The following is a 43,745-nucleotide window of genomic DNA, read 5'->3' as shown; positions in this document are numbered from 1 at the left end:
ACCCGCCCCCGGCATCCGATACGTCGGCAACGGCCGACGCCCAGGCACCCGCCCGAAGAAACAACAACCGTCACCGAAGTCCTGACACACCAACCGTCACCCAAGTCCTGATGCGGAACTGTCACCCATGTCCTGAGACATCACACCGACCGCTCGGCGCACGGATGGGTTGACTCGAACAAAAGTTCGAGAAATTGTCGGTACCAGGGTGTTCAATGACGGGGTGAGCAGTTCAGCACCCGTCGTCTTCGACGTCATCGACGAGGTCATCGGACCGCTGCGGGCCGAGATGCCGCAGCGGCCTTCGGTGATGGAGTTCTACGACCCGCATTTCGAGGTGCCGCCCGTGCTGGCCGAGGAGGAGCCCGCCGGAGCGGCTTCGGGACTGAGCCTCGCCGAGGAGGTCCGGCAGTCGTTCGGGCCGATGCTCGGCGCCGGCTTGGCCGAGGAGGTGGAGCAGTACACGCGCTTCGTCGCCGGGATGGCCGCGCTCGGCCTCGCCGCGGACGGGGAGGTGACCGCCGAGGCGGTCGAGCTGTACCGAGTGCTGCGCGGCGGGTTCATCCGGGGAGTGGTCACCGGGGTGTTCCCGGCGAGCGAGGAGCCGTGGGAGGTGCGGTTCTTCGGAGACGAGGACTTCACCACGGTGATGAGCAAACTGGGCCGCCGGGCGCGGCTGCGGTCCGGAATGCTCAGCGCACTGCCCGGATGGGTGTTCGACGGCCTGCCCGATCGCCCGCCCGGCCCCGGCCCCGCCGTGCGCATCGAAACGGACGACAGCGGCCTGATCCCACGGGAGGCGTGGGGAGACCTGGACGTCATCCGGCAAGCCGTGGCCCGGCCCCGGCAGGGAACGGTGCTGGTGGACCTGGCCGTCCGGGACGCGGTGCTGGCGGAGTATCCGCACGGCGCGTTCGGATTGGTGGACAACGATCAAGGGAGGTACCAGTTCCGAGCCGCCCCGCGAGGCGGCGGCAGGGGCGGATGGGTAGTGACGTGGTCTCCGGCTACCCGGGGGACTGCCGAGGCATGGATCGTGGAGGCGGTGCGCAGCCATGCTTGACCGGGGGTGAGGGGGGCTGGGCTGGTCTTGGGCGGCCGAGCCCGGGGAGAGCCCGGCTGAGCGACGGGCTGCCTGGCTGGGTTCGGCGTGGTCCGGTTGGGCGTGGGTGGTCCGGTCGTGTTCGGGAGGGCCTGGCTGGGCGCGGGCCAGCTCGGCTGGGTTCGGCGTGGTCTGGTTGGGCGTGGGCGGTCTGGTCGTGCTCGGGAGAGCCTGGCTGAGCGCGGGGGCGGTTCGCCTGAGTTCGGCCCAGCTCGGCTCGCCCCGGCTGGGCTCGGCTCGGCCCGGCTGGGCTCGGCTCGGCCCGGCTGGGCTCGGCTCGGCCCGGCTGGGCTCGGCTCGGCCCGGCTGGGGTCGTGCTCGGGAGAACCTGGCTGAGCGCGGGGCGGTCCGCCCGGGTTCGGGTCAGCCCGGCTGGATCTGGGGCGGCTGAGCGTGCGACGGGTCCTGCCGAGCGGTGCTGATCCAGGCTGGGCTCCGGCCGCGGTTGGCTGGGGCGAGCGTGGCTCAATCGCGCTCAGCGCCTTCCCGAGGCGGACGTTGTCGGTTCATTGGTCCCGACTGAGGCGTCCAACCCGGCCGCCTGCCAGCTCGGTCGAATCGCCAGCCCGGGCTGCCTGCGAGCCGTGCCGTTCTGACGGCTTGGCTACCAGGTCGGCCAGTCCAACCGGTTCGGCCGCGGACCGCACGCCCCTGCCTGCCCACCGGCCATTCAGCCCCTACAAACCAGCCATCCACGCCCCCTAAATCAACCCCGCTCCACCACCACCGGAGGCCCCAGTTCCGCCGCCAAAACCCCTCCCCAAGCCCGTCCGTAGGTGGTCACTGGTCCGGGTGGCGCGCCTTCCCCCGGGCGCGGGCAGTAGTGGTTCTGCGGCCATTGGGTGGATGCGGGGACCGGTACTCTCGCCGACACTGGACTCGGCGGACATTCCGTAGTGAGGTGGTCACCATGAGCACGAGCGACGGGACTCCGTTTTTTCCCGCCTCCGGGCCTGACCGGGACGGGACGTTGGCCGGTGACGTCGGCGAGGTCGGGGGCGAGCGGTTCTCCGATCCGTTGTCCGGGTTCGAGATGGCGTCCAACCGCGCGCCCCGGCCGCTGCCGACTGCCAAGCCGGTTCAGCATGACCCCGAAGAGGTCAAGCGGATGGTCGAGGCCGCGCTCAAAGAGGAAGCCAAGAAAAAAGAAGTCGTCAAGACGCCGAATCCGATTCCGCCTTCCGACCGGCCGGATCTGGTTCCGCTCGGGTTGCTGCCGCGGCAGCGGACCTGGCCGACCAAGGCTCCTCAGCTGCTCAAGAAGGTGCCCCGGCCGCGGCCGAAGCGGGTTACCGAGATCGCTGACGACGACATCGAGGAAGAGCTCGCCGAGCGGCAGAGCCGGCGTGGGATGCCCTCGATCAGCATGCCCAGCTTCGGGCGTCCGTCCAGCAGCACGGCGGGCGTGGTGCTCGCTGTGGTGTTGCTCATCGTGTTCGGAATCGTGGCGATCGAGCTCATCGCTAGCCTGGTGAGCAGTGTGAAGGGGCTGTTCGGCTGACACCCGCTGACCTCGGATATCACGGGGCGTGCCCTCCTCCCGTGTGCGGCGGGACTACCCTGGCTGCTACACGGTCGGGGGATCCGCCGGGGTCGCCTGACTCCGCCGTGACAAGTGGGGTGGGCGTATCAGCGAGGGCGTACGGTCGGTGCCTGGCACCGGCCCGGGCGGATCGGGCGGGACGTCCACGATCCATCGGGCCCGCCGGGTGCTGGCGATCAAACCGTTCCGTCGGCTGTGGGGCGTCACGTATCTGTGCAGTGTCGCCGACTGGCTGAACCTGCTGAACCTCACCAGCCTGAGCACCAAACTCCTCGACAACTACTCCGCGCAGAACTACGCGTTCGTCGGCGTCATCGTCACCGCGCTGCTGCCCGGACTGCTCTTCGCACCGGTCGGCGGACTGCTCGCGGACCGGTTCGACCGGCGCAAGATCATGGTCGTCTGCGACCTGTTGCGCTGCGGGTTCCTGCTCTCGATCGCCGTCGTCGGGGCGCCGTGGTGGCTGTTCGTGGCGAACTTCCTGGTCGGCTGCTGTTCGATCATGTGGATCCCGTCCAAGGACGCGGCGGTGCCCAACCTGCTGCGCCGCCCCGAGCAGGTCGAGACCGCCAACCAGCTCGGCATGGTGATGACCTACGGCCTCGCCGTCATCACCGCCGCCGGGGCGAACGCGCTGATCCAGGGCGCGAACTCCACGTTCCACCTGTTCCAGGGCCCCGGCGTCGACCTGTACATCGCCAAGGTCGTCGTCGTCATCACCGGCCTGCTGTACCTGATCAGCGGCATCCTCGTCGCCACCCGCATCCCCGAGCTGTCCCTGCGCGACGTCCACTCGCTGCCGCAGCAGAAGGTCAAGCGGGCCGACGAGGAGAAGTTCGGCTTCGGCGCGATGATGCGCGACGGGCTGAAGTTCGTCCGCAGCACGCCGATCGTCCGCGGCCTGCTGATCGGTGCCTTCGGCGCGTTCGCGGCCGGTGGCGCGGTCATCGGCGCGGCCAAGCCGTACTCGTCGTCGCTGCTCGGCGGCGACGCGGCGTTCAACCTGCTGATGCTGGCCGTCTTCATCGGCCTCGCGCTCGGCATGGCGCTGGCCCCGAAGCTCGCGCACCGGCTCCCGCACGACCGGCTGTTCGGCATCTCGATCGTCCTCGCCGGGCTCGCGCTCGGCGTCGTCGCGTTGTCGCCGCACCTGGCGATCTCGGTCGGCGCCGTCGCCTTCGTCGGCATCTGCGCCGGCACCGCCTTCCTCACCGGCGTCACGATCATCGGCTCCCGCGTCGAGGACGCGATCCGCGGCCGGATCAACGCGATCTACCAGGCGATGCTCAAGATCGTGCTGTTCGGCGCGACGGTGGTCACGCCGGTGCTGATCGGCCTGGTCCGGCAGCGCAACGTCAACCTGTTCGGCACGCCGATCATCGTCGACGGCACCCGTCCGGTCATCCTCGGCGGCGGCCTGCTCGCGGTGCTGCTCGGGATCATCGCCTACCGGCAGATGGACGAGCGGCGCACCGAGAAGATCTTCAGCGACCTGCGCAACGCGCTGCGTCGCAACCCGCGCCGCGTCAACGGCTTCCTGATCGCCATCGAGGGCACCACCGCGGTCAACACCGCTGAGCAGGCCGCTCGCCTCGCGCGGTGGCTCGGCACCGGCACCCGCCCGGTCGTCCTCACCGCCGACCCGGCGCTTGGCGAACAGCGCTTCCGCACCCTCGTCTCGGACGCTGCCCTCACCGGGGTGCGGGCGCAGGCGCTCGTCGCCGCGGCCGTGCGCGCCGAACTGGTGGAACGCCAGATCCAGCCCGCGCTCGACGCCGGGTCCGTCGTCGTCATGGAACGCTTCGTCGACTCCCCGCTCGCCTCGCTGTCCGCTGCGGGCGAGCTGGACCGCGACGAGCTGGAAGGCCTGGTCGACTGGGCCACCGGACGGCTCCGCCCCGATCTCACCGTGCTTCTCGACTCCGAGCATGCCGATGCTCCGCAGCCGCCGCTGAAGGACCAGCTCTGGGTGCAGAAGCTGCTCGCCGAGATGGCTGCCGCCGACCCGGACCGGTACGTGGTGGTTGACGCCGAGGGCTCCGACGGCGACGTCGCGGGTCGCGTCCGCGGCGCCGTCCAGTCGGTCTTCGTCGGCTCGCTCGCCGGGCTCGCCCCCGCGGAACCTCCGGAGGAGGAGCCCGAGGACGCGGCTGTCGCGGACGTCGCCGAGGCGGCGGCCGCCGAAGCGGAAGCGACGCAGAACGGCGCGGACGCATTGCCTGTAGTGTCCAAAGTGGAGGATCGGTGACGACCCCGATCGGCGTCTGGACTGAGCTTGTCGGCCAGGAACCTGCCGTGGAAACACTGTCGACCGCGGCGGCCGCGGCGGCCAAGATCGTTGCCGGGGAACCCGTCGCGCCAGCGGCGATGACGCACGCCTGGCTGCTGACCGGACCGCCCGGCTCCGGCCGTTCGGTCGCCGCGCGCACGTTCGCCGCGGCCCTGCAGTGCAGCACCGGAACCGGTTGCGGCGCTTGCCCCGGCTGCCGGACGACGATGGCCGGCACCCACGCGGACGTGCGGCTCGTCGTCCCGGAAGGACTGTCCATTTCGGTCGCCGAGATGCGCGCGCTCGTGCAGGCGGCGGCGCGCCGGCCGACGACCGGCGAGTGGCAGGTCGTGATCATCGAGGACGCCGACCGGCTCACCGAGGGCGCTTCGAACGCGCTGCTCAAGGCCGTGGAAGAGCCGCCCGCCCGCACCGTTTTCCTGCTGTGCGCGCCGTCGGATCATCCGGAGGACGTCTCGGTCACCATCCGTTCGCGGTGCCGGTTGGTCCCGCTGCGCACCCCGCCCGCCGAGGCGATCGCGCAGGTGCTGATCTCCCGGGACGGCGTCGAGCACGAGCGTGCCAACTGGGCCGCGGCGGTGTGCAACGGCCACGTCGGCCGCGCGCGCCGCCTCGCCACTGATGAAGCCGCTCGCCAGCGTCGTGCCACCGTGCTGCGGATTCCGCTCGGACTGCGTCGTCCGGACGACGTTTTCACCAGCGCCGACCAGCTGATCAGCGCGGCGGAAGCGGACGCGGGCGAGGAAAGCAAGGGCCGCGACGAACAGGAACGCTCCGAACTGCGCACCGCGATGGGCGGCGACGGCACCGGCAAGGGCGTCGCCGGAGCGAAGCGTGCCGCCGAGGCCGCGGTGAAGCAACTGGAGAAGCGCCAGAAGTCCCGTGCGACGCGAACCCAGCGCGACACGCTCGACATCGCCCTGGTGGATCTGGCCGGGTTCTACCGCGACGTGCTCGTGACGGCTTCGCGTTCCGGTGCGACGCTGACGCATCCCGACCACGCCGAGCAGATCAACTCGGCCGCGGCGGCTTGGTCGCTGGAATCGACGATGCGCCGCCTGGAAGCCGTCCTGGAATGCCGTGAGGCGATCGGGCTGAACGTGAAGCCGCGGATCGCGGTCGAAGCCATGGTCACCACGCTTCGCCAAGGCTGACCCAGACCGGTTAACGAAAACGGCCCCCTCGCCAGCAGCGAGGGGGCCGTTCTCTCTTGCCTAGCGCGTCAGTCGCGCGGATGCGGCGACGGCTTGAACGGCGTGTCCGGACCGCCGGTCGGCCGCTTCAGCACCAGCGCGGGACGCCGCCGGTTCGGGAACGCCGCCACCATCACGACGCCGAGCAGCAGCATCGCCGTACCCGTCCAGAACAGCGGCACCGTGTCGTACGCGCCGTTCGTGTAGGCCAGGTGCTTCACCGGACCGGCCGGTGCGGCACCGCCCTGCGGCGGGGCGGGCGGAGTCGTCGTCGAACCGCACACGACGCCGCCGGTCGGGGCGTACGCGCGGGCGATCTGCTCGCCGAGCGACAGCTGCGCCAGCGACGACGGCAGGTTGTCGCCTGCCTGCGTCGGCAGCAGCTCCTTGAGCTTCTGCGTCGGCAGCACCTGGAGGTCGAGCAGCCGCGCGGCCGCGCCGATCTGGTAGCCCTTGAACGGCGTGGTCGCCTCGGACTGCTTCTGGTCCAGGTTCGCGATGCTCAGCCGCAGCACGCCGAGGTCGAGCACCTTCCCGGTGGTGTCGCCGAGCTGCTGCAGGCCCTTCGTCGCGGTGGCGACGAGGCCGCCGACCACCGGCACGTTGTCCAGCGCGCCGAACTGCTGGCTCAGCGGTGCGAGCGGCAGGCCGATCGGGATGTCCTTGGTCGGGTGCGCCGCGTCGAGCGTGTACAGCGTCTTGCCGCCGGCCGCGATGGTGATCACCGGAGCCTGGTAGTCGACCTTGGACGTCTTCGCGTCGCCGGTGGAGGTGACGGTGAGCGTCGGCTGGCTGGCGACCTTGAGGTTCAGCTCGAGCGGGGTGCCCTTGAGGATGTTGATGTCCGCCGCCTGCAGCGTGGACCTCGACTGCACCGCCTTGTTCTTCGAACCGGGGATGTCGACGAGCTTGACCTGCGACCGCGACGACAGCGTGTTCGGCAGGCTCAGCAGCGAACCGGTGCCCGTCGCGGGAGTCTGGCCGCTGCCGGGCAGCAGGCCGCCGAGGCTCTGCAGCCCGCTCTTCGGGTCGAAGCCCTGCGCGAGCTGGGTGCCGTCCGGCAGCTTCAGCCCGCCGCTGCCGAGCAGCGGGACCTGCGGCAGCGTCGGGATGACGTTCAGCAGCGACAGGCTCGCGACGGACGTGCTGGCGTCGGCGATCGTGTCCACGCACGGGCCGAGCGATTCGCTCCAGCGGGCGTGCGCGGTGCCGTTCAGCAGCCCGACGTTGAGCAGCGGGTTCGGCGGCGCGTTCAGGCCCCCGCTGATCTCCTTCGGGTTGTCCGGAAGCGCGGTCTGCACGAGGCTGCCCGGCGTCTGCGGAGCCTGGCCCCCGACGGCCAGCCCGAACGGAGACGACTGCGCGATCGACTTCTCGTAGGCCAGGTAGGCCTCCGAGTTCGCCGACGCGCTGGACAGGCCCATGCCGGCCTCGAGCGCGGACTGCTTCGGCAGCGTCTGGCCGAAGCCCGGAAGGATCGTGCTCGTGGTGACCGAGTTCGGCAGCAGCCGCAGGACGCCGAGCGCGGTGCCCGCGTCGCCCACCGCGTGCCCGAGCGGCTGCGGCCCGATGGGCGCGGACGCGGGCGGCTGCGAGGGGTTGTTCGGCTGCGGAATCGGCGTCGTGGGAATCTCCTGCGCACCGGCCGGCGCGGCCAGGAGCAGCAGCAACGCGGCAGTTGCGGGTACCGCCAGCGCACGGGGCAGTCTTCGCTGCATGTGCCGGGTCCTCCAGTGGATCGCCGGGTCGGGGGGTGAGACCGAAGTCATAGGAGCCTAACGACGCGGCCCCCGCAAGGTGACGCACCACGCCTCCGCTACACTGATGACCGTCGCACAGCGGCATGCCGCCTTAGCTCAGTCGGCCAGAGCGATTCACTCGTAATGAATAGGTCGGGGGTTCGATTCCCCCAGGCGGCTCCACGAATCAGGCCCCGTCCGAGACACCTCGGACGGGGCCTGATTCGTTCGATGGGCAATCCCGAGATTCACCCGTTAGGGGAGTTAGCTCCGTTCGGCGAGCAGCTCCAGCCCGCCGGATCCGAGGCGCAGGACGGACGGGACCAGTTCCGTCGTCTCGTACGGCGAAGCGAGCACCTGCTTCCGGACGGTGTCCGCCATGTCGGAACCCTCCCTGGCGACGTACATCTCGTCCGGGCAGGGCAGGCCGACGATCAGGCTTCCGGTCCCGAGGTGCGGTGCCAGCTGGGCATGCAGATCGGGCAGCGCGAGCGCGGACGCCGCCAGCTGGTTCTCCCTGGCCAGCGAGACCAGCACGTCCTCGCCCGAACTGCGGACCTCGAACTTCAGCCCGCGGACCAGGGCACCGAACCCGACGTCGAACAGTTTCTCGAGCGGCGCGCCCATCTGTTCCTGCTCGTGCCGGGTGATGTGCTGCATCCCGATCTTGCCCTCCGGGGTCCGCGACACCACCGCCAGCGCGACCGACACCTTGCCGGGCACGAGCGGGCGGTGCGGCAGTGCCTCGAGCAGTTCGGCGCGCGGCGAGGACGCGCTCCAGAGGATCGGCAGGATCTCCTCGGCGCTTTTCCGCTGCTCGGTTTCGGCCATTACGGCGCGGGCTTCGGCGAAGGCGCGGTCCCATTCACCGGGACCCGGCCGGGGGAAACTGTAGGTGCACTCGGCCTTCCGGAAATTCTTGGCCATGAATTTCTGATCGGCCGCGGAGGGCTGCCATTCGCTGTACACGGCCAAAACCGCGGACCCGCGCACCTTGTGCTGCTGCCGGATGCTCGCCCACGCCTGTTCGACCGCGTCCTCGGCCTGGGTGGGCGCGCTGGCCAGCACCGGTTCGGGGAGGCCTTTGATCCGGAAGACGACGAGGTTCTGGGAAACGTCATCGTTCATGAGATTCCCCTGAGGGAAAAAGATCTTCGCATGCGTCCTGGCTACCACAATCGGCGCGCAGTCCGGCGAGGCTGAACGAGAGCATGCGCCGCCACGCGTCCGGGGTTGCCTCAACGGTCTCGCGCACGATCAGCGCGTTCGTGAAGATCAGCAGCATCAGATCGTCGGACGTGACATCCGCGCGCAGCGTCCCGGACCGTTGCGCGCGTTCGAGCAGCCGGACCGACTTCGCGAGTTCGGCCGTGCAGCGCGCGGTCAGTTCAGGCGCGTCCTGGAGTTGCCTGCTGATCGCGTCGCGGAACGCGGGATCGTCGGCTTGCTGTTCGCACAGCACGGTCACGTAGGTGACGAACGATTCCCACGGGTCGTCGACCGCCTCCGCCCGGCGCATCGCCTCGTCCATCCGCTCGGCGGCCAGTTCCGGCATCACCGCGTCGATCAGCGCTTCCCGTCCGCCGAAGCGGTTGTAGAGAGTCCCGGCGCTGACGCCCGCCCGCTGTGCGATTTCCTCCAGCGGAACCGCCAGGCCCTTCTCCCGGAAGGCTTCCGCCGCCGCGGCGAGAAGCCGTTCCTGGTTGCGGCGGGCGTCTCGGCGCAGCGTGGGCTTCCCCTCCGTTTTCACCAGGTCATCGTAGGTTCGGACGAGAAAGTTGACAACGGTCTCAACTTGGCGCCAAAGTTGAGACCGCCATCAACTTATGGAGGTTCCGTGTCGAAAACCCTGGTTCTGCTCGGTGCTGGCACCGGCCTTGGCCCTGCGATCGCCCGGCGCTTCGGCGGCGAGGGCTTCCGGATCGCCCTCGTCGCGCGCAACCGTGGACGGCTCGCGGCCTTGGTTGATCAACTGGCCGCGGAGGGCATCGAAGCCGCGGCGTTCCCGGCGGATCTGGCGCGTCCGGCGGAGATTCCCGTGTTGGTCGACGGGATCCGCGACCGCTTCGAGCGGATCGACGTGGTGGCGTACGCGCCGTTGGACCTGAACGGTTTCACTCCCGCCGCCGACTTGACCCCGGTAGTCATGCAGCAGCTTCTCGATCTGTATTTCTTGACCCCGATCGCTCTGGTCCAGGCGGTTTTGGGGGAGCTGCGCGACCGCGGCGAAGGCAGCATCCTGATCAGCCAGAGCGTCTCGGCGACGCAGCCCGCGCCTGTCCTGAGCGGCATCGGGCCGGCGATGGCGGCGACCCGCAACTACATCCAGAGCCTGTCGGCGGAAATCTCGCCGCACGGCGTGCATGCGGCGACACTCCAGATCGGAGCCATGATCAGGGGCAGCGCCGTCCATTCCGCACTGCTGTCCGGTGCCCTCGAACCCAATACTGAGTTTCCGGAGATCGACCCGGCCGACATCGCCGAGACGCTGTGGGAGATGCACGCCAAGCGCGACGCCTCCGACCTTCAGCTTCCCTAGCTGCGTTGCGGGGCAGCGGATTCCGGGATCGGCTCGCCGACGCCAGTCGTCAGCAGCGCGTGCAGGCTCGTGTTGACGCAGCTCGTCCAGCCGCGCGAGCACTCGCGGTAGCAAGCCTGGTCCGGAGTGAGGCCGTGGTGCGTGAAGCGCAACGTGGTCCCGTTCGGGCCTGGCGAGATGTCGAAGCTCATCCGGGTGTCGGTCCATTCGTCCGGCTGATCCGTGAAGGCGACGTACGCGTCCTCGACGTGCCAAGCGACGCGGCGGCCGGGCACGAGCTCCGTGACACGGATCCGGGTCGACGGGATTCCCTTGTCCACAAAGGAAAACGCGTCGCCAACGGTGGTCGCGGTGCCGGTGATCGTTTTGCTGAACCAGGCTCGGACGTCGGTGACCGCGGCGAAGACCTCTTCGGGGGTGCGGTCGACGGTCAGCTCGGTGGTGAAGGAGTTCATCGGTCTTCCTTTCGCCAAGTAATGCAACTGAATGGTTGCAACACTATGGCAACCATTCAGTTGCGTCAATGAGGTGTGGTTGCCTAGGCTCGGTCCGGAAGGAGCACGACATGGGGTTTCCCGACCGCATCGAGCGGACGGTCGAGCTGGCGCAGCCGCCCGCGAGGGTGTGGACGGCGCTGACCACCGCGGACGGCCTGAGCGCCTGGTTCGGCGACGAGGCTGAGATCGACCTGCGTCCGGGCGGTCTCGGCCGGGTTGCGTGGATCGGCGAGCGCAGTGCCGAGATCCGGGTCGAGCGCGTCGAGGAGCCCGCGGTGTTCGGCTTCACCTGGCAGGTCGACGGGATGCCGGAGGACGACCCGCGGCGCACGTACGTCGAGTTCACGCTGCGGGCGGACGGCGGCGGGACCCGGCTCACCGTCGTCGAATCCGGGTTCGCGCAACTGCCGGACGGCCAGTACCCGGCGACCTACCGTTCGCACGTCGAAGGCTGGGCGCGCGAACTGGACGAGCTGGTGGCCAGTCTCGATGGCAGCTGACTCCGAAGCGGTCGCCGAGCAGGTATTCGCCGCGCTCGCCGATCCGACCCGGCGCGCGATCCTCGCCGAGCTGGCCGCACGCGGTCCGGCGACGGCGACGGACCTGGCGGCGCGGCTTCCGATCACGCGGCAGGCGATCGCCAAGCACCTCGGCCTGCTGTCCGACGCCGGGCTGGTCGCCGCCGAACCTGGTGAGCGCCGCCGCGTGCGGTACCGGCTCGATTCCGCGCCGATGCGGGTCGCGCAGCAGTTCCTCGCCGCGCTCGCGCGGGACTGGGACGGTCCGCTCGCCGCGCTGCGGGCTCATCTCGACGGCGAAGAATGACCCGCGATTTCACTCATGTGAGGGACGGAGTCGGCCGACTGGCCAGCGGCAAAGGGCCGGAAGAACGAGGGCGGGGCACGCCGGTCTCGGTTGACTGGAAGCCATGAACAGCGTGCGGAACAAGGCGGTACTGGCCGCGACCGGGATCGCGGCTCTGGCCACGGTCGCGTCGTGCGGGCTCGGCGCCTCGGTCGAGGAGAAGTCGAACGGCCACGTGAAGGCGGTTTCCTACGACACCGGAAAGCAGGGCAAGGCCAACGCGGACGCCCGGCTGCCGTCGTGGGTGCCCGACGACGCGAAGTCGGTCACCGAACTGATCCGCACCACCGGTTCGGAACGGATTCTGCGCTACCAACCAGGTCCCTCCGGCCTGCCCGCGCTGTGCAAGCCGGGAAAGGCCGAGGCGAAAGCGCCGACGCTCACCGCGGACTGGTGGCCGGCGGGCGAGCACAAGCGGATGGACACGGACTGCGGCGGCTGGCACGTCGCGGTCGAGACCGACGGCGTGTTCGCCTATCAGGTCGAAACGGTGGCCAACGCCGACAAATAACAGCGGCCGCCCCGGAAACCGGGGCGGCCACTGTCTGTCCTCTGTGGTCAGTTGGCGGGCGGGGTCAGCTTCAGCACCGTCGCGGTGGCTTGCCCGCGCGGGGTGCGGTAGCTGATTTCCTCGCCTGCCTTCGCGTTGGCCAGCGCGAGGCCCAGCGGGCTGTCGGAGGTGATCGCGTCCGCGTCCTCGCCGGGAAGGGTCACCACGGTGAACTCTTCCTCGTCACCGTCGGAAAAACGCAGCGAAACCCGCGTGCCGTCGGGAAGCAGCGAGCTGTCGTACGCGCCGTGCTCCAGCTTCGCGGTGACGTCGGCGATCTGCCGGTCCAGACGCGCCGCTGCCTCGGCGCGGTCGATCACGTCCGCCTGGTCGGCGGCGTCCCCCGTGCGTTCCTGCTCGCCGGGCTGCGGCGATAGCGCCTCGCGTTGCGCGCGCAGATCCGCGATTTCCTTCTCCAGCTGACGGCGCGCCGCCTCGCTGAGCCCCTTGTCCCCTGAGATCACCATGCCGGGCATTGTCCGCTGCGCGGACCGGGGTGGCCAATCCGGTTTTTCACCCGCCGGAAGACGTTGGGACGACTGGCCTAGGATTCAGGGCTGCCGTCCTGACAAACGTAACGAGGATCACCGTGAGCGCCGTACCCGGTCGCAGCACCCAGCTGTCGCCCAACCAGTTGCAGAAACAGGAACTGATCGTCGAAGCCGCTCGCAAGGTCCTCGCCCGCGAAGGGCTCGCCGGCTGCACGGTACGCGCGATCGCCGAGGCCGGGCCGCTCACCAAGAGCGCGATCCACTACTACTTCGCCGACATCGACGTGCTCATCGACCGGGCGATGGCCGCGCACATCAACACTTTCGCCGCGGGGCTGCGCAAGGTCGCGGACAAGCACTCCGACCCGCGCAAACGGCTTTTCGCGGTGACCGAGGCCTACCTCGCCGAATTCGCCGACCGTCCGCGCGGCGCGTTCCTCTGGTTCGAGTACTGGATCGCCGCGGGCCGCGCGCAGCATCCGCAGGCGATCGACGCGATGCTCACCTCGATCACCGAACTGTTCGCCGAACTCCTCGCCCCGCTCGACGTCGACGATCCGCGCGCCCGTGCCCGCGCGCTGCTGAGCTATCTGCTCGGCGCGGTGGTGCAGCAACGCGTCCGGCCGCGGTCGTCCGCGAGCCTCCGCGGCGACATCGAGGCGCTCTGCTTCGCCGGATACCGCTGACGCCGCTTAGGCTCCCGGCATGCCTTTGTTCTCCTTGGACGGCGTCAGCCCGCAGGTCCACCCGGACGCCTGGATCGCCCCCACCGCCACCCTGATCGGCAACGTGACCGTCGAGAAGGACGCTTCGGTCTGGTACGGCGCGGTGATCCGCGCGGACTTCGGCCCGATCGTCATCCGCGAGGGCGCGAACATCCAGGACAACTCGGTGATCCACTCCGGACCCGAGATGACCGAGGTCGGCCGCAACGTCACCGTCGGGCACCAGTGCCTCGTGCACGACTGCACGGTCGGCGAACAGGCGTTGATCGGCAACGGTTCCACCGTGCTCGACCGCGCGGTGATCGGGGCGCGCGCGTTCGTCGCCGCGGGGTCGACGGTCACGCCCGGCACCGAGGTCCCGGCGGAGACGATCGCGATGGGCAGCCCGGCGAAGAAGTTCGTGGAGCTCACCGATTCCGCGCGGCTGTGGGTCGACCACAACGCGGCGGTCTACCAGGAACTCGCCCGGCGTCATCGCGGCGGACTCGAGCAGGTCTGAGCCGTTTCCCGTCCGTTCCCGCGGACCGGACGGGGCTGGCGCGGTGCACTAAACTTCGTCCCGCAGCAGCGACTGGCGCCATTCAAGAGGTGGAGCACCACCGGGGAGCGACGACGAGGCCGGCACCGCGCGCCTGGGTGAGGGCCACTGCAGAGCCGGAGTACGCCATGACACACCAGCCCGCCTTGTCCGCACTGTCCTCGGCGGATCCGCAGATCGCGGGACTCGTCGAGGACGAGGCGAAACGCCAGCACGACAAGATCCGCCTGATCGCGTCCGAGAACTACGTTTCCCAGGCGGTGCTCGAAGCCACCGGAAGCGTGCTCACCAACAAGTACTCCGAGGGCTACGCGGGCAAGCGCTACTACGAGGGCCAGCAGTTCATCGACCAGGTCGAGCAGGTGGCGATCGAGCGCGCGAAGGCTGTCTTCGGCACCGACCACGCGAACGTCCAGCCGTACTCCGGCTCCCCGGCCAACCTCGCGGTGTACCTGGCGTTCGCGAAGCCGGGCGACACCGTGCTCGGCATGGCGCTGCCCGACGGCGGCCACCTCACGCACGGCTGGAGCGTGTCCGCGACCGGCAAGTGGTTCACGCCGGTCCGCTACGGCGTCCGGAAGGAAACCGGCCGCGTCGACCTCGACCAGGTCCGCGACCTCGCCCGCCAGCACCGGCCGAAGCTGATCTTCGCGGGCGGCACGGCCATTCCGCGCACCATCGACTTCCCGGCGTTCGCGGAGATCGCCCGCGAGGTCGACGCCGTGCTGGTGGCCGACATCGCGCACATCGCCGGCCTGATCGCGGGCGGCGCGCACCCGTCGCCGGTCGGCCACGCGCAGGTCATCACCACGACCACGCACAAGACGCTGCGCGGTCCGCGCGGCGCGATGATCCTCTCCGACGCCGAGCACGCCAAGGCTGTCGACAAGGCGGTGTTCCCCGGTCTGCAGGGCGGTCCGCACAACCACACGACGGCCGCCATCGCGGTCGCGCTGGGGGAGGCGCAGCAGCCGTCGTTCTCCGAGTACGCGCACACGATCGTCGCGAACGCCAAGGCGCTGGCCGAAGCGCTGGTCGAGCGCGGGTACGACCTCGTTTCCGGCGGCACGGACAGCCACCTGCTCCTGATCGACCTGACCAACAAGGCGGTGCCCGGCAAGCCCGCCGCGCAGGCGCTGGACCGCGCGGGCATCGAGCTGAACTACAACACCGTGCCGTTCGACCCGCGCAAGCCGTTCGACCCGTCCGGCATCCGGCTGGGCACCTCGGCGATCACGACGCGCGGGCTCAAGCCGGAGCACCAGGTGCAGGTCGCGGACTGGATCGACCGGACCGTGACCGCTGCGGCCGCGCAGCAGGACGGCGCGCTGGACGCGATCGCCGCCGAGATCCGCGAGTTCCTGCAGCCGTTCCCGATCCCGGGTTACGCCGAGTGACGTCGTGAGTGGCGAAGCCGGTTAGAACCGGCTTCGCCGCTCACGAGTTGTTGAGCCGCGCCGCCTGCCTGATCAAGTGAGCGCGCTCAGCCATGTTGGGTGCTTTCTCCGCCGCTTCGCTGTACAGCTGCGCGGCGGTCGCCAGGTCTCCGTCCCGTTCGTGCAGGTAAGCCGCCACCGCGCGATACCGCGGCAGCTTGTCGTCCAACTCCGCCAGCGCCTTCAACCCGGCACGCGGCCCGTCCGCCTCGCCGACCGCGACCGCCCGGTTGAGCCGGACGATCGGGCTGTCGGTCAGCGCGAGCAGCTCGTCGTACCACTCGACGATCTGCACCCAGTCCGTTTCCTCCGCGGCGAGAGCGTCGGCGTGCAGCGCGGCGATCGCGGCTTGGGCCTGGTACTCGCCGAGCTGGTCGCGGGCCAGCGCCGCCTGGAGGATGTCGACGCCCTCGGCGATCAGCCGGGTGTCCCAGACCCCGCGGTCCTGTTCGGCGAGCGGCACGAGGCTGCCGTCGGGTTTCGTCCGCGCGGCCCGGCGGGCGTGGTGCAGCAGCATCAACGCGAGCAGGCCGGCCACTTCCGGATGGTCGAATCCCGCCGCGAGCTGCCGGGTCAGCCGGATGGCTTCGGCGGCGAGGTCGAGCTCGCCGGAGTACCCCTCGTTGAAGACCAGGTACAGCACGCGCAGCACCGTCGCGACGTCGCCGGGCGCGTCGAACCGCACGCTGGACACCGTCTTCTTCGCCCGGCTGATCCGTTGCGCCATCGTCGCTTCCGGCACCAGATACGCCTGCGCGATCTGCTTCGTAGTCAACCCGCCGACCGCGCGCAGCGTGAGCGCGACGGCCGACGACGGCGTCAAAGACGGATGCGCGCACAGGAAGTAGAGCTGGAGCGAATCGTCCACCGCGGACGCCGGACCGGGCCGCGGCTCGGCGTCCATCGCCACTTCCCGGCCCCGGCGCGAGGACTCCGACCGCGTGGCGTCGAGGAACCGGCGCCACGCGGCCGAGATGAGCCACGCCTTCGGGTCGCGCGGCGGATCGTCCCGCCACGCGTCCAGCGCGCGGATCAGCGCTTCCTGCACGGCATCCTCGGCCGACGCGAAATCCGCTCCGCGCCGGACGAGGATGCCGATCACCGCGGGCACGAGTTCCCGCAGCAGCTCCTCGTTCACTCGGTCACCGAAGGCGTGACGCCGTAGAACGGACGCAGTTCGAGCCATTCGTGGATCGGCTTGCCGCCCGCTCCGGGAGCCGCGGAGAGCTCTCCGGCCAGTTCGACCGCACGGTCGTAGCTGTCGACGTCGATGATCATCCAGCCCGCGATGACGTCCTTGGTCTCGGCGAACGGGCCGTCGGTGACCGGCGGGCGGCCCTCGCCGTCGAAGCGGACCCACGTGCCTTCCGGCGACAGCGCCTGCTCGCTGACGAACTCGCCGGTCTCCACGAGCCGGTCGGCGAAGTCGCGCATGTACTGGATGTGGGCGGTGACCTCCTCGGGCGTCCACTGGTCCATCGGGACGTTGTTCACCGAAGCCGGCGCGCCGCGGTAGTGCTTGAGCAGCAGGTACTTGGCCATCGTGGTTCTCCTCCGTGCTGGTGGCGGCTCCTTGCCGGCCACGTTCGCGCCAGGGACGGAGCCGTCCGCCCGTTCTCGACATCGCCCGGCGAGAGATTAGCGTCACACGATATTTGGTTGATGAATGCAAGCTTTTCGGGAACAGTTGTGACGAGCAAGTAGTTGAGAGATACAAGCAACTAGTACGGCACTGAGGGAGACCACCATGAGCGACACCGCCACTGCGGAAGGGGGCGCCACCACGAACGGACGGCTTTCACACCGACAGATCCTCACGGTTCTGTCCGGACTGATGCTCGGCATGTTCCTGGCGGCCCTCGACCAGACCATCGTGTCCTCGGCGATGAAGACCATCGCCGACGAACTGCACGGACAGAGCCTCCAGGCCTGGGCCACCACCGCCTACCTGATCACCGCGACGCTTTCCACGCCGCTGTACGGCAAGCTGTCCGACCTCTTCGGCCGCAAGCCGATGTACCTGACCGCGATCTCGCTGTTCCTCGCCGGTTCGCTGGCGAGCGCGATGGCCGGATCGATGTACGAACTGGCCGCGTTCCGCGCGTTCCAGGGTCTCGGCGCCGGCGGCCTGATGTCGCTCGCGCTGGCGATCATCACCGACATCACCTCGCCGCGGGAACGCAGCCGCTACCAGGGCTACTTCATGGCCGTGTTCGGCGTCTCGAGCGTCGCCGGCCCGGTCGTCGGCGGGTTCTTCGCCGGGCTCGACTCGTTCGCCGGCCTCACCGGCTGGCGCTGGGTGTTCATGGTGAACGTCCCGATCGCGCTCGCCGCGCTGGTCGTGGTGACCAAGGTGCTGAACCTCCCGCACACCCGCGTTGACCAGAAGGTCGACTTCCTCGGAGCGGGCGCGCTGACGGTCGGCCTCGTGCCGCTGCTGCTCGTCGCCGAGCAGGGTCGCGAATGGGGCTGGGGTTCGCCCGCGTCGCTGGCGATGTACCTGGTCGGCGCGCTCGGCGTGGTCCTGTTCATCCTCCAGGAACGCCGGATGGGCGACGCCGCCCTGCTGCCGCTGCGGCTGTTCCGCAGCGGGGTGTTCCGGGTCTCGACGATGGTCACCGTGATCCAGGGCATCGGGATGTTCGGCGCGATGATGTCGCTGCCGCTGTACCTGCAGATCGTCAAGGGCGCGACGCCGACCCAGGCCGGGCTGCAGATGCTGCCGCTCACCCTCGGGATCATGGTCGCGAGCCTCGGCAGCGGCCGGATCATCACCCGGACCGGCCGGTACAAGGGCTTCGCGGTCGCCGGACTCGGCCTGATGGCCGCGGCGGTGTTCTCGTTCTCGACGATCGGGGTGGACACCGCGCTCGGCGTGGTCATGGCCATCGCGTTCGTGCTCGGACTCGGCCTCGGCTCGACCATGCAGACGCTGACCCTGGCCGCCACGAACGACGTCACGCCCCGCGACATCGGCGTCGCGACCTCGTCGGTGACCTTCTTCCGGCAGATCGGCGGCACGGCGGGCACCGCGGTGTTCCTGTCGATCCTGTTCAGCACGGTCGGCGACCGGATCGCGGCGGCGGTCCGCTCGGCGATGGCCTCCCCGGCCTACACCGCGGCGCTGGCGCAGCACCCGGAGTTCGCCCGGCAGCTGGCGGGCGGCGGGCTCGACGTGAACGACACCTCGTTCCTGTCGACCCTCGACCCGGTGCTCGCCCGGCCGATCCTGGAAGGGTTCTCCAGCTCGATGAGCACGGTGTTCCTGATCGGCGGCGCGGTGCTGACCGTCGGGTTCGCGCTGGTCTGGCTGCTGCGGGAGAAGCCGCTCTCGGACAAGTCGGCCATGGAGCAGCGCGCCGAGCAGGAAGCGGGCGAACTGGCCCTCGCGGGCTGAGCGAGCAGTAAAAAGGGGCCGTCCACCAGGCAGGTGGACGGCCCCTTTTCGGTTGCCTCAGTGGTGCTCTTCGCCGTTGATCTCTTCCTTGGCGAGGCGGTCCTTCTCGCGCTCGTACGAACGGGCGATCTCCGACTCGGCGTCGGCGCGGCTCACCCAGGACGAGCCCTCGACGCTCTTGCCCGGCTCGAGGTCCTTGTAGACCTCGAAGAAGTGCTGGATCTCGAGCTTGTGGAACTCGTTCAGGTGGTGGATGTCCCGCAGGTGCTCGAGACGCGGGTCGTTCGTCGGGACGGCGAGGACCTTGTCGTCCGGGCCCTTCTCGTCGGTCATCCGGAACATGCCGATCGCGCGGCAGCGGATCAGGCAGCCGGGGAACGTCGGCTCCTGGACGAGCACGAGCACGTCGAGCGGGTCGCCGTCCTGGCCGAGCGTGTCGTCGATGAACCCGTAGTCGGCCGGGTACTGGGTCGCGGTGAACAGGGTCCGGTCGAGCTTGATCCGACCGGTCTTGTGGTCGACCTCGTACTTGTTGCGCTCCCCCTTGGGGATTTCGATCGTGACGTCGAATTCCACGGCCGTCCTCGCTGCTTCTCGAATCTCGGTGTCCCACGCGCTCGTGGGCGGCAACCTAATGACCTCGTTGACGTCACTAGTGTGGACTACGCCCCGTCGGCCGGTCGCGCCGATGTAGGCCAGACGGCATGTGACCTTGGCCCCTCCGGGGGCGGGTGAGAAGGAGTGGTGGGTGCCGGAAAACGACCAGCCGAGGTGGCCCACGGGCGACGAGGACACCTCGTCCCAGGCGGACCGGGCGACCTCCCGCCTCCCCCTGCCCAAGCGCGACGCGGGAGCCACCGCGCAGCTTTCCGTGCCGAACGTCACACCGGGCGACGGGCCGGGATCGTGGTTCCGGCCCAAAGTCGAACCGGAGGAAGTCCCCGGGCTCAACGCGCCCTCGGACGCTCCCGTCACGCCGCCGGAACCGCCTCGGTCGAACCTCGCGGACCGGATGAGCGGTGCGTCGATGCCCGCCCGGCCCGAGGAGCCGAAACCGCAGGCGCCGTGGGTCCCGGTGGAGGGGCCGACCCGGTTCACGGCCGGGGTGCCGAGGCCGGGCGACAACGCTGGCCGTCCGGCCGCCGAGGGGTCCGCGGAGAAGACCGTCCAGGCATCGCAGCAGCAGCCGCGGCCGTCCGCGGAGGGGTCCGCGGAGCAGACGGTGCGCGCGCAGCCGAATGTTTCGCCTGGTCAGGGCGGGCAGCAGCAGTCGTCGCCCGCGTGGCAGGCCGCGCGGAAGCCGGGGAACTCGCTGTTCGAGCCCGCTGGGTCCGGCGCGGGGTCTTCGGACGAGGGGCAGGGGTGGAACCCGTTCCAGTCCGGTCAGCCCGCCGAGCCTGCCGAGTCCGCCGGGAAGCCCGGCCAGTTCGCCGCGTTCCGGGACGAAACGCCGGGAACGGGCGAGAACAGCCAGGGCTGGGCGGCGTTCCGGCCGGTCGTCGCGCGGGACGAGCAGGGGCAGGAGCCGCCCAAGGAGGGCTGGACCGCCTTCCGCGACGACTCCACTCCCGCCGCGGGTCAGGACCAGTCGGGCCGGGGCGGAGAAGGTGCACCTGAGTTCCGGGGCGCGCGTTCCGATGGGCAGGCTCAATCCGGCCGCGCCGGGGAGGAACCGCAGGAGAACCGGACGGGCTTCCGAGGCGAACCGGCTCCCGGCTCCGCCGCCGCGCGGCTCAACCCGGGTCAGCCTGGCCGCCAGGGGAACGATTCGCAGGAGAACCGGGGCCGTCCCGACGCGGGGCAGGGCCGTCCCGGGGACGAGTCGCGGGAGAACTGGGATCGTTCGAGCGCCGCTCAGCCCGGCCGCCCAGGAGACGAGTCGCGGGAGAACTGGGATCGTTCCAGCGCCGCTCAGTCCGGTCGTCCCGGCGATGAGTCGCAGGAGAACTGGGGCCGCGCGAGCGCCGCTCAACCCGGCCGTCCGGGAGACGAGTCGCAGGAGAACCGGGGCCGCTCCAACGCCGCTCAGTCCGGCCGTCCAGGAGACGAGTCGCAGGCGAGCCGGAACGAATCCGAAGCCGAGTCGTGGTCGCAGCAGATCGAAATCCCGGTCCGTCCTGCGCTGCCCGAACCGGCACCCGGCACCGTCCCACCGGCGGGCGGCGGTCAGGTGCGGCCGATGCGCATCGACCCGACCGGGGGCCAGTTCCCGGCGGAAGCGACCGTCGGCCTCCCGCGTCCGCCCGAAGGATTCCCCGGCGAAGCGCAGCAGGGGCCGTCCGAAGCGACCGTCGGCATTCCTCGTCCTGCGGAAGGCTTCGCCGAACGCCCAGGTCCGGAGCAGATTCCGCCGCGCGCCGCGGAGCAGCCTCCGGAACCGCCGTCCGGGGCCGGGCCGATTCCGCCGCAGGGTGACGCGCCTCGGCCGGAGGGCAAGAAGCCTCGTCGGAAGGCGCTGATCCTGGCGCTCGTCGTGCTGCTTCTGCTCGCCGCCGCGGGTGGGGCGTCGGCTGTGCCCGCCGTGTCCAACCGGCTCGGGTTGCCGTGGGCGCCGAACGCGCCGAAGGGCAGTGCGCCCGACCCCGCCGACGCCAGCCTCGCGCTGCACGGCCCGGACACGTCCGGTCAGGGACCGTCCGCGAACGGCGTTGCCGCGAAGCTTTCCGGTCCCGCTGGGGCGGCCGCGTTGTCGCAGCTCAGCGGCAGTGTGATCGACCCGGCGAACGGCACCGTGCTGTGGGATCACGCGTCGAACACCCCGCTGACCCCGGCGTCGACCACGAAGATCCTCACCGTCGCCGCGGCGCTGCTCGCGATGGAGCCGACGAAGCGGATCTCCACCAAGATCGTCCAGGGCGCGCAGCCGGGCACGGTCGTCATCGTCGGCGGCGGCGACCCGTCGCTGACCGCGCTGCCGGTCGGCACCGATTCGCCGCTCTACCCGGGCGCGGCGCACGTCGACGACCTCGTCAACCAGGTCAAGAAGGCCGGCGGCGACGTCAAGAAGGTCCAGCTCGACGCGAGTGCCTTCAGTGGCCCGAACACCGCGCCGGGCTGGGAGCCGGGCGACGCGCCGTCGCTGTACGGCGCCCCGATCGTCCCGGCCATGACCGACGGCGGCCGCGGGAACCCGAAGGTCGACGAGACGATGCGCTCGGGCAACCCGGGGACTGCGCTCACCCAGCTCGTCGCGGACAAGCTCGGCGCGAGCCCGGCCGGTCCGGCCAAGGCTCCGGAAGGGGCGAAGGTGCTCGGCGAAGTCCAGTCGGCACCGCTGCCGGACCTCGCGTACGCGCTGCTGCAGATCTCCGACAACGTGCTCGCCGACTCGCTCGGCCGCCAGGTTGCCATGGCCACCGGCGGGGAAGCGTCGTTCGCCGGCGCCTCGGCCGCGGTGAAGAAGGTGTTGGCAGACCACGGGTTCGACGTCAACGGCCTGCAGCTGTTCGACACGAGCGGACTGTCCAATCAGAACAAGGTGCCGGCCAGGCTGCTGGCACAGGTGCTCGCCGCGGCGGCCGGTCCGGACGGCAAGGACCCGAACACGCCGAAGCTGCGTCCGCTGCTGGCCGGGCTTCCGGTCGCGGGCAGTCCGGAGGGCACCCTGCACGGCCGCTACCACTCGGGCGAAACCCAAGGGGGCAAGGGCTGGGTGCGCGCCAAGACCGGCACGCTCACCGGCGTCAACACCCTCGCGGGGTATGTGCTCGACAGCGACAACCGCGTGCTCGCCTTCGCGTTCATGTCCAACGGCTCGGAGAAGAATTCCGGGCAGGCGGCGCTCGACGTGCTGGCGACGGCCTTGCGGGGCTGCGGCTGCAAGTAGCCCGCACTGAGCCGACTCGCTGAACCGGTTCGGCTGAGCTGCCCACAAACGCGTACCGGAAGGTAGCGTCGGAGGCGTGAGCCAGGAAACCGAGACCCGACGGCGGCCCATGGTCGACTGGGACCGGGCAGCCGCCACCGGCGCGCTGCTCGTGCGCGGCGGCCCGCAGGTCGCGCGCGGCGAAGCGGACCGCGCGGTGGTCGACCTGCGGGAGCTGACCGCCGAGGCGGAGGGGCACGTCCGCGAGCTGACCGGCCTCGGCCAGGACCTGCCGCTGCTGCCCGGCACCGTGGTCGACCGGCCGGGCTGGGTCCGGTCCGCGGCGTCCGGTCTCGGCGAGCTCACCGGGCGCGCGCTGCCCGCGGCACAGGGCGGTCCGCTCGGCCCGATCCTGGCGTCCGGCGCCGGCGTGCAGACCGGGCTGCTGCTCGCGTTCCTGGCGTCTCGCGTGCTGGGTCAGTACGACCCGTTCGGCGGCCCGGAGAACAAGGGCGAGCTGCTGCTCGTCGCGCCGAACGTGGTGGCCGCCGAACGCGCGCTGAAGGTTCCCGCACACGATTTCCGGCTGTGGGTCTGCCTGCACGAATGCACGCACCGCCTGCAGTTCACCGCGGTGCCGTGGCTGCGCGACTACTTCGCCGACGAGGTCGAACGGCTGGTGTCCGGGCTCGCGGAGAGCTCCACCGAGGGGCTGGCCGAACTGGTCGGCAGGCTGCCCGACGCGCTGCGCAACCGCGGCAAGGGCGGCGGCATCGCGGAACTGCTGCAGTCGCCGAAGGAGCGCTCGGTTTTCGACCGGCTGCTGGCGTTGTCGACGCTGCTGGAGGGCCACGCCGACTACGTGATGGACGCGGTCGGCCCGCAGGTCGTGCCGAGCGTCGAGCAGATCCGGGAGCGGTTCACCGCGCGGCGGCAAGGCGGCGGGCTTTTCGACCGGCTGCTGCGCGCGGTGCTCGGCCTCGACGCGAAGATCCGCCAGTACGAGGAAGGCGCGAAGTTCACGCGGCACGTGGTCGACGCGGTCGGGATGGACGGGTTCAACAAGGTTTGGCGCTCGCCGAACACGTTGCCGACCCGCGCCGAGATCGCCGACCCCGCGGCCTGGGTGCGGCGCCTGCACGGGTGAGCGCGCTCGCCGCGGTCCGGACAGCGGTCCGCGATTTCCTTGCGACAGTCGCTCTTCCCGGCGAAGTGTGCGTCGCGGTGTCGGGCGGCGCGGACTCCCTAGCGCTCGCTGAAGCGACGGCGTACGTCCTTCGGCATCGAGACGTCCGTACGCGGGCGCTCATCGTCGACCATGGCCTTCAGGCCGACTCAGCGGTTGTTGCCGCCGAAGCGGCGACGGTCGTGAAGGGCCTCGGCGTCGACGTCGTCGAAGTGCATGCCGTACACGTCGTGGGCAAAGGCGGTCCTGAAGCAGCCGCGCGCGCCGCGAGGTACCACGCGCTGCGCGAAGCGTTGCCAAACGGCGAAGGGCTCGTGCTGCTCGGCCACACCCAAGACGACCAAGCCGAAACGGTGTTGCTCGGCCTAGGCCGCGGTTCCGGGCCACGGTCATTGGCGGGCATGCGTCCGCACGATCCGCCGTGGGGCCGTCCGCTGCTCGGCATCATGCGCGCGCAAACCGTCGCGGCGTGCGCAGAACTCGGCCTAGCGCCGTGGCAAGACCCGCACAACGCCGATCCCCGCTTCACTCGCGTACGGCTCCGTACGGAAGCACTGCCGCTCCTGGAGGACGTGCTGTCGGGTGGAGTCGCTCCAGCTTTAGCCCGTACGGCCGCACAGCTGCGCGAGGACACCGAGGCGTTGGACACACTCGCCGCGCGCGTTCACGAGCGCGCGGCCCGCGAAGACGACCTCGACGTAGCCGTGCTGGCGGCCGAGCCCGCTGCGCTGCGCAGACGGGTTCTCCGCAGGTGGCTGCTGGACTCCGGGGTCCGCGAACTGACCGACGCGCACCTGCGTTCGGTCGACGCGCTCGTGGCCCGCTGGCGGGGTCAGGGCGGGGTGTGGCTGCCGGGCAACTTGGAGGCTCGACGGCGGCGTGGCAGGCTCTCGCTTGCCGGACCCGAACCCACCACCCGAGGGGAATGACCCGTGTACGAGGGCGAGATCGCCTCCGTGCTCATCACCGAGCAGCAGATCAAAGACAAGATCGCGGAGCTGGCGGCGAAAATCGCCGCGGACCACCCGGAAAACGGCCAGGGCGACCTCCTCCTGGTCGGCGTCCTCAAGGGCGCCGTCATGTTCATGACCGACTTCGCGCGGGCGCTTCCGGTGCCGACGCAGCTGGAGTTCATGGCCGTGTCGTCCTACGGGTCTTCGACCTCGTCGTCGGGGGTGGTGCGGATCTTGAAGGACCTCGACCGCGACATCGCCGGGCGCGACGTGCTCATCGTCGAGGACATCGTCGACTCCGGGCTCACCCTGTCCTGGCTGCTGAAGAACCTGGCGAGCCGGAACCCGGCCTCGCTCGAGGTCGTCTCGCTGCTGCGCAAGCCGGAAGCCGTGAAGGTCGAGGTGCCGGTCAAGTACATCGGCTTCGACATCCCCAACGAGTTCGTCGTGGGCTACGGCCTCGACTACGCCGAGCGCTACCGCGACCTGCCCTACATCGGCACGCTCGATCCGCACGTCTACACGTCCGGTTAGTCCGGTTCGCGATAATCCTTCCGGCCGCGGAACCCGGAAGCCCGAAATCGCGTCATAGGGCTCGACCAGGTGCGTTAACCTATGCGAAGACCTATTGCCATGCGGACGAGTGACACCAGCCGACGGGCTGGTCCTCGCGCGGGGGAACGGAGAGAGGGCAGATGGGCAACAACAGCTCGGCGGATGCCGCGGCGTTCAAGAACGCCGCTGTCAACGGCCAGGTCGGGATCGACCCGGATGCCGCGCAGACCGTGCTGAAGAAGATCCGGACCGGGCGCGACGCGGTCGAAGCTCTCCTGAACAGCGCGGGCACGCTCGCGCAGCCGCCGAAGCTCGGCGCGAACCCGGTCGGCAAGGCGATGGCGACCAAGTTCGTGCAGCGCGCCGACGGCGGCGGCGACTCCTACTCGTCCGCGCTGCAGAACCTGCTCAGCCAGTACCAGGCCGCGGAGGAAGGCATCGTCGCGGCGATGGCGCGCTACCACGAGATCGACCAGTCCGCCGCCGACCCGTTCCGCAACAAGGCCTGACGTCCTAGGGGGATCACGCAGTCATGGCACCGAACACCACCACCTCGGCCCCGGACGGCTCCGTCCCGGACGGGTCGGGCTACACCACCTCCGGCTACGGCACCTCGTCCTCGGTCCCGGCGCCCGGCTCCGCCGTCGCGATGGGCTCGAACGCGGCGACCAACGACATCGTCGCCTCCGCGCGCAGCAGCTCCGGCGGCTTCGAGATGGGCGGCGACCGCGCCATCGGCAACCCGCCGAACTGGCAGGCGCAGGAAAGCCACCAGCTCTACCTCGGCGCGACCACGGACAACGACCCGGGCACCGCCGAGGCCACCGGGCAGCACTGGGCCAAGCACGGCACCGAGCTGAAGCAGGCGTCCGACGACCTGTACAACGCGATCACCGAACTGGGCAACGTCTGGGTCGGCCACGGCGCCGCCAGCGCGCAGGGCGCGCTCGTGGCGATCGCCAACTCGGGCACGCAGGCCTCCGACGCCGCGCACACGATGTCGGACCGGCTCGCCCGCCAGGCCGCCGCGGCCGCCGAGGTCAAGAAGATGCCGGCCCCGCGCGACTACGACCCGAAGCAGGCCATGACGGCCGCGCTCGCGGGCGGCCCGGCCGCGCTGGCCGCGGACCAGAAGGCGCAGGCGGACGCCGCGAACGACGTCAAGGCGCAGCAGGTCGCGTTCTTCAACGCCTACACCCAGGCGATGAGCGAGGTCGACAGCTCCACCCCGAGCTTCGGCCCTGACTCGCTCGGCATGAAGCCGACCGCGTCGCACTTCAACGGCAACTCGTTCAACAACGTCAACAACATCGGCCACACCGACGGCCCCGGCGCGCTCGGTTCCCCGGCCAGCTTCGGCACGGTGGGCGCGCACGGCGCGGCAGGCGGCGCGGCGGTCGCCGGACACGGCGCCCCGGCGCACGTCTCGGCCGACTCGGGTAAATACGGTGCCTCCGGTTTCGAGGGCGGCGCGCTCGCCGGCGGTACCGGGGTGGGCGTTGGCGCCGCTTCCGGCGTCGGTGCGGCTCCGGCCGCCGCCGCGCCCGCACCCGCGTCCACGGGCGGCAGCGGCCTCGGTTCCGCGCTCGGCCTCGGCGCGATCGGCGCGGGAGCCGGTCTCGCCGGCGGCAAGCTGGGCGAGGGCAACCGCAGCGGTTCGCGCAAGGAGGAGGAAGGCAAGACCTCCGCGGCGTCCGAGCACCAGAGCGGCCAGAGCGCCGCATCGGCGGCCCCGCAGCAGCAGGGCGTCGTCCCGGCGGGCGGCACCATCGGCCAGTCGCAGGGCGGCATGAGCCCGATGGGCGGCATGGGCGGAGCGGGCGCGCACGGCGCGGGCGAAGGGGACGAGGAGCACACGCACGCTTCGTTCCTCATCGAACCGGACCCGGACGACGCGTTCGGGGCCAACCAGGCCACCCCGCCGCCGGTCATCGGCGCGTGGTCGGACGACGACAACTGACGCAGTGCTCGCGGGCGCGTGACCGGACCGGTCACGCGCCCGCGAGCGTTCGCAAACACGTGGGGTAGGGGGTTGGTCGATGCCGAACGCGGAGCTGCTCGCGCCGATCGAGGTGGACTTCCTGTGGGAGTCGGCCGGTATGGGCGAGCTGCCGTATCCGCTGCGGATCCGTTCGCACGGCGCGACGATGGACGAGCGCTCGGCGCTGCGCACGCGCACGCTCGGCGCACTGGCTGACCGGGGGCTCGCGGACGACCGCGGCAGGCCCGCTCCGCACGTCGAGGACTACTTCGGGATCCTCGCGTCGCCGGACGTCAGCCTCGACACGGTCCAGTTGCTCGACCCGAACGGCGAACCGCTGCTCGCGGTCGCGGGCAGCGCGAACGGCGACGGCCTGTTCGCCGTGCAGGACCAGCGCGGACTGCACCTGCACCCGTGCGCGCCGGACGGCCTGGCCACGGCGATCATCTCGCTCCTGCCGGGTGCCCCGCGCGGTACCGAGAAGTCGATCACCGTGCCGCTGGAGCAGCTGGTCGGCGCTTCCGGCGTCGACTTCATGCAGCGGCGCGGCAACCAGGTCGACGCCTCCGGCCGCGCGAGCGTGGACGAGGACCGCAAGGCGCTCGCCCGGCTGCACGCCCAGCAGCGCCTGCGCGGCGGCCAGATCGGCGCGAACGCCCGCAACCGCCTCGGCGGCCGCAGCCGGTCGACGGTGCTGAGCTGGTTCGACACCGAAACCGGCCGGTACTTCACGCAGGCGAGCCAGGGCCACGACGGCCGCGACTGGATCACCATCGCGCCCGCCGACCCGGCGACCCTGCGGCACCGGCTAGGCGAAATGCTCGCAGGGGTGGCCGACCAGGCCAGCGCGGGCGCGTTCTGACCCGCGTTGACTGAGCTGCGCTGACCAGCCTCGGCTCCCGCTCGGCTGAAACCGCCCCAATGCGGCATTGGGTGCATCTGACGCACCGAACGCCACATTGGGTGCGCAGGATGCACCGAACGCCACATTGGGTGCATGCGACGCACCGAACGCCACTTTGGGTGCGCGGGATGCACCGAACGCCGCATTGGGTGCGCGGGACGCACCGAATGCCACATTGGGTGCATGCGACGCACCGAACGCCACTTTGGGTGCGCAGGACGCACCGAACGCGGCATCGGGTGCGCAGGATGCACCGAACGCCACATTGGGTGCATGGAACGCACCGAACGCCACATTGGGGGCGCGGGATGCACCCAAAGTGGCATCGAGGCGCTTGAAGACTGCCGATCCGGCGCTACGCTGGGCCGGAAATCGTTGACCGGAGGGTGAGCAGCACCGGATGCACCAAGAGTTCTTCTCGCCGCTGGCATTCGACTTCCTGTGGGAGTCGATGGAGCTGGGCGAGCTGCCCTACCCGCTGCGCGTGCGCTCGCACGGCGCGACCGAGGACGAGCGCGTGTCGCTGCGGCACCGGGTCGACACCGAGCTGAAGGCGCGCGGCATCCGCGACTCGCGCGGCCGGGTCGAGCCCGACGTCGAGGAGTGGCTGACGCTGCTCGCGCGTGCCCCGCATTCCATCGACGCGCTGCACATCCCGCAGTTCGAGGCGCATCCGGTCGCGTTGCTCGCCGCGGGCGACGAGCGCACCGGCGTGGTCGCGATCCAGGACGCCGACGGCATCTGGCTGCGCGCGATCCCGGCGGACGGGCTGGTGTCCACGATCGTCGAACTGCTGCCCGGCGGTCCGCGCGGCAGTGAGGCGTCGGTCACGCTTCCGCTGGACGAGGCGCTGCACACCCAGCCGATCCGGGTTCCGGTCGCCGCGGGCGGCGGGCAGTCCGAGGAGAAGGGCGGCCGGCGGGCGAGGCGCCAGTCGCTCAGCGAGCGCGCCACGGTCGATCCGCGCGAGACCTACGCGCTCATCGCGGGCCAGCCGCGGCAGCGCGGCGGTCAGCTCGCAGCGAACAGCCGGTCCCAGCTGGGAAGCCGGCAGCGGTCGCGCGTGCTCGGCTGGTTCGACACCGCCACCGGACGGTATTTGAGCTTGTCGAGGGCGGGTTCGGACGGCCGGGAATGGGTCACCGTCGCCCCGGCGGACCCGGCCACGCTGCGGAGCAGGCTGGGTGAAATGGTGGCTTCGGTGGCGGTTGACACCCGGTAGCCGGGTGACGTCTCCTCCCGGAACGGGAACCCTCGCGCGGGATTGGCCGTTGACCTGCGAGAGGCTCGCCAGGCTTCCCCGCCCGCCCGGACGGTACCCTGGTGGGACGGGTGCCTTGCGGCACCCACGGGTTGTCAAGATCGCGATGGCGGGTATCACAGGAGCCGCCCAACCAGGGAGGGTCGAGGCCGCAAGGGCCGAGTCGTATGAACCGGAAGAGCGTGCTCAGGAACCCACTGCTGTGGATCGTCGCGGGGTTGCTGGCGTTGTTCGCCTACAACACGATCTTCGACAGCGATCGTGGCTACACCCAGGCTCCTATCTCCACGGCGATGCAGCAGGTCAAGGCTGGACATGTCAAGGAAGCGAGCCTCGAGGACAAGGAGCAGCAGCTCAAACTGCTGCTCACGCAGCCGATCGACATCGACGGCCAGCAGGCCGACAAGGTCGTCGCGCAGTTCCCCGGCGGTGCGACCGATGACATCTACAAAGATCTCCTCGGCGCGAACGTCGGCAACCAGGCGAACCATCCGATCAAGTTCACCACCAAGGTCACCCAGCAGAGCCTGCTGACCCAGATCCTGATCTTCGCGATCCCGCTGGCGCTGGTGCTCGGCCTGCTGATGTGGATGATGAACAACGCGCAGGGCGGCGGGAACCGCGTCCTGAACTTCGGCAAGTCGAAGGCGAAGCAGCTCAACAAGGACATGCCGAAGACGACCTTCGGCGACGTCGCGGGCGCTGACGAAGCGGTCGAAGAGCTGTACGAGATCAAGGACTTCCTGCAGAACCCGGCGCGCTACCAGGCGCTCGGCGCGAAGATCCCGAAGGGCGTTCTGCTCTACGGGCCGCCCGGCACCGGCAAGACGCTGCTCGCGCGTGCGGTCGCGGGCGAAGCGGGCGTGCCGTTCTACACGATCTCCGGTTCGGACTTCGTCGAGATGTTCGTCGGTGTCGGTGCTTCGCGAGTCCGCGACCTGTTCGAGCAGGCGAAGCAGAACGCGCCGTGCATCATCTTCGTGGACGAGATCGACGCGGTCGGCCGCCAGCGCGGCGCCGGCCTCGGCGGCGGCCACGACGAGCGCGAGCAGACGCTGAACCAGCTGCTGGTCGAGATGGACGGCTTCGACGCCCGCGGCGGCATCATCCTGATCGCGGCCACCAACCGGCCGGACATCCTCGACCCGGCGCTGCTGCGCCCCGGCCGGTTCGACCGGCAGATCCCGGTGTCCGCGCCGGACCTGCTCGGCCGCAAGGCGATCCTCGAGGTGCACGCGAAGGGCAAGCCGATCGCGCAGGGCACCGACCTGACCGGGCTGGCCAAGCGCACGGTCGGCATGTCCGGTGCGGACCTGGCCAACGTGCTGAACGAGGCCGCGCTGCTCACCGCCCGCGAGAACGGGCACGTGATCACCGACGTCGCGCTCGAGGAATCGGTCGACCGCGTGGTCGGCGGTCCCGCGCGCAAGAGCCGGATCATTTCCGAGAAGGAAAAGAAGATCACCGCCTACCACGAGGGCGGGCACGCGCTCGCCGCGTGGGCGATGCCGGACATCGAACCGGTGTACAAGCTGACGATCCTGCCGCGCGGCCGTACCGGCGGGCACGCGCTGCTGGTGCCGGAGGACGACAAGCAGCTGATGACCCGGTCGGAGATGATCGGCAGGCTGGTCTTCGCGATGGGCGGCCGCACGGCCGAGGAGCTCGTCTTCCACGAGCCCACCACCGGTGCGTCCTCGGACATCGAGCAGGCGACGAAGATCGCCCGCGCGATGGTCACCGAATACGGCATGAGCGCGCGGCTGGGCGCGGTGAAGTACGGCCAGGAGCAGGGCGACCCGTTCCTCGGCCGGTCCGCGGGACGGCAGGCCGACTACTCGCTCGAGGTGGCGCACGAGATCGACGAGGAGGTGCGCAAGCTCATCGAGACCGCGCACACCGAGGCGTGGCACGTGCTGAACACCTACCGCGACGTGCTCGACAACCTGGTCATGGAGCTGCTGGAGAAGGAAACGCTGCAGCGCAAGGACCTCGAGCGGATCTTCGCGACGGTCGAGAAGCGCCCGCACATCACCGTCTTCAACGAGTTCGGCGAGCGCACGCCGTCGGACAAGCCGCCGATCAAGACCCCGGGCGAGCTGGCGATGGAGCGCGGCGAGCCGTGGCCGCCGCCCGCTCCGGAGAAGGAAAAGCCCGCCCTGCAGCCCGCTCCGACCCCGGTCGGCACGGCTCCTGGCGCCGGCGAACTGCCCGGCGGTCCGCCGTACCAGGCTCCGGACCCGAACGCGAACCCGTACGCCCCGCCGGCGAACGGCGGTCGTCCGGGCGGGCCGAACGGTGCCGGCCGCTGGGGCCAGCCGTATGGTGGTCAGCAGCAGCCGGGCGGTCCGGCAGGCGGCGGCTACCAGCCCGGTGGCCCGGGCGGTGCGCAGAGCGGACCGCCGAACTACGGGGCGCCTCCGGGCTGGACCCCGGCGACGTCCCCGGGCGGCCAGCAGCCGTGGCGCCCCGCCGAAGACCGTCCGCGTGAGCAGGGCTGGTTCGCCGACGGCGCGAACGGCCAGCAGCCGGACGAGGGGCAGCATCGGCGTGACGTCGACGGATCAGACAAGCAGTAAAGACGGCATCCGCCCGGTCTTCGATCAGGACCGGGCGGAGCGCGCCGTCCGCGAGCTGCTGCTCGCCTGCGGCGAAGACCCGGATCGGGACGGTCTCCAGGACACCCCGGCCCGGGTCGCTCGCGCTTATCAGGAAATGTTCGCCGGCCTCTACACCGATCCGGACGAGGTGCTGGCGCGGACGTTCGACGAATCGCACGAGGAGCTCGTGCTCGTCACGGACATCCCGATGTATTCCAACTGTGAACACCACTTGCTGCCCTTCCACGGCGTGGCCCACGTCGGCTACATCCCGAACGGCGACGGCAAGGTCACCGGGCTGTCGAAGCTCGCCCGGCTGGTCGATCTCTACGCTCGCCGCCCGCAGGTGCAGGAGCGGCTCACCTCGCAGATCGCCGACGCGCTCGTGCGCCGGCTGGAGCCGCGCGGCGTGATCGTGGTCGTCGAGGCCGAGCATTTGTGCATGTCGGTGCGCGGGATCCGCAAGCCGGGTTCGCGGACCACCACGTCGGCGGTGCGCGGGATGCTGCGGTCGTCGGCGACGTCGCGGGCCGAGGCGATCGAGCTGATCCGGGGGCGCCGGTGATCCCCCGGCCGGGGCGGTGCGCCGTGATGGGCGTGCTGAACGTGACGCCGGATTCGTTCTCCGACGGCGGCCGCTACCTCGATCTCGACCAGGCGCTGGAGCACGCGCGCGAGATGTGGGCGCGCGGCGCGGATCTGATCGACGTCGGCGGCGAATCGACGCGGCCGGGCGCTTCGCGGGTCGACGCGGAGACCGAGGCCGCGCGCATCTTGCCGGTGATCCGGCAGCTGGCTTCCGAGGGCGTCGTGCTGTCGGTCGACACCACGCGGGCCGCGGTCGCGGAAGCCGCGGTGGCGGCCGGTGCGAAGGTGATCAACGACGTGTCCGGCGGGCTTGCCGATCCGGCGATGGGGCGGGTCGCGGCGGAAACCAAGGCGCCGTGGGTGCTGATGCACTGGCGCGGGCACAGCAAGGACATGAACGCGCTGGCCACGTACACCGACGTCGTCGCCGAGGTGCGCGGCGAGTTGCTGCAGCGGGTCGACGAGGCGATCGCGGCAGGGGTTGCCGAGAGCGAGATCGTGCTCGACCCGGGTCTCGGGTTCGCGAAGCACGCCGAGCACGACTGGGCTCTGCTGCACGGGCTGGATGCGTTGCTGGACTTGGGTTTCCCGGTTTTGGTGGGTGCTTCGCGCAAACGCTTCCTCGGCCGTCTGCTGTCCGGAAAGGACGGTGTGCCGAGGCCGCCGGACGGTCGCGAGGTCGCCACCGCGTCGATCTCGGCGCTGGCCGCGGCGGCGGGAGCTTGGGGCGTGCGGGTACACGAGGTGGGGGCTTCACTGGACGCCGTGGCGGTGGCCGCGGCCTGGCAGCAAGGACGGGCCGATGGCTGACCGCATCACGCTCACGGGACTGCGCGTGTTCGGCCGACATGGGGTCTTCGACCACGAGAAGCGCGACGGACAGGAATTCGGCATCGACATCGTCGCGTGGCTCGACCTCGGGCCCGCCGCGGCATCGGACGACCTGACCAAGACGCTGCACTACGGCGAGCTGGCCGAACTGGCGGCGGGGATCGTCGCCGGGGAGCCGTACGACCTGATCGAGAGCGTCGCCGGGAAGATCGCCGACGAGGTCATGCGCGACGACCGGCTGACCGCCGTCGAGGTCACCGTGCACAAGCCGTCCGCGCCGATTCCGCTGACCTTCGACGACGTCGCGGTCACCGTCCGGCGGGAGCGGTGACCCGCGCGGTCCTGTCGCTGGGCTCCAACCTCGGCGACCGGCTCGGCTACCTGCGCAGCGCGGTCGACGCGGTGCGCCCGGCGCTCGTCGCGGTGTCCGGCGTGTACGAGACGAAAGCCTGGGGCGTCGAGGACCAGCCGGATTTCCTGAACGCGCTGTGCATCGTCGACGACCCGGAGCGCGACCACTGGGCGTGGCTGCGCGCCGGGCAGGCGGCCGAACAGGCGGCGGGCCGGGTGCGCGAACTGCGCTGGGGCCCGCGCACGCTAGATGTCGACATAGTGACAGTGCAGGGCGTGACGTCCGACGATCCGGAGCTGCTGCTGCCGCATCCCGGGACCCCGGACCGGGCGAGCGTGCTGATCCCGTGGCTCGAGATCGACCCGGACGCCGAGGTTCCCGGGCACGGCCGGGCCGCCGACCTGCTCGCCCGGCTGCCGGAAACCGACCGGGCGGGCGTCGTCCTGCGGCCCGGCCTGACCCTGTCGTGAGTGCCTAGGCCGGTTCTAACCGGCTTGGACGCTCACGAGGCCCGCAGCGCTGCCAGCAGGAATTGCACTTCCTCCTGGCGGCTCGGGATGGCGGGCCAGCCGTTGATCGTCGCGAGCAACTGCCAGTACCGCTCGGCGCGCGGATCCGCCCCGGCGGCGATCCCGTCGGCCATCCGGTTGCGGACCGCCGGGTCGGCCGGGTCCTGGTCCGGCCGGGCCGAGGCGGTCGCGATCGCGTCCGCCAGCGCCCGTCCGGCCGGGGAGCCCGGCGCGTGGCCCGCGTCGAGCGCGGACCGGGCGTCGGTCATCCAGGCGGCCCAGTTTTCCTGTTGAGCCTTGGTCGGCTGCTCGTACTCGCCCGCTTCCCGCGCGGACGAATGCCGTTCGCTCATCGTGCGGATGGACTGCCGGAATCCCGGGTCCTGCACGAGCTCGGCGAACTCGATCCAGGCTTCCAGCTGTTCCGGCGTCGGATCATCCGGAAGATCCGGTTTCGCCGACTGCATTCGCGCGTAGAACTCGGGATCGACATCGAGCCCCTCCATCATTTCGGCCCAGAACTCGTCCACCAAACGGCGGCGTTCCTCGTCCGGCATTTGGGCGATGCGATTCATCAGTTTCACTTCCTCCAGCTCGGAATCCCGTTTCAGCACCGCGCGCAATACCGCGCGGCGCAGCCGCAACCGCCGGATCTGCTCGTCGAGCGCGTCGACGTGGCTCGTCGCCAGGTCGCGCACCGTCGTCTCGCGCGCCAGTGCGCGGGACACGTCGGGCAGGCCGATGCCCAGCTCGCGCAGCGTCCGCACCAGCTCCAGCCGGGCGAGCGCGTGCGCGTCGTACAGCCGGTAGCCGGCTCCGGTCCGCTGCGTGGGCGGGAGCAGGCCTTCGTCGGAGTAGAACCGGATGGTCTTCACCGGCAGCCCGGTGCGCCGGGACAGTTCGCCGATCGTGAAGACCGTGGTCGCAGGCATGTCAGGCATCGTGGAGTCTCCAGTCACTGGAGAGTCAAGCCTGCCAGAACGGGCTCGGTACGGTGGGGTCATGCACTTCACGCGGTCCCGGGACCTGGTCGTGGCCGCGGTCCTCGGCCTCGCCGTGGTCTATGTGCTGTTCCAGGCCGCTTACGGCGATCTGCCGCAGCTGCCGTTGCTCGCCGGGGTGACCTTCGCGGTGCTCGCGATCGCGGAGGCGGGGTTGGCCCTCTCGATCCGGTCGCGGATCAAGTCCGGCCGGGTGCACGGCAACGCGGTCGGGATCGCGCGGGCGGTGGCGCTGGCGAAGGCGTCTTCGCTGGCCGGGGCGTTCCTCGGCGGTGGCTGGCTGGCCGCGTTCATCTATGTTTTTCCGCGACGTGACGAACTCGTCGCCGCGGTCTCCGACAGCAAGTCGGCGGTCGTCGGGGTGGTGTCGTCGGCGCTGCTCGTAGCTGCCGGTTTGTGGCTCGAGCACTGCTGCCGGACGCCACCGGAGGACCGTAAAGGAACGACCGGTTAACGCTTCGATGGCGCCGCTCGAAGTACCGACTAGGTCTCATTCGGATCACCGGAAGGTACGGTGTCAGGCATGACTGGCGTGGGTGACGACTCGCACGGCCGCCGCCCTGGCAGGCCGTGGCTTGTCGTCGGATTGCTCCTCGCCGTCGGCGCCACCCTCGCGTTGGTGCTCAGCGACGACCTCCGGTACCTCCGGCTCGGGATCGTCGCGGCGCTCTGGGCTGCCCTGATCGGCGCCTTCCTGGCTGTCCGGGCCCGCAAGAACGCGGCGCACAGCGAGGACGCGGTCGCCGAGGCGCAGGCGGTATACGAACTCGAGCTGGAACGCGAGATCGCGGCCCGGCGGGAGTACGAACTCGAGCTCGAAACGGAAACGCGCGAGGCCGCGCAGGCACAATCGCGGGAAGAATTGGATGCGCTGCGTGCCGAAGTGGCTGCGCTCCGCGAAAGCTTGCAATCGCTGTTCGGCGGCGAGGTGCTGCTCGAACGCGTCGCGCTCACCGCGCAGGCGACCCGGATGCGCTCGCTGAACGACGAGCAGCGGCTCGTTTCGGCCGGTTCGGAAACCAAGAACGGCAATGGCAAGAAACCGGCTCAGCTGCTCGCTCCGAAGAAGCCGGTGGTCGATGTTCCGGAGCGGCCGACCGAATTCATGGACCGGGTGCTCGACTCGGCTCCCGCGGAGCGTCGCCGGACTCCTGCGAACGGGACGGCGAAGACCAATGGCGCCAAGGGGACTTCCGGTGCGAACGGCTCGATCAGCGCTGGGCTGAACGGTTCCGGACCGAATGGTTCCGGGTCGAATGGCGACCGTTCGACTCAGTTGCGTACCCAGCAGATGCCGCGGCTCAAGCCGAAGCGTCCGGAGCCGCCTGCCGAGCCGGAGCCGTTCGAGGACGACGTCGAAGCGGAGAGTCCCGCTCCGCGCGGTGGTCGCGATCCTCGGGCCAACCTGGCGGAGGCGTTCGTGCCCCGCGGCGACTCGGGTCCGCACGAGGGGCGGGCCAGCGTGGCGGATGCCTTCGCTGCGCGTGAGCCGCGGAATGGAGCGCCGGATGCCGGACGGCCCGCTCGTGGTGGTGCGCCGGAGCCGCAGGTCGAGCGTGGGCCTCGGGGCGGTGCGCCGAAGCCGCGCGCTGATCGTGCGCCGGAGCCGTATGAAGCTGAGCGTCGTTCGGCGGGTGAGTCTGGGTCGCACGTCATTCCGGAGCCGTTCGAGCAGGACGGTGCTGGGGCGCGCAATGTGACTGAGCCGTTGCCGCGTGAGGCTGAGCGGGTTCGGGAGCCGCGTGGTCCGCGGCCTCGGCCCCAGAAGGAAGCTGCGGAGGCACCTCGGCGGCCTGAAGCGCAGCCGACCCGGACTGTGGCGCCGGTGAGCAAGCCGGAGCCGGCCAAGGAGGAGCGGCCGGTGCCTCGGTTGGCGGCACGGCCTGCGCCGCAGCGGGAGGAGCGGCCGGAAGCTGCTGAGCAGACTGCTATTTCCCGGCCTGCTGAGCCTGCTCGGCATGCTGAACCTGCTCCTCAGGCGGAGAAAGCGGTGCCGGAGAAGGAAACCGCGGTGGAGTCGCAGAAGCGGGCTCCGTCTCGGTTGGAGCAGTTCTCTCGGTCGGATTTGTCGCCGTTGGCGGAGGACACGCCTACTGGGCGGCATGGGGCTCCTGGGGCGGATGCGGTTAATCCGACGTTGCCTGAGTCGGTTCGCAGTTCGGTGAGCAATGGGACTGGGGGGCGGCGTCGGCGGCCTGAGGGGGAGGCTGTTTCGGCTTCGTCCGGGGGGCGTCGGAGGCGGCCGGACGGGGAGCCGCCTGCTTGGGAGGCTCCTGCTGAGGAGGCTGCCTCGGCTGGGCATCACGCTTCTGGGCGGTCGGTGACTGAATTGCTTGCGGCTAATGGGAAGACGGAGGGGAGTCCTCGGCGTCGGCGTCGGGCTGAGGATTGATCGTTCTGTTTCGGCTCGTCGCCTGGCGGCGACATTGCGCCCTGGCGTGCGTGGGGCACCCCGAAGCTTGATTGTGCTGACGGTCTGGGGTGGCTTGTCAAGGCGGGAAAGATGCCTTGACAAGCCACCCCAGACCGCAGGGGAGCTTCGTATCGGGGTGCGGGGGTGGTGTGGGTGCGCTTCGAGTTGGGTGCATCGGTGGCGGTTTCGTTCGTGGTGGGGCTTGTGCCCCAATGTGGCATTGGGTGCATGCGACGCAACCAATGTGGCGTTCGGTGCGTCTGGCGCACCCAATGTGGCATTGGGGCGCTTCCCGAGCAGGCGTGGGGCGGGCGGGGCGCGCGAGGGTCGTGAGGGGAACCCTCACGGAATCAGATTCCCTCAGGGTGGCCCTCACGTACGCCAAAAGCCGTGAAGGGGTCCTTGAGGGAATCTAGGTCTGTGAAGGAGCCTTTCACCCCGGCGGGTGGTCGTGAGGGGAACCCTGGGGGAATCAGATTCCGTCAGGGTGGCCCTCACGAACTTCTGGGGGGGCGCGAGATGAGGGTCACGAGGTATCGCGCGGAGGGCTGAACCCGGTGCGCCCAACCGGCATCCCTTGGGGGGCCTGCGTATGGTGACCGCTCGTGAACGGCACCCTTTCTGCCACGCCGCCTGGGTCTGCGTCCACGGGCTCTCGTTCGCGGCATATCACCGTGCTCCTTCCGGTGCTCGGGTTGATCGTCGTGGCGTTGTGCGGGCTTTTTCTCTTCGGGCTCGCGACTGCGCGCGTCGGGTGGCTGGCGGTCGCGATCGGGGTGGTCGCTGCGTTGGTGCCGGTCGGCGTGGTGGTTGCCGGGTTGCTCTGGGTTGATCGCTGGGAACCGGAGCCGGCGAAGTTGCTGCTGATTGCTTTCGCTTGGGGCGCTTGCATTGCCACGGTTACCGCGCTGCTGATCAATACCGGGGCCGAGGCGTTCGGTGACCTGCTTCTCGGGGGTGGCAACGGCAGCAAGGTGAGTGCGCTCGTCTCCGCGCCGCTGGTCGAGGAAGCCGCGAAGGGCGTTTTTGTCCTGTTGATCTTCTGGCGGCGCAACGAGGAATTCGACGGGATCGTCGACGGCGTCGTCTACGCGGGGTTCGCGGCCGCTGGGTTCGCCTTCACCGAGAACATCTATTACTTCGGCCGTGCCTTCGCTGACCACGGCTTCGGCAACGGGACCAGCTCCGGCGTGCTTGCCGCTTTCCTCGTGCGTGGGGTGCTTTCGCCGTTCACGCATCCGCTGTTCACCGCTATGACCGGCATCGGATTCGGGATCGCGGCGCGGTACGCGCAGCGGTGGATTCGGATTCTCGCGCCGCTCGCCGGGTATCTCGCCGGGGTCTTCCTGCACGTGCTCTGGAACGCGGCGGCCACGCTCAACGGCGGGAAGTCCTTTCTCACCTTGTACTTCCTCGTGATTTTGCCGCTGCTGATCGCCGCGATCTACGTGATCGTGTTGCAGCGGCGGCGGGAACAGCGGATTGTCGCCGCTGCGTTGCCGAAGATGGCGGCTGCGCGGTGGATCGCGCCGTCGGAGATCGAGTTGCTCGCGAGTCTTCCTGGGCGGCGGCAATGGCGGAAGCAGGCGCGCAAGCAGTCCGGGCGGGCGGCGGCGCGGGCGGTGGGCCGGTATCAGGCGAGCGTGACCGAGCTCGCATTCCTTCGTCGTACTCGGCTGCGCACCGAGCAGGACCGGCAGCGGCAGGAAGAGTTGTTGCAGGCACTGCGGGACGCGCGGGCGGATGCGGTGCGATTGGCGAACAATCGCGACAGTCGGTGAACATTCCCCGTCCGGGGTAGCTCGACCGTGCCAAAAGTGGCGCTCCACCGGGGGATTCGAGGGCATGGCGACCGCGGGAAGCCGAACGCCAATAGGGTACGGGCGCGATTGGACGCCCCGGGTGAAGCTGGTCACCCGGGCACCTCGAGCCAGCCGGGTCGGGGCTACTCTCGCGCCGTCGTCTGGTACCCGCGACGAAAGAGCGGGACTGGAACGAACATGAGGAGTTTCGAGCCATGAGCGTCCACAGGCGCACGCCATGAACCGACCGGCCCGCCTTGCCGTGGGCGTCGTTTCCGCCGGCCGCGTGGGCAGTGTCCTCGGTGCGGCATTGGCCAGGGCAGGCCACACCGTAGTCGCCGCTTCGGGGCTGTCCGCGGCTTCGCTGAACCGCGCGGAACGGCTGCTGCCGGATGTCCCCTTGCTGCCGCCCGACGAGGTCGTGCGGAGAGCGGATCTCGTCTTGCTCGCGTTGCCCGACGACGCGCTCGCCGGCACCGTCCGTGGTCTGGTCGCTACGAATTCGGTACGTGCGGGCCAGATCGTGGTGCACACCTCGGGTGCGCACGGCATCGACGTGCTGGCCCCGGTCGCGGAAGCCGGTGCGCTGCCGCTCGCGCTGCACCCGGTGCTCACCTTTACCGGACGCGAGGAAGATCTGGAACGCCTTGTCGCGGCAAGCATCGGCGTCACCGCGGCGCCGGACGACGACGCGGCGTGGAATGTCGGCGAGGCGCTCGCCGTCGAGATGGGCGCGGAACCGGTGCGGGTTCCCGAATCCGCGCGGGCGCTGTACCACGCGGCGCTGGCGCACGGCGCGAATCACCTGATGACGCTGGTCGCCGACTGCACCGAAACCCTGCGCGGCGCCGGAATCGGGCATCCGGAACGACTCGTCGCACCGCTGCTTTCGGCGGCATTGGACAATGTCCTTCGCCACGGGGACCGCGCCCTCACCGGACCGGTCCCGCGTGGTGATCTCGGCACCGTCCGCAAGCACCTCGACGTGCTCACGGACCGGGCGCCGCAGATCGCCCCGGCCTACCGGGCGCTGGCCCGGCGCACGGCCGAACGGTCCCGCGCGGCGGGCCTGCTCGATCCCGCGGCCGCGGGCGAACTGACCGATCTTCTCGCCGACCCCGCTGAAGGACAGACCCCGTGACGACACCGAAATTCCAGCGCGGAACGCTCAACACGTTCCAGCCGCCCGAGCACATCAGCAAGGTGAGCTGGGGCCTGCGCAGCGTCGGCCGGAAGGTCGCGCTCGTGCCCACCATGGGCGCGCTGCACGACGGCCACCGCGAGTTGCTGCGCCGCGCGAAGCGGCTGCCGAACACCGTCGTCGCCGCGTCGATCTTCGTGAACCCGTTGCAGTTCGGCGAGGGCGAGGACTTCGAGGCGTACCCGCGCCAGCTCGAAGCCGACTTGGCGACATTGTCCGAAGCGGGCGTCGAACTGGCCTTCACGCCGAAGGCTTCGGACCTGTACGCGGACAATGCGATGGTCACCGTGAACCCGGGCCCGCTCGGCGACGAACTCGAGGGAGCTGTGCGGCCCGGGCATTTCTCCGGGGTGCTGACGGTCGTCGCGAAGCTGTTCAACCTGCTGCGCCCGGATTACGCGTTCTTCGGGGAGAAGGACTACCAGCAGCTGGTGCTGATCAAGCGGATGGTGGCGGACCTGAACATCGACACCCGCGTCATCGGGGTGCCGACGGTCCGGGAACGGGACGGTCTCGCGCTGTCCTCGCGCAACGTCTACCTGACGCCGGAACAACGGGAAGACGCCGTGGTGCTGTCGGCCGCTTTGTCGGCCGGGGCGCACGTCGGACGGGACGGGGCTGAGGCCGTGCTGGACATGGCGCGCAAGACGCTCGCGGCCCGTCCCCAGGTGGAAGTGGATTACCTGGAATTGAGGGGAACCGATTTGGGGCCGGCGCCCGTCGACGGAGAGGCGCGGTTGCTGGTCGCGGCCCGGGTGGGGAGTACCCGGCTGATCGACAACGCGGGAGTGCTGCTCGGAAAAGCCGTGGAACATCCGAGCGGGGATCCGGACGCAGGGGAATAGGGAGAGTCCACGATGTATCGCACGATGCTGAAATCGAAGATCCACCGGGCCACGGTGACCCAGGCCGACCTGCACTACGTGGGCTCGGTCACGGTCGACGAGGACCTGATGGAGGCCGCCGATCTGCTCGAGGGCGAGCAGGTGTCCATTGTGGACGTCACGAACGGCGCCCGGCTGGAAACCTACGTCATCACCGGCGAGCGCGGCAGCGGCGTGCTCGGCATCAACGGAGCCGCCGCGCACCTGGTGCACCCGGGCGACCTCGTCATCCTGATCGCCTACGGGCAGATGGACGACGCGGAGGCGCGCGCGTACCGGCCGCGAGTGATCTTTGTGGACGATTACAACCGGATCGTCGAGCGCGGGGATGACCCCGCGCACGCCCCGGACGGATCGGGCCTGCTGAGCGGCACGGTCACGCTGCCCGAAGAGGACACGATGACCTTCCCGGTGGCCGAGACCGCGGACGCACGCCGGCTCGACGCGTTGCTGCACGCCGAAAACTGACCGATCGACGGCGGACGATTCGCGGGCCGCGGTAAGGAAAGACCTCGTTGCTGCTCACTGTCGACGTCGGGAACACCAACATCAATCTCGGTCTCTACCAGGGAACCGAGCTTCTCGGCGACTGGCGGATGCGCACCGACGCGCAGATGACCGCGGACGAACTCGCGCTGACCATGCGGGGCCTGCTCGGCCCGCACGCCGACGCGGTCACCGGGATCAGCGCGCTGTCCACGGTTCCCGCGGTGCTGCGGGAATTGCGGGTGATGCTCGGCCGCTATTACGCGCGGGTGCCGAAGATCGTCGTCGAGCCCGGCGTGCGCACCGGCGTCGCGCTGCTGGTGGACAACCCGAAGGAAGTCGGCGCGGACCGGCTCGTGAACACCCTCGCCGCGCACCATTTGCACGCCACCGCGTGCGTGGTGGTCGATTTCGGCACCTCCACGAACGTCGACGCGATCTCGGCCCGGGGCGAATTCCTCGGCGGGGCGTTCGCCCCGGGCATCGAGATCTCGGTGGACGCGCTCGCCGCCCGCGCGGCCGCGCTGCGGAAGGTGGAACTCGTCCCGCCGCGTTCGGTGATCGGCAAGAACACGGTGGAATGCCTGCAGTCCGGCATTCTGTACGGGTTCGCCGGCCAGGTCGACGGGCTCGTGCGACGGATTGTGCGCGAATTGCAGCACGACAGCGCAGAACCGGTCACGGTGATCGCCACCGGCGGGCTCGCCCCGTTGGTGCTGGGCGAATCCGAGACGATCAAGGAACACGTGCCGGACCTGACGCTGCTCGGCCTGCGGCTGGTGTACGAACGGAATGTGCGTTAGCCGATCTGCTCGGCGAGGTAATCCTCGAAAGTGCGGGCGCCGGTGTCCGCGTCGAGGTTGAGGTTGCCGTCCGCGCGATAGACCTTTCCGGCCGCGCCGGGAATGCGCACCGGCATTTTCGGCCGCCGTCGTCCGCGAGCCCGCAAATACTTGTCGACCAGCTCGCCCATGCCGTACACCTTGGGCCCCGCCAGATCCCGCACCCGTCCGGCCGGGTCGCCGAGCGCCAGCTGCGCGATCCGCTCGGCCACCTCCCGGACGTCGACCGGCTGGAAATTGATCGCGGGAACCGGCACGACCGGCAGTTTCGCCACTGCCTGCACGGCATTGAGACAGAAACCGTGGAACTGGGCGGCGCGGAGGATGGTCGAGGGCACGTCCGACGCGGCGACGAGCTTTTCGGCCTCGTGCTTGCGGCGGAAATAACCCAGCGGCACCACGTCCGCGGCGATCACCGAAATGAAAACCAGGTGGCCGACTCCGGCGCGTTCGGCCGCGCGGACCAGGTTCCCGGTCGCGACGTCGTCGCCCTTCGGACCGCCCGCCAGATGGACGACGACGTCGGCGCCGTCGATCGCGGGAGCCAGTCCTTCGCCGGTCATCAGGTCGCAGGCGAACCGGTCGGGGCCGTTCGCGGTACGGCTGAGGACGCGCACCTTCGCGTCGCCGAGCGCGGGAACGACCAGTGTGCCGAGGGTTCCGGTGCCGCCGGTGACCAAGATCGTC

Annotated in this window: 42 protein-coding genes and 1 tRNA gene (1 of these 43 cut by a window edge); 33 read left to right on the top strand and 10 right to left on the bottom strand. The window is 70.1% G+C overall.

Going from position 1 to position 43,745, the window contains the following annotated elements; translation table 11 throughout:
* Positions 1-208 precede the first annotated feature (208 nt).
* From PUT80_RS26925 to PUT80_RS26910, 4 genes are all read left to right on the top strand, one after another.
* Positions 209-1,063 carry an ESX secretion-associated protein EspG gene (locus tag PUT80_RS26925; protein ID WP_037808327.1) on the top strand — a complete coding sequence of 285 codons (855 nt, stop codon included), beginning with the start codon at positions 209-211 and terminating at the stop codon, positions 1,061-1,063.
* Between the two features lie 949 nt (positions 1,064-2,012).
* Complete coding sequence (locus PUT80_RS26920) at positions 2,013-2,603, top strand: hypothetical protein (protein ID WP_235146556.1); 591 nt, start codon at positions 2,013-2,015, stop codon at positions 2,601-2,603.
* 148 nt (positions 2,604-2,751) lie between these two features.
* Positions 2,752-4,893: a dTMP kinase gene (locus PUT80_RS26915; protein ID WP_238603951.1), complete on the top strand. Its 2,142-nt coding sequence runs from the start codon at positions 2,752-2,754 to the stop codon at positions 4,891-4,893.
* Positions 4,890-6,089, top strand: a complete 1,200-nt coding sequence (locus PUT80_RS26910) for a DNA polymerase III subunit delta' (RefSeq protein WP_275293900.1) — start codon at positions 4,890-4,892, stop codon at positions 6,087-6,089. Before PUT80_RS26915 ends, PUT80_RS26910 begins: the two co-directional genes overlap by 4 nt.
* 68 nt (positions 6,090-6,157) lie before the next feature.
* Here the strand turns inward: PUT80_RS26910 and PUT80_RS26905 are convergent, their stop codons facing one another.
* Complete coding sequence (locus PUT80_RS26905; protein WP_051728625.1) at positions 6,158-7,846, bottom strand: hypothetical protein; 1,689 nt, start codon at positions 7,844-7,846, stop codon at positions 6,158-6,160.
* Between the two features lie 127 nt (positions 7,847-7,973).
* Here PUT80_RS26905 and PUT80_RS26900 point away from each other — a divergent pair.
* A tRNA-Thr gene (locus tag PUT80_RS26900) sits at positions 7,974-8,050 on the top strand.
* 81 nt (positions 8,051-8,131) lie between these two features.
* Here the strand turns inward: PUT80_RS26900 and PUT80_RS26895 are convergent.
* Positions 8,132-8,995 (bottom strand): hypothetical protein, encoded by an 864-nt coding sequence (locus PUT80_RS26895; RefSeq protein WP_275293899.1) that lies wholly within the window; start codon positions 8,993-8,995, stop codon positions 8,132-8,134.
* Positions 8,985-9,617 (bottom strand): TetR/AcrR family transcriptional regulator, encoded by a 633-nt coding sequence (locus PUT80_RS26890; RefSeq protein ID WP_275293898.1) that lies wholly within the window; start codon positions 9,615-9,617, stop codon positions 8,985-8,987. Before PUT80_RS26890 ends, PUT80_RS26895 begins: the two co-directional genes overlap by 11 nt.
* 87 nt (positions 9,618-9,704) lie before the next feature.
* On the opposite strand from PUT80_RS26890, the gene PUT80_RS26885 reads away from it, so the two are divergent.
* A complete protein-coding gene (locus PUT80_RS26885; RefSeq protein WP_275293897.1) occupies positions 9,705-10,406 on the top strand; it encodes an SDR family NAD(P)-dependent oxidoreductase in 702 nt (233 codons plus the stop codon).
* Here the strand turns inward: PUT80_RS26885 and PUT80_RS26880 are convergent.
* On the bottom strand, positions 10,403-10,861 hold the full coding sequence (locus tag PUT80_RS26880) for an SRPBCC domain-containing protein (RefSeq protein WP_275293896.1): 459 nt from the start codon (positions 10,859-10,861) through the stop codon (positions 10,403-10,405). The genes PUT80_RS26885 and PUT80_RS26880 overlap by 4 nt on opposite strands.
* A gap of 110 nt (positions 10,862-10,971) precedes the next feature.
* On the opposite strand from PUT80_RS26880, the gene PUT80_RS26875 reads away from it, so the two are divergent.
* The 3 genes from PUT80_RS26875 (at position 10,972) to PUT80_RS26865 (ending at position 12,278) form a co-directional block, all read left to right on the top strand.
* Positions 10,972-11,403: an SRPBCC domain-containing protein gene (locus PUT80_RS26875; RefSeq protein WP_275293895.1), complete on the top strand. Its 432-nt coding sequence runs from the start codon at positions 10,972-10,974 to the stop codon at positions 11,401-11,403.
* Complete coding sequence (locus PUT80_RS26870; RefSeq protein WP_134728489.1) at positions 11,393-11,728, top strand: metalloregulator ArsR/SmtB family transcription factor; 336 nt, start codon at positions 11,393-11,395, stop codon at positions 11,726-11,728. The genes PUT80_RS26875 and PUT80_RS26870 overlap by 11 nt, the downstream gene beginning before the upstream one ends.
* Before the next feature lie 103 nt (positions 11,729-11,831).
* Positions 11,832-12,278, top strand: a complete 447-nt coding sequence (locus tag PUT80_RS26865; RefSeq protein ID WP_037808308.1) for a hypothetical protein — start codon at positions 11,832-11,834, stop codon at positions 12,276-12,278.
* 47 nt (positions 12,279-12,325) lie between these two features.
* On the opposite strand, the gene PUT80_RS26860 is transcribed toward PUT80_RS26865, so the two are convergent.
* Positions 12,326-12,784, bottom strand: coding sequence for a GreA/GreB family elongation factor (locus PUT80_RS26860; protein WP_037808306.1), 459 nt, complete (start codon positions 12,782-12,784; stop codon positions 12,326-12,328).
* A gap of 122 nt (positions 12,785-12,906) precedes the next feature.
* Between PUT80_RS26860 and PUT80_RS26855 the strand changes: the two genes are divergently transcribed.
* From PUT80_RS26855 to glyA, 3 genes are all read left to right on the top strand, one after another.
* Complete coding sequence (locus tag PUT80_RS26855; RefSeq protein WP_037808304.1) at positions 12,907-13,494, top strand: TetR family transcriptional regulator; 588 nt, start codon at positions 12,907-12,909, stop codon at positions 13,492-13,494.
* A 19-nt stretch (positions 13,495-13,513) separates the two neighbouring features.
* Positions 13,514-14,032 carry a gamma carbonic anhydrase family protein gene (locus tag PUT80_RS26850; protein ID WP_043827126.1) on the top strand — a complete coding sequence of 173 codons (519 nt, stop codon included), beginning with the start codon at positions 13,514-13,516 and terminating at the stop codon, positions 14,030-14,032.
* 167 nt (positions 14,033-14,199) lie between these two features.
* Positions 14,200-15,468: a serine hydroxymethyltransferase gene (glyA, locus tag PUT80_RS26845; RefSeq protein WP_275293894.1), complete on the top strand. Its 1,269-nt coding sequence runs from the start codon at positions 14,200-14,202 to the stop codon at positions 15,466-15,468.
* A gap of 40 nt (positions 15,469-15,508) precedes the next feature.
* Here the strand turns inward: glyA and PUT80_RS26840 are convergent, their stop codons facing one another.
* Both PUT80_RS26840 and PUT80_RS26835 read right to left on the bottom strand, forming a co-directional pair.
* Positions 15,509-16,645: a sigma-70 family RNA polymerase sigma factor gene (locus PUT80_RS26840; RefSeq protein WP_275293893.1), complete on the bottom strand. Its 1,137-nt coding sequence runs from the start codon at positions 16,643-16,645 to the stop codon at positions 15,509-15,511.
* Positions 16,642-17,049 (bottom strand): YciI family protein, encoded by a 408-nt coding sequence (locus tag PUT80_RS26835; protein ID WP_275293892.1) that lies wholly within the window; start codon positions 17,047-17,049, stop codon positions 16,642-16,644. The genes PUT80_RS26840 and PUT80_RS26835 overlap by 4 nt, the downstream gene beginning before the upstream one ends.
* Positions 17,050-17,254: 205 nt before the next feature.
* Here PUT80_RS26835 and PUT80_RS26830 point away from each other — a divergent pair, with 205 nt between their 5' ends.
* Complete coding sequence (locus tag PUT80_RS26830; protein ID WP_275293891.1) at positions 17,255-18,904, top strand: MDR family MFS transporter; 1,650 nt, start codon at positions 17,255-17,257, stop codon at positions 18,902-18,904.
* Between the two features lie 57 nt (positions 18,905-18,961).
* Here PUT80_RS26830 and PUT80_RS26825 read toward each other — a convergent pair whose 3' ends face one another.
* Positions 18,962-19,480, bottom strand: a complete 519-nt coding sequence (locus PUT80_RS26825) for an inorganic diphosphatase (RefSeq protein ID WP_037369183.1) — start codon at positions 19,478-19,480, stop codon at positions 18,962-18,964.
* 172 nt (positions 19,481-19,652) lie between these two features.
* Here PUT80_RS26825 and dacB point away from each other — a divergent pair, with 172 nt between their 5' ends.
* The 13 genes from dacB to folK all read left to right on the top strand — a co-directional run bounded on the left by dacB (position 19,653) and on the right by folK (position 34,390).
* On the top strand, positions 19,653-22,730 hold the full coding sequence (gene dacB / locus PUT80_RS26820; RefSeq protein WP_275293890.1) for a D-alanyl-D-alanine carboxypeptidase/D-alanyl-D-alanine-endopeptidase: 3,078 nt from the start codon (positions 19,653-19,655) through the stop codon (positions 22,728-22,730).
* 109 nt (positions 22,731-22,839) lie between these two features.
* Positions 22,840-23,856, top strand: coding sequence for a zinc-dependent metalloprotease (locus PUT80_RS26815; protein ID WP_238608226.1), 1,017 nt, complete (start codon positions 22,840-22,842; stop codon positions 23,854-23,856).
* On the top strand, positions 23,853-24,824 hold the full coding sequence (tilS, locus tag PUT80_RS26810; RefSeq protein ID WP_275293889.1) for a tRNA lysidine(34) synthetase TilS: 972 nt from the start codon (positions 23,853-23,855) through the stop codon (positions 24,822-24,824). Before PUT80_RS26815 ends, tilS begins: the two co-directional genes overlap by 4 nt.
* 3 nt (positions 24,825-24,827) lie before the next feature.
* Positions 24,828-25,382, top strand: coding sequence for a hypoxanthine phosphoribosyltransferase (hpt, locus tag PUT80_RS26805; protein ID WP_037369179.1), 555 nt, complete (start codon positions 24,828-24,830; stop codon positions 25,380-25,382).
* Positions 25,383-25,543: 161 nt separating this feature from the next.
* A complete protein-coding gene (locus PUT80_RS26800; protein ID WP_037808285.1) occupies positions 25,544-25,912 on the top strand; it encodes a hypothetical protein in 369 nt (122 codons plus the stop codon).
* 140 nt (positions 25,913-26,052) lie between these two features.
* Positions 26,053-27,363, top strand: a complete 1,311-nt coding sequence (locus PUT80_RS26795; protein ID WP_275293901.1) for a hypothetical protein — start codon at positions 26,053-26,055, stop codon at positions 27,361-27,363.
* Positions 27,364-27,442: 79 nt separating this feature from the next.
* Complete coding sequence (locus PUT80_RS26790) at positions 27,443-28,246, top strand: ESX secretion-associated protein EspG (RefSeq protein WP_043827135.1); 804 nt, start codon at positions 27,443-27,445, stop codon at positions 28,244-28,246.
* Between the two features lie 442 nt (positions 28,247-28,688).
* Positions 28,689-29,510, top strand: coding sequence for an ESX secretion-associated protein EspG (locus PUT80_RS26785; RefSeq protein WP_037808283.1), 822 nt, complete (start codon positions 28,689-28,691; stop codon positions 29,508-29,510).
* 206 nt (positions 29,511-29,716) lie between these two features.
* On the top strand, positions 29,717-32,128 hold the full coding sequence (gene ftsH, locus PUT80_RS26780) for an ATP-dependent zinc metalloprotease FtsH (protein ID WP_037808281.1): 2,412 nt from the start codon (positions 29,717-29,719) through the stop codon (positions 32,126-32,128).
* Entirely contained in the window at positions 32,100-32,714 is a 615-nt protein-coding gene (folE, locus tag PUT80_RS26775; RefSeq protein ID WP_037808279.1) for a GTP cyclohydrolase I FolE, read from the top strand. Before ftsH ends, folE begins: the two co-directional genes overlap by 29 nt.
* 26 nt (positions 32,715-32,740) lie before the next feature.
* On the top strand, positions 32,741-33,547 hold the full coding sequence (gene folP, locus PUT80_RS26770) for a dihydropteroate synthase (RefSeq protein WP_134728485.1): 807 nt from the start codon (positions 32,741-32,743) through the stop codon (positions 33,545-33,547).
* Positions 33,540-33,899, top strand: a complete 360-nt coding sequence (gene folB, locus PUT80_RS26765; protein WP_037808275.1) for a dihydroneopterin aldolase — start codon at positions 33,540-33,542, stop codon at positions 33,897-33,899. The genes folP and folB overlap by 8 nt, the downstream gene beginning before the upstream one ends.
* A complete protein-coding gene (folK, locus tag PUT80_RS26760; protein ID WP_275293888.1) occupies positions 33,896-34,390 on the top strand; it encodes a 2-amino-4-hydroxy-6-hydroxymethyldihydropteridine diphosphokinase in 495 nt (164 codons plus the stop codon). Before folB ends, folK begins: the two co-directional genes overlap by 4 nt.
* A gap of 32 nt (positions 34,391-34,422) precedes the next feature.
* Here the strand turns inward: folK and PUT80_RS26755 are convergent, their stop codons facing one another.
* A complete protein-coding gene (locus tag PUT80_RS26755) occupies positions 34,423-35,361 on the bottom strand; it encodes a MerR family transcriptional regulator (protein WP_238603957.1) in 939 nt (312 codons plus the stop codon).
* A 70-nt stretch (positions 35,362-35,431) separates the two neighbouring features.
* Here PUT80_RS26755 and PUT80_RS26750 point away from each other — a divergent pair, with 70 nt between their 5' ends.
* From PUT80_RS26750 to PUT80_RS26720, 7 genes are all read left to right on the top strand, one after another.
* A complete protein-coding gene (locus PUT80_RS26750; protein WP_037808270.1) occupies positions 35,432-35,884 on the top strand; it encodes a DUF3180 domain-containing protein in 453 nt (150 codons plus the stop codon).
* Positions 35,885-35,953: 69 nt separating this feature from the next.
* Entirely contained in the window at positions 35,954-37,822 is a 1,869-nt protein-coding gene (locus tag PUT80_RS26745; protein ID WP_275293887.1) for a DUF6779 domain-containing protein, read from the top strand.
* A gap of 695 nt (positions 37,823-38,517) precedes the next feature.
* Positions 38,518-39,624, top strand: coding sequence for a PrsW family intramembrane metalloprotease (locus PUT80_RS26740; RefSeq protein WP_275293886.1), 1,107 nt, complete (start codon positions 38,518-38,520; stop codon positions 39,622-39,624).
* A gap of 259 nt (positions 39,625-39,883) precedes the next feature.
* Positions 39,884-40,786, top strand: a complete 903-nt coding sequence (locus PUT80_RS26735; RefSeq protein ID WP_037808267.1) for a DUF2520 domain-containing protein — start codon at positions 39,884-39,886, stop codon at positions 40,784-40,786.
* Positions 40,783-41,691 carry a pantoate--beta-alanine ligase gene (gene panC, locus PUT80_RS26730; RefSeq protein WP_037808266.1) on the top strand — a complete coding sequence of 303 codons (909 nt, stop codon included), beginning with the start codon at positions 40,783-40,785 and terminating at the stop codon, positions 41,689-41,691. Before PUT80_RS26735 ends, panC begins: the two co-directional genes overlap by 4 nt.
* Before the next feature lie 12 nt (positions 41,692-41,703).
* Positions 41,704-42,198 (top strand): aspartate 1-decarboxylase, encoded by a 495-nt coding sequence (panD, locus tag PUT80_RS26725; protein ID WP_043827144.1) that lies wholly within the window; start codon positions 41,704-41,706, stop codon positions 42,196-42,198.
* A gap of 47 nt (positions 42,199-42,245) precedes the next feature.
* Positions 42,246-43,019, top strand: coding sequence for a type III pantothenate kinase (locus PUT80_RS26720; RefSeq protein ID WP_037808260.1), 774 nt, complete (start codon positions 42,246-42,248; stop codon positions 43,017-43,019).
* Here PUT80_RS26720 and PUT80_RS26715 read toward each other — a convergent pair.
* Positions 43,016-43,745, bottom strand: the 3' portion of a protein-coding gene (locus PUT80_RS26715) for an NAD(P)H-binding protein (protein ID WP_275293885.1). It continues 5 nt past the right edge of the window; 730 of the gene's 735 nt are visible here — the last part of the coding sequence; its start codon lies beyond the right edge, outside the window; it ends in the stop codon at positions 43,016-43,018. The genes PUT80_RS26720 and PUT80_RS26715 overlap by 4 nt on opposite strands.

Source organism: Amycolatopsis sp. La24 (genome assembly GCF_029087445.1).
Lineage (GTDB): Bacteria > Actinomycetota > Actinomycetes > Mycobacteriales > Pseudonocardiaceae > Amycolatopsis > Amycolatopsis nivea.
Note: the sequence above shows the minus strand (reverse complement) of the source record. Positions and strands in the feature narration are given on the sequence as shown.

What these genes read in the sequence shown, in the direction of transcription:
- PUT80_RS26785 (WP_037808283.1), top strand. Translation starts at nt 28,689, where the DNA reads ATGCACCAAGAGTTCTTCTCGCCGCTGGCATTCGACTTCCTGTGGGAG.
- PUT80_RS26920 (WP_235146556.1), top strand. Translation starts at nt 2,013, where the DNA reads ATGAGCACGAGCGACGGGACTCCGTTTTTTCCCGCCTCCGGGCCTGAC.
- PUT80_RS26860 (WP_037808306.1), bottom strand. Translation starts at nt 12,784, where the DNA reads ATGGTGATCTCAGGGGACAAGGGGCTCAGCGAGGCGGCGCGCCGTCAG.
- PUT80_RS26755 (WP_238603957.1), bottom strand. Translation starts at nt 35,361, where the DNA reads ATGCCTGCGACCACGGTCTTCACGATCGGCGAACTGTCCCGGCGCACC.
- glyA (WP_275293894.1), top strand. Translation starts at nt 14,200, where the DNA reads ATGACACACCAGCCCGCCTTGTCCGCACTGTCCTCGGCGGATCCGCAG.
- PUT80_RS26745 (WP_275293887.1), top strand. Translation starts at nt 35,954, where the DNA reads ATGACTGGCGTGGGTGACGACTCGCACGGCCGCCGCCCTGGCAGGCCG.
- PUT80_RS26800 (WP_037808285.1), top strand. Translation starts at nt 25,544, where the DNA reads ATGGGCAACAACAGCTCGGCGGATGCCGCGGCGTTCAAGAACGCCGCT.
- folP (WP_134728485.1), top strand. Translation starts at nt 32,741, where the DNA reads ATGGGCGTGCTGAACGTGACGCCGGATTCGTTCTCCGACGGCGGCCGC.
- PUT80_RS26850 (WP_043827126.1), top strand. Translation starts at nt 13,514, where the DNA reads ATGCCTTTGTTCTCCTTGGACGGCGTCAGCCCGCAGGTCCACCCGGAC.
- PUT80_RS26895 (WP_275293899.1), bottom strand. Translation starts at nt 8,995, where the DNA reads ATGAACGATGACGTTTCCCAGAACCTCGTCGTCTTCCGGATCAAAGGC.
- PUT80_RS26905 (WP_051728625.1), bottom strand. Translation starts at nt 7,846, where the DNA reads ATGCAGCGAAGACTGCCCCGTGCGCTGGCGGTACCCGCAACTGCCGCG.
- PUT80_RS26870 (WP_134728489.1), top strand. Translation starts at nt 11,393, where the DNA reads ATGGCAGCTGACTCCGAAGCGGTCGCCGAGCAGGTATTCGCCGCGCTC.
- folB (WP_037808275.1), top strand. Translation starts at nt 33,540, where the DNA reads ATGGCTGACCGCATCACGCTCACGGGACTGCGCGTGTTCGGCCGACAT.
- PUT80_RS26815 (WP_238608226.1), top strand. Translation starts at nt 22,840, where the DNA reads ATGGTCGACTGGGACCGGGCAGCCGCCACCGGCGCGCTGCTCGTGCGC.
- PUT80_RS26735 (WP_037808267.1), top strand. Translation starts at nt 39,884, where the DNA reads ATGAACCGACCGGCCCGCCTTGCCGTGGGCGTCGTTTCCGCCGGCCGC.
- PUT80_RS26835 (WP_275293892.1), bottom strand. Translation starts at nt 17,049, where the DNA reads ATGGCCAAGTACCTGCTGCTCAAGCACTACCGCGGCGCGCCGGCTTCG.
- PUT80_RS26880 (WP_275293896.1), bottom strand. Translation starts at nt 10,861, where the DNA reads ATGAACTCCTTCACCACCGAGCTGACCGTCGACCGCACCCCCGAAGAG.
- ftsH (WP_037808281.1), top strand. Translation starts at nt 29,717, where the DNA reads ATGAACCGGAAGAGCGTGCTCAGGAACCCACTGCTGTGGATCGTCGCG.
- PUT80_RS26750 (WP_037808270.1), top strand. Translation starts at nt 35,432, where the DNA reads ATGCACTTCACGCGGTCCCGGGACCTGGTCGTGGCCGCGGTCCTCGGC.
- PUT80_RS26875 (WP_275293895.1), top strand. Translation starts at nt 10,972, where the DNA reads ATGGGGTTTCCCGACCGCATCGAGCGGACGGTCGAGCTGGCGCAGCCG.
- PUT80_RS26795 (WP_275293901.1), top strand. Translation starts at nt 26,053, where the DNA reads ATGGGCTCGAACGCGGCGACCAACGACATCGTCGCCTCCGCGCGCAGC.
- PUT80_RS26830 (WP_275293891.1), top strand. Translation starts at nt 17,255, where the DNA reads ATGAGCGACACCGCCACTGCGGAAGGGGGCGCCACCACGAACGGACGG.
- PUT80_RS26865 (WP_037808308.1), top strand. Translation starts at nt 11,832, where the DNA reads ATGAACAGCGTGCGGAACAAGGCGGTACTGGCCGCGACCGGGATCGCG.
- PUT80_RS26790 (WP_043827135.1), top strand. Translation starts at nt 27,443, where the DNA reads ATGCCGAACGCGGAGCTGCTCGCGCCGATCGAGGTGGACTTCCTGTGG.
- panD (WP_043827144.1), top strand. Translation starts at nt 41,704, where the DNA reads ATGTATCGCACGATGCTGAAATCGAAGATCCACCGGGCCACGGTGACC.